This window comes from Streptosporangium sp. G11, from assembly GCF_051192615.1.
Classification (GTDB): domain Bacteria; phylum Actinomycetota; class Actinomycetes; order Streptosporangiales; family Streptosporangiaceae; genus Streptosporangium.
This window is the reverse complement of record NZ_JBPJUQ010000048.1, coordinates 1-57,671: the sequence shown is the minus strand read 5'-3', so window position 1 is coordinate 57,671 and position 57,671 is coordinate 1. Positions and strand designations below refer to the sequence as shown.

Genomic DNA, 57,671 nt, shown 5'->3' with positions numbered 1-57,671 from the left:
AGATGTTGCGCCGCGGGCACTTGGCCAGGGCATCCTCGGGAATGAAGAAAACCCCACGAACTGGTGACCGCCCCCGGAGGACCAGATGCATACCGGTATCGAACGGGTCGAACCCATTCCAGGCTCGCCCACCCTGATCAGGAAAGGCCAGATGCTGACCGACGCCTCGGGCCTCGCGGCCACCGCCCGCTGGGCCGACGCCGTCACCGAGAGCGGGGGAATCTACCGGGTGCGGCTCTCGCCGGGCGTGGACGTCTGCGACCTGGTGGCGTCGGTGCGGGCGCGGGGCGGGCGCGCCTCCCCCAACCACGTCATGACGGGCCAGCCGCTCTACTTCGGGGGCCCGGCCTCCCGGCCCTTCCCCCGTGCCGCCCTCCCGGTGCCCGAGCCCGCCCCGGCCGGGCGCGCGGCGAGCGCCGTGACGGTGGCGCTGGCCGACACCGGCCTGGCGGAGCACCCGTGGTGGCAGGAGAGCCCGTGGTTCCTGGAACGGGGCCGAGACGCCGCCGAGGTGCCCGACGCGGACGGCGACGGCGAGCTGGACCTCCAGGCGGGGCACGGCACCTTCATCGCCGGGCTGGTCCTGCGGGCGGCCCCGACGGCGCGGCTGCGGCCGATCCGGGTGCTGGACGGCCACGGCGTCGGGGACGAGGCCGGCCTGCTGCACGTGCTGGAGCGGCTGCGGGCCGACCCGCCCCGGGTGCTCAACCTGTCCTTCGGCGGGCACACCTTCGACGACCACCCCTCCCCGCTCCTGGAGACCGCCCTGGAAGGGCTGGCCGGCACGGTCACGGTGGCCTGCGCGGGCAACACCGCCTCCGACCGCCCCTTCTGGCCCGCCGCGGCGCCAGGGGTGATCGCCGTCGGAGCGCTGGACACGGGCGGGGAGGCGAGGGCCCCGTTCTCGGCGTACGGCCCGTGGGTGGACGCGTGCGCCCGCGGCGAGTGGCTGTCCAGCACCTTCCTCGAACACGGGGCGTTCCACGGCTACGCGCGCTGGAGCGGGACCTCCTTCGCCACCGCCCTGGTGAGCGGGGCGATCGCCGCGGCGTGCGCGGAACTCCCCTCCCAGGAGGCCGTGAGGCACGTCCTCGACCCGGCGAGGACCAGGAGGATCCCCGATTTGGGAGTCGCCGTGCCCACGCCCGGCTAAAGTCTCACCCAAAGTATTCGCAAGAACACGCGGAGTGCTCTCCGCGGCCCCGGAGGTGCCGGTGAGCGACCAGCACACGATCGACGCCGTCCCGGTGGACGACCAGGCGGCCTGGGACGCGCTGGTCACCCGTTTCACGGGGCTGCTGTGGTCGGCCGTGCGCGCCTACGACCTGAGCCCGGCCGACGCCGCCGACGCGGTGCAGGGCACCTGGCTGCGGCTGCTGGAGAGCCTGCACACCATCCGCGACCCCGGCAGGATCGGCCCCTGGCTGTTCACCACCGCCAAACGCGAGGCGTCCCTCCTGAGCCGGCGGCACCGGGGCGAGCGGCTGGTCGCCGATCCCGCGGACGCCGAGCACGCGCGGCTCGCCCCGGCCGGCGCCGGGCACGCCCACTCCGATCCCGCGCTGGCCGTGCTGAGCGCCGACGAGGGCCGCCGCCTGTGGCAGGCCGTCGACGAGATGCACGAGCCGTGCCGATCGCTGTTCCGGCTGATGGCCGCGGCCCCCGACGCGGGCGTCCACCAGCTGGCCGGGCGCCTGGGCATGCCCAGCGGCAGCTACGGCCCCACCCGGGGCCGCTGCCTGAACCGACTTCGCACCCTGCTCACCGCCCGGGAGGCGACACCGTGACGCGACATCCGACGGCGATCGACGACGAGTCCCTGATAGCCGCGCTCCGCATGGCCTCGGGGAGCGACCCGGTGCCCGCGCGGGTGACCGCCGCCGCCCGCGCGGCCTTCGGCCTGCGGCTGCCCGACGCCACCGCGGCCCGCCCGGTGTCCACGCCCGTGCCGCGAGGTGTCCGGTCCGCCGAGGAGCCCCGGCTGCTGAGGTTCACCGCCGCCGACCTCACGGTGGAGCTGGAGGTCACCTCCCTGGACGGCCTGGTCGACCTGGCGGGCCAGATCTCCCCCTGCCCCGAGGAGGGCACGCTGGTCGAGATCCGCACCCTGCACCTCACCGAGTCACGCGCGCTGTCCCCGACGGGCCAGTTCGCCGTCACCGGCCTGCCGCCGGGCTGGTTCAGCGTGGTGTGCCACCCGCCCGGGGGCTCCCCCGTGGTCACCAGCTGGACCCGGATCCGCCCGTAGGTGACCTCCGACGAGGCGCTCGCCTCCGCCGAGCACGCGGTCGACCTGTCGGGCAGCGATCCGGCCCGCGCCCTCGCTCTCGCCCGCACCGTACTGGCCTCGCTTCCCGCGTCCTGCCGGGAGGTGGCCGGGGCCGATCGAGCGGGATCCCCGGACGACGGCGACGCGGGCGGCGCTCCGGACGGAGGTGCCCGCGAAGGCGACCCTGGCGGCGTCGCGACGGCGGGCCGGGTCGCGGGGTGCGGGCACTGCGAGGCCGAGGCGGTGGCGTACCGGGCGCTGGCGGTGGCGGCGCGCGAGCTGGGCGACCTGCCGTTCGCCGAGGAGCGGCTGCGCCGGGCGGTGCGGATCGCGCTCTCTGCGGGGCTGCCGCACCGGGCGGCCCAGGCGCGGCTGTCGCTGGTCCACGTCCGCACGGAGCTGGGTCACCCGGAGCAGGCGCTGGCCCTGGCCGCGGACGCCGAGCCCGGCCTGACCCCGGCCGAGGTGGGCAAGCTCGGCGTGCACCGGGCCGTGGCCCTGGCACGGCTCGGCCGCTACCGCGAGGCCGTCGACCACTGCGACCGGGCCGTGCCCGTCCTCGGCGGCGACGCCAGGTTCCTGGCCGGAGCGATGCTGAACCGCGGGCTCGCCCGGGTGTTCCTCGGGGAGTTCGAGGCGGCGGAGGCCGACCTGAGCCGGTGCGCGGAGCTGGCGAGGGACGCGGGTCTGGAGCACGTTCTCGCGCTCGCCGAGGGCAACCTGCCGTTCCTGGCCGCGCGGCGCGGTGACCTGCCCGCCGCGTTCGACGCCTACCGGCGCGCCGAGGGCACCCTGATCGGCTACCCGGAGCGGCTGGCGACGATGCGCTGCGACCTGGCCGAGGCCCTGGTCGCCGCCCATCTTCCCGGCGAGGCTCGGGTGCTGCTGGAGATGGCGGTTCCCGAGCTGGCGGCGGCGGGCGCGGGGACGGCCCTGGCCGAGGCGCTCCTCCTGCTCGCCAGGGTCGAGCTGCGCACCGGTGATCCGCGCCGCGCCCGGGAGAGCGCGGAGCCGGCCGCCCGCGAGCTGGCCGCGCAGGGCCGGACGGTCCTGGCGCCGGTCGCCGACGAGATCCTCCTGCGGGCCCGGCTCGCGCTGGACCCGCCCTCGGCGGAACTGCCCGCGACGATGCTCTCGTGCGCCGATGCTCTCGACGCCGCCGGGCACGGGGACACCTCGGCGGCGCTCAGGCTCACCGCCGCCGAGGTGTCGCTCGGGCTGGGTGATCGGCCGTCCGCCGAGGAGCAGCTGGCCCTTCTCGCCCGCCCAGGCCGCGGGGTGGTCGCCCTGCAGGCGACGGCGCTGCTGCGGTCCCTGGCGGGAGACCGGAAGGGGGCGTTCGCCGCGGTGCTGGCCGGCCTGGCGGAGGTGGGCGCCGGGACGAGGACGTTCGAGGATCCGGCGATACGCGCGCACGCCGCCAGGGCGGGTGAGCCACTGGCCGGGTTCGGGCTGGCCCTGGCCATGCGGACCGGGCGGGGCCGCACGGTCCTGGCCTGGGCCGAGCGGTGGCGGGCGGTCACCGGGGGCGCCGGCCTGCCGCTCGCGCCCGGCCTGGCCGCGCTGCGCGCGGCGCTCGGGGAGTCGATCCTGGTGGAGTTCGTCCGCCACGAGGGCGATCTGGTCGCCGTCGCGGTCACCCGGGAGCGGGTGACGCTGCGCCGCCTCGGCCCGTTCCCCGCCGTCGCCGAGGCCACCGTCCGGCTCCGGTACGGGCTGCGCAGGACCCACCTGCTCGACGGGAGGGCCCCCGAGCCCGGCGCGGAGGCCGCGGAGCTGGAGCGGCTCCTCTTCGGCCCGCTGCGTCACCGGCTGGGCGACCGGCCGCTGGTGATCGTGCCGACGGGGACGCTGCACACCCTGCCCTGGCAGCTGCTGCCGATGAACGCCGACCGGCCGGTGACCGTGGCGGCCAGCGCCGCCGCCTGGCTGGCCGGGCGGCGGGTGCCGGCCGTACGGGACGGGAGGGCCGCGGCGGTGCCGGTGGCGGTGGCGGGACCGGGGCTGCGGTGCGCGGAGGCCGAGGCCCGCATGGTCGGAGAGTGCCACCGGGGGACGCGGCGGGTGGCGGCGCGGCGAGCGGAGGTGATGGCGGCGCTGGAGCGGGCCGACGTGGCCCACCTGGCCGCGCACGGGATGTTCTCCCCGCGCAGCCCGCTGCTGTCGAGCATCGACCTCGACGACGGCCCGCTGATGGCGTACGACCTGCTGCGGCTGCGCACCCCGCCCGGGTTGGTGGTGCTGTCGGCGTGCGACGCGGGGATGGCGCACGCCCCCGCGGACGGGGCGCCCCTGGGGCTGGCGGGCACGTTCCTGTCGCTGGGGACGCGGTGCGTGGTGGCCAGCCTGGTGCCGGTGCGCGACGAGGAGACGCTGACGCTGATGACCGCCTTCCACGGGGCGCTGGCCGCCGGTGACCCGCCCGCGCGAGCGCTGGCCGTCGCGAGCGGGAAGACCGGCGTGGCGGGCTTCGCCTGTTTCGGCTGCGGGGATCAGCCACTGGCGACCGGCCGCTGAGGACCTGCAGCCCGGAGCGGTCAGCCGGTGGCGACCGGCCACGAGGGGCCGGTCGTCCGGGACGGCCGGCCGGTCACGGCCGACCGCGAGGGGCCGATCGCGAGCCGATCAGCCGGGACGGTCGGCCAGGGCGTCCGGGACGGTCAGCCGGTGGCGACCGGTCGCGAGGGGTCGGTCACCCAGTCCGACCACGACCCGACGTAGAGCGCGGCCGGGATGCCGGCCACCTCCAGGGCCAGCACCTCGTGCGCGGCCGTCACGCCGGACCCGCAGTAGGCGCCGGCCTCCACGCCGGGGACGACGCCCAAAGTGTTGAAGCGTTCGCGCAGGAAGTCGGGCTGGTGGAAGCGGCCGGAGGGGTCGACGTTCTCGCCGGTGGGGGCGCTGACCGCGCCGGGGATGTGCCCGGCGACCGGGTCGATCGGCTCGACCTCGCCCCGGTAGCGCTCGGCGGCGCGGGCGTCGAGCAGCACCCCGTCGGCGGCGAGCTCGCCGGCCCGCGCGGCGTCGAGCAGCGGCATGCCGCCCGGCCGCGCCTCGAAGTCGCCGGGCTCGGGGTCGCGCTCCTCGGTGGAGACCGGCAGGCCCTCGGAGACCCAGGCGCGCAGGCCGCCGTCGAGGACCCGCACGTCGGGGTGGCCGAAGTAGCACAGGAGCCACCAGGCACGGGCGGCGGCCGCGGTGGAGTCGGCCCCGTCGTAGACGACGACGGTCCGGGAGCCGGACACGCCGAGCCGGCGCATCGCCTCCTGGAACGCCCCGGCGGAGGGCAGCGGGTGGCGGCCTCCCTCGCCCCCCGGCCCGGCGTGGGCCGTCAGGTCGGTCTCCAGGTCGCAGAAGACGGCGCCGGGGATGTGCCCCTCGCGGTAGGAGTCGATCCCGGCCGGTCCCGTGGGCAGGACGACGAGCTTCCAGCGCACGTCGAGGACGCTCGCTCCGGCCAGGCCCGCCAGCTCGGCGGGAGTGATCAGCGGGCTCACCGGGTGCTTACCTCCAGAAGGGGAACGTACTGCTCGGCGGGTGTCAGCGAGCCGTGGCAGCCGAGGAACCCCGCCTCGTGCGGCTCGGCGACCGAGGCGACGATAGCGCAGTCGGTGTACGGGACGGCGAGGACGTCGCCGATCCTGGGCAGCCATTTCCGGCGGACCTTCGGCCCGAACCAGCCCGACTCGACCGCCTCCTCCCGGGACGCCACCCAGGCCTTTCCCTCAAGGACGGCGCGCCAGGTGTCGAGGACCGCCGCCGAGGCGCCGGGGGCGGTGTAGAGGTGGCGGACCCTGCTCTCCCCTCCGAGCAGGGCGACGCCCTCGCGCAGCGCGGGGAGGGAGTCGACGTCGACGCGGTCGGTGACGTTGACCATGCCGTGGTCGGCGGTGACGTACATCGCCGAGTTCGGCGGGAGCGTTTCGGCCAGTCGCTCGGCCATCCGGTCGACCAGGGCGAGCTGGTCGAGCCAGGTCGAGGAGCCCCAGCCGGTGACGTGGCCGGCGGAGTCGAGATCGCCGTAGTAGACCGAGACGTGGGCCCGGGGTTCGGCCAGCGCGTGGCGGACCCCGGCGATCCGGTCGTCGACCTCGTCGGCCCCGACGAAGCTCACGCCCCGGTAGACGGCCTTGTTGAAACCGGTGGTCTCGAACTTGGCCGGGCCGACGTAGCTGACCGGGACGCCGGCCGCCGCCGCGCGCTCGTAGACGGTCGGGGCCGGCTGCCACTCGCCGGGCTCGACGAGGGGGCCCGGGGCGGTCCAGCGCAGGCAGTTGAGCAGGTAACCGGCGCCGGGCACGGCGAGCTGGTAGCCGAGCATGCCGTGCTCGCCCGGCGGTATGCCGGTGCCGAGGGAGCTCAGGCTGGTCACGGTCGTGGCGGGAAAGCCCGCAGTGAGCACCCCGCCGGGCAGGGAGGACAGGAACGGCGCCACGCCGGGGTGGGCGCGGAGCAGCTCGGCGCCCATGCCGTCGACGAGGAACAGCAGGACCCGCCCGGCCGGGGCGAGACCCAGCGGGTTGTCGCCGTCCACCCCGACCGCGGCGAGCAGCGAGGAGGACAGGTCCGCGAGCGAGGCCGCCCCGTACGCGGGAACGAGGGGGTTCATGAGGCGGTGCGAGCGGTGGCCTCCGACAGTGCCTTGGCGAAGGCCAGCACGTGGGAGACGGCCTCGGGCCCGTCGGCCGCCTCGCTCACCCGCAGGGAGAGGTCGTCGGCCGTGATGGCGCCGGTGTATCCGTGGTCGGCCTCGCAGTTCTCGTCACCGCAGGTGGCCGGCTCCAGGTCGACGTGGGAGATGGCTCCCCAGCCGATGGTGAGCGTGACCTCCGTGGGCGGCACTCCCGGCACGTAGGAGGCGGGGTCGGGGACGACCCGGGTGACCGCGACCGACTGGATCCGGCTGAGGCGCACGGCCTCGGTGGTCGTGGAGGCGTGGGACGCCGACACCCCCTCCACCGGAGGGTGCTCGTCGGTGTGGCAGACGAGCAGCCTGGTGGGTGAGAGCACCAGCACGGTGACGTGCCTGCGCACCTCCATGGCCGGGTCGAAGGTGGCCTCGTGGTGCACGACGTAGGCGCCCACCTGCTCCTTGCCGAGCGCGGACTCGACCGCGTCGGCGACCAAGTCGGGATAGTAGCCACTGCGGTCGATGGCGTCGCGCAGGCCGGCGGACGAGAGTCGGGTTTCCCTCATGGGTCCATCCTGCCCTGTCCGGGGCGACGCTTTCACCGGGAGCGCGTGCGCTTCGGCCGGCGGTGCAAATCGTGATGCGGTCCGTCATCGTCTTCTTCCGGCCGTGAAAACGTCATCGAGGGTGGTCCGGGAGCCGCCGGGAGCCCTTTCCGGCCAGTGGTTTTACCCTCTGATCGGTTTGGCGCGATCCCTTCGGGGTTACCGGGAGCAGTGGAGGGTGGCGTGCGGGTACCCGCCCCGAACAGGGGTAACGGGCGATTCCGCGCATTTCCCGCCTTGTTTCACATATCTGGGAATGCTTTCACCGCTCCCGAATCGGAAACGGTGAATCCCTACCGGAATCGGGGGCGAAGAATATGGCCGGTGAAGGTCCGGATTCGGCGGGACGAGCCGGGGCGGAGCAGCCGGATTCTGCGGGACGAGACAGACCGGAGCGACCGCGTTCAGCGGAACGGGCCGGGCCGGGGCGGCCTGATTCACCGGGACGAACCGGGCCGGAGCGATCGGACCCGGCGGAACGGGCCGGGCCAGGGCGGGGGGTTCCGGCGTGGCGGATCGGCCTCTCGCGCCTCGCCGCGGCCGTCCCTGTGACCGTCGTGACGGTCGCCATGACGACCGCGGCCACGACCGCCGTGGGCCCGCCCACCTCCGGGGCGGACTACCCCGGCGACCTGATCCTCACCACGGTTCACGACGGCCCGTTCGAGGCGGGGGGCACCGGCACGTTCTCCATCGACGTCACCGCGAGCCCGGAATCCGCGGGGATCACGGATCCGACCGAGGTCACCTACTACTTCCCCTCGGGCCTGACCCCGGTAAGCGCCTCCGGCACGGGCTGGAGATGCCGGATCACGGCGAGGATCGTCGACTGCGACACGCGTGGCCTGGTCGCTCCCGGCTTCCAGCTTCCCCGGATCACGGTCGGCGTGGCCGTGTCACGGACCGCCTCGGGGACGCTGACCGCGTCCGGCAGGGCCGTCCACGCCGTGCGGGACGTCCAGGACGTGATCGACCCGGCCACGGAGACCGGCACGGGGACCCGCATGGAGACCGGCCCCGCGCCCGCCACCGTCGCCAGCACGGTCCAGATCGTCCCCGCGACCCGGCGGACAGGTTAGGAGGTTTCGTTTGGACCATCGGGCGGACCAGAGAAGGATCCCGCGCGGGGAGCCTGCCGAAGGAGGCCGGCGACCGTGACGGGCCGGCCTGAAAGAGGCCGGCGCGTGACGAGCGGGGCAACGTCCCGGCGGCGGCCCTGAACGTCGTCCGGGGCTCCTGTCGCGAAGAGGCGGGGGGAAGCGTGTCACATCTTGCCGAGCCGTTCCGTCAGATAGATGTGACCACCGGCAACGACAAGGAGTGCACCGTGGATGCCCGCTTGAACCTTCTCGGCAGCCCGATCGCCGCCAAGGCCCTGAAACACATCATCTCCGCGAACAAAGTGGTCGTGGACTCGACGCTGCCCGCCGCGACGCAGGAACTGGTGAAGATCCGCGCCAGCCAGATCAACGGCTGCGGCTTCTGCACCGACATGCACACCAAGGACGCCGCGCACGCCGGAGAGACCTCGACACGCCTCAACCTCGTCGCGGCCTGGCGGGAGGCCAAGGTGTTCACCGACGCCGAGCGCGCCGCCCTGGACCTGACGGAGCAGGGCACCCGCATCGCCGACGCGGCCGGTGGTGTCACGGACGAGGCCTGGGCGAACGCCGCCAAGCACTACGACGAGGACCAGCTCGCCGCCCTGGTGTCGCTCATCGCCGTCATCAACGCCTTCAACCGCGTGAACGTCATCGTCCGGCATCCCGCCGGCGACTACCGGCCCGGCCAGTTCGGATAGCGGAAACGTCGGCCGTCCCCGCTCTCAGGGCACGCGCGGGCGGGTCGTCGCCTTCGGGAAGGCGGGCGCGTCCCGGCCGGGACGCGACGGCTCGATCCGCGCCCACCGCGCGCCGGTCGACGGCGCCCCCGGGCCGACGACCCGATGATCCGCGCCGAACGGCCTAGCCGAGGCGCCGGGGACCGCCGTCGGGACGCGGGCCCTCGTGGCTGCGGAGCACGGCGCGGGCACCCAACACGATCACCCCGGACTCCCCCACCAGCACCGGGTCGAGGGTGAGCCGCGCCACCTCGGGAAGATCGTCCGCCAGCCGCCCGAGCCGGATCAACAGCTCCTCCAGGGCCTCGACGGCGACCGGCTGGTAACCGTACTCGCCGAGGAGAAGGGGCGCGGCGCGCGGTGACCTCACCAGCGCCGCGGCGTCCTCGCGGGTCAGCGGGGCCAGACGGTACGCCTCGTCGCGCAGCAGCCGCGCGGTGATCTCGCCGAGCCCGAAGGAGACCACCGCGCCGAACGCGGGGTCGTCCATCACACCGGCCACGGTCGGCACCGCGGGCTGCGGGGCCATGCGCTGCACCGCGAGCACGGCGTCCGGTTCGAGCTGGCGCGTCAGGTCGGCGTAGGCGTCGCGCACCCCGTCGGGACCGGACAGCCCGAGACGTACGGTCCCGGCGCGCTTGGCCGCCTCGGGGCCCGCCGCCTTCAGCACGACCGGCCAGCCGAGCCTCGTCGCCGCCTCGACGGCCTCCTCCGGTGACTCCACCGTCTCCGACGGCCAGACCTCCACCCCGTAGTGGGCGAGCAGTTGCGAGGCGTCGATCTCGGCCGGGGTCTCCCCGAGCGTCGCGAGCACGAGGTCCCGTGCGGCGCCGGTGTCGACGCCCTCGATCTCCTCGGCCTGTCCCGCGGGCTGCTCCAGCCAGCGCGCGTGCCGCACGACGTGGGCGAGCGCGCGGACCGCCTCCTCCGGCGCCGCGTACGAGGGGATGGAGCCCCTCTCGGGTACGGCGCCGACCCGCAGCTCGTCGAGCATGCCGATCTTGCCCTCGAAGGTGGCCAGCACCGGCTTGCCGCAGTCGCGGGAGGCGCGCAGCAGCTCGGCGGCGACCTCCGCCCCGTCGCCCGGGATGGGCGGCATGTAGATGGCGACCACGGCGTCCACGTCAGGGATCACCGAGGCCAGGGCCGCGCCGAACTCCCGCGCGCAGGCCCGCGCGCCGAGGTTGACGGGCGGCCGGGGCTCCAGGCCCACCCGCACGCAGGCGTCGGCCGCGAGCAGCGCCATCGCGTCGGAGTTGCTGACCAGCCCGACCCTGGGCCCGGCGGGCAGCGGCTGGTAGGCCAGCAGCTGCGCCACGTCGAACTGCTGGATCAGGTCGTCGACCCTGATCACCCCCGCCTGCTCGAACAGCGCGCTCAGCGCGGTGTCGGGCAGGCCGAGCACGGGCGCGGCGTGGCCGGTGGGCACGTCCTGGGTGGTGCCGCCGCTCTTGACGACCACGATCGGCTTGCGGCGCGAGATGCGCCGCGCGAGGCGGGCGAACTTGCGGGGGTTTCCCAGCGACTCCAGGTAGAGCAGGATCACGTCGGTCCGCGGGTCCTCCTCCCAGTACTGGAGCAGGTCGTTGCCCGACACGTCGGCGCGGTTGCCCGCCGAGACGAACGAGGAGATGCCCATGCCGCGCTGGGCCACCCGCTGCAGCAGCGCGGTGCCCAGGGCGCCCGACTGGCTGAAGAATCCGACCCGGCCGATCCCGGGGAGGGTCGCGGCGAGCGTGGCGTTCAGCCGTACCGCGGGGTCGGTGTTGGCGATGCCGAGGCAGTTGGGGCCGACGACCCGCAGGCCGTACGCGCGGGCGATGCGCGCCAGCTCGTCCTGCCTGGCCCGGCCCTCGGGGCCGGTCTCGCCGAACCCCGAGGAGACCACGATCAGCCCGCGCACGCCCTTCTCCGCGCACTCCTTGACCACGTCGATCACCCCGTCGGCGGGTACGGCGAGCACGGCGAGGTCCACCTCGCCGTCGATGGCCGTCACGCTCGGGTAGGCCCGCACCCCCGCGACGGCCCGCGCCTCGCGGTGCACGGGATAGACCGGCCCGGTGAAGTCGGCGCCGAGCAGGTTGCGCAGGACGGTCTGGCCGACGCCGCCCGGTTCGCGGCCCGCCCCCACGACCGCCACCGACCCCGGTGAGAGCAACCGCTCGATGGAGCGGGACTCGGCGCGGTGCTCGCGGGAGGCGGTCACCTCCTGGGCGGTCTCGGTCGGGGTGAGGTCGAGGGTCATCCTGACCACGCCGTCGGCGAAGCGGCTCTGCGCGGTGTAGCCGACCTGCTTGAGCACCGCCATCATCTTCTGGTTGGCGGGCAGGACGTCGGCGACGAAGCGGGCGATCCCCTTCTCCCTGGCGGTGGCGGCCAGGTGTTCGAGGAGTACGGAGGCGACCCCCCGGCCCTGGTGCGCGTCCTCGACGAGGAAGGCGACCTCCGCCTCGCCGGGCTCGATCCGGTCGTAGCGGATGACCGCCACCATCTCGGTGCCGATCGTGGCGATCAATGCCACACGGCTCTCGTAGTCGACGTTGGTGAACCAGGTGATCTCCCGCTCCGACAGCCGCGGCCGGGGACCGAAGAAGCGGAAGTAGATCGACTCGTCGGACAGCCGGCCGTAGAAGGAACGCAGCCGGTCGGCGTCGGCGGGCCGAATCGGGCGTACATGGGCGGTGCCGCCGTCCGACAGGACGACGTCCGCCTCCCAGTGAGCGGGATACTGAGCAGCCTCCACAGTCCCGAGAGTAGACGCGAATCTCACATGACAGACCACCTGGACGAATTCACGCAACGCTTGTGCATCGACTATGGTCCGGTGTCCGGTCAAGACCCCATACGCTGGCCGGAAGCTGTTAAGTTTTTCGCGGTTAGAGGCACGACCAGAGGTATGGCTTGAAGCATGTCTAGAGGCACGTCGGCATCGAAGGCAGCAAGGTGGTGACATCATGACGCGGGTGGTCGTGGTGGGCGATCTCATGACCGACGCGGTCGCGCGGGCTCGCTACCCGCTGGCCCGGGCCAGCGACACACCGGCGATCGTCACCATGCACGGCGGTGGTTCGGGTGCCAACATCGCCTCCTGGCTAGCCGTCGAGGGCACGGAGGTCGCCTTCATCGGGCGGCGCGGCGCCGACATCACGGGCCGCAACCGCGACATGGAGCTGATGGGCTACGGCGTCGACGCCCGCCTCGTCATGGATCCCGAGCGCCCGACCGGCACCTGCGTGGTGCTCGTCACCCACAAGGGCGAGCGCACGATGCTGTCCGACCCCGGAGCCAACGCGGCGCTGTCCCCCGAGGACCTGCCCCGCGACCTGTTCTCCCAGGGCGGGCACCTGCACCTGTCCGGCTACACCCTGATCAACGAGGGGTCCCGCGACGCCGGCATGGCCGCCCTGGAGATGGCCCGCCGCTCGGGGATGTCCGTCTCGGTCGACTGCTCCTCCTCCGCGCCCCTGGAGCGCACCGGCGCCGAGCCCTTCCTGGAGTGGACGCAGAGCGCCAAGCTGCTGTTCGCCAACGTCGACCAGGCGAAGGTCCTGACCGGCCGCGACGACCCGGCCGCCGCCGCCAAGGTCCTCACCGCCTGGTTCCCGCAGGTCGTCGTCAAGCTCCGCGACGAGGGCGCGCTCTGGTACTCCAACAACCGCCCCGACCCGATCAGAGTCCCCGCCGAGACCGTGGAGCGCGTGGTCGACGGCACCGGTGCCGGTGACGCCTTCACCGCGGGCTTCCTTCCCGCCTGGCTGGGCGGCAAGCCCCCGGCCGAGGCCCTCGCCTCCGGTTGCCACCTGGCCTCCCGGGCCATCTCCCACCTGGGCGCGCGTCCCCGCCTCTGATCCTCCTCCCCCGGGACGTGCTCCAGGATTCTCCGCCCCGGCCGGTGATCGAATACTGTGGCCGGACCACGTTCGCGGCGACCCCCTGGAGTGACGCATGCCGGAGCCCCGCCCCCTGCGGCCGGGTGACCCGGAACAAATCGGCCCGCACCGGCTGGTCGGATTTCTCGGCGAGGGCGGCCAGGGCGTGGTCTACCTGGCGCGCACGCCCGCCGGGGAACGCGTCGCGCTCAAGGTGCTGCACGCCAGGCTCTCGGACGACGCGCAGGCCAAGCGGCGCTTCCAGCGGGAGGCCGACGCCGCCCGGCGGGTCGCCCCGTTCTGCACCGCCCGGGTGCTCGAGGCCGACGCCACCGGCGACCGGCCGTACATCCTGAGCGAGTACGTCGACGGCGAGTCGCTGCAGCAGGTGGTGTCCAGGGATGGGCCGCGCGATAGGTACGCGCTGGTCAGGCTGGCCGTCGCCACCGCCACCGCGCTGACCGCGATCCACCGCGCCGGGATCGTGCACCGCGACCTCAAGCCCGGCAACGTCCTGCTCGGCCCCGACGGCCCCCGCGTCATCGACTTCGGCATCGCCAGGGCCCTGGACGCCGCGTACAGCCTGACCACGGACCTGGTCGGCACGCCCGCCTACATGGCGCCCGAGCAGTTCCACGAGCAGGAGGTCGGACCCGCGGGCGACGTGTTCGCCTGGGCCGGGACCATGGTGTTCGCGGCGACCGGACAGCCGCCGTTCGGGTTGGGCAACCTGCCCGTGGTGATGCACCGGATCCTCGTCTCGGAACCGGACCTGTCCGGCGTGCCGGAGTCACTGCGCCCGCTGCTGGCCGCGGCCCTCACCAAGGACCCCCGGTCCCGTCCCGGCTCGGACGACGTGCTGAACATGCTGCTGAACGCGGCCGACGACCCCGCGCCCGGCTCCGGAACGTCCCCGCTCCCCTCGTCTCCCCGCGCGCCCGTCCCGGGCCTGTCCCCCGTTCCGCCCCCGGCGCCTCCGCCCCGCGCGCCCATCCCGAACCGGTCCTCCACTTCCCCGCCGTCCGGCGCGCCCGCCCCCGGCCGGTCCTCCGTTCCGCCCTCGTCGCCGGCTCCCCCGCCACCCCGCGTACCCATCCTGGACCGGCTCTTCGCTCCGTCCCCGGCACCGTCTCCGAAGACGCCTCCCACCGGGTTCTCCCCGTCGCCACCCGGCCGGTCTTTTCTGCTCGCCGGTACGGCGAGACGGCACCGGATCCTGACCGTCGCCTCCGCACTGGCCACCGCCTGCGTGCTGGGCGTCACCACCTGGCTGGTCCTGCCGTCCGGCGAGCCGGACGTCATCTCGCGGGCGACGCCGAAACCCGCGCCGACCGGCTTCGACGCGGCCTCGGTCGCGGTCGTCAACCCGTCGGCGCGCAAGGGCGGCACGATGAGGTTCGGCGCCGGATTCGTCGCCGACTCCTTCGACCCGGCCAACACCTACTACTCGTCGATGTGGAACATCGCGCGGCTCTACGGGCGCTCGCTGACGATGTACCGGCCCGTTCCCGGCGCCGCGGGCAGGAAACCCGTGGGCGACCTGGCGGAGGGCCCCGGCGTACCCAGCAACGGGGGCAGGACCTGGACGTACCGGCTCAGACAGGGGCTGAAGTACGAGGACGGCACGCCGATCGTCGCCGCGGACGTCAAGCACGCCGTGCTCCGCGCGATCGGCAAGGACACCCTCAGCCGGGGCCCGTACCACTTCGAGGAGCTGCTGAACCTGCCCTCGGGTTACCGGGGCTACTTCGCGTCGCCGAAGGCGGACACCGACGCGGCGATCCGCACGCCGGACGACCGGACCGTCGTGTTCCACCTCAGAAAGCCCCACGGGGCCTTCGACCACGTCGCCCAGGTCCCCCAGACCATGCCGGTCCCCGAGGCGAAGGACACCGGCGCGGCGTACGAGAAGCACGTGCTCTCCTCGGGCCCCTACATGTTCGAGAGCGCGGAGAGCGGCAAGCGGCTCGTCCTGGTCCGCAACCCCCACTGGTCACCGGCGACCGACCCGAACCGCCGGGCGCTGCCCGACCGCTACGAGATCACCTTCGACATGGACCAGGACGCCGTCGACAAGGGCCTCGTCTCCGGCGACCTCGACCTGGACCTCGACTCGGGGGCGAGCGGCGACCTTCCCGCGCGGATCGCGGCCGATCCCGCGCTCAGGGCGCGGGCCGACGCGCCCACGATCGGCTGGCTGCGGTACGTCGCGATCAACCCGCAGGTCCTGCCCTTCGACAACGTGGCCTGCCGCAGGGCCGTGTTCGCCGCGGCGGACCGGGAGGCCCTGCGCGACGCCTACGGCGACGGCCTGCGGGCGGGCACGATCGCCACCGGGCTGCTCCCGCCGACCATCTCCGGACACCGCCCGCTGAACCTCTACCAGACCGGCAAGGGCGACGTGACCGGGGCTCGCGAGCAGCTGGCCGCGTGCGGGCGGCCCGGCGGCTTCGCGGCCACGATCATCTTCCGGGCCGCGCAGCCCGCGGAGCGAAAGGCGGCCGAGGCCCTGAAGGCGGCCCTGGGACGCGTCGGGATCCGCCTCACGCTCAAGGGCCTGTCCCAGGCCGACCACACGGCCCAGCACGGCGGCAGCCCCTCCTATCTGAGGAAGGAGAAGATCGGCCTGTCCATCCGGGCCTGGACCGCCGACTGGCCGGAGGGCGGCAGCTACCTGCCGTACCTGGCGGACAGCCGGGAGATCCTGGAGGACGGCCTGTCCTTCAACGTGAGCGTGCGCCTGCCCGAGGCCGACCACCTCATCGACCAGGCCGGTGCCGAGCTCGACGCCGCCCGGCGCGAGGAGCTGTGGGCGCGGATCGACCGCACGGTCATGGAGCAGGCCGTCGTGCTGCCCGTCCAGTGGGACACCCGGCTCCTGCTCCGCGGCAGGCGCCTGACCAACGTGCACGTCAGCGATGCCTTCTCCGACTACGACTACGTCGGCCTCGGGCTTTCCTGAGCCCGCGCCCCCTCGCCGTATGTCACACCCCCGCGCGTCACACCGCGACCGGCCGGCGCCCGCCTCGCGACGATCCGGACGCCGGCCCGTCGCCGCTAGCTGGTGACCGCGAGGGCGAGGGGCAGCACGGCGGGGGCTCCGGCGTGGCGGAGCATGGCGGCTCCCAGCGTCATCGTCCAGCCGGTGTCGACCAGGTCGTCGACCAGCAGGACCGGACCCCCGGCCCCGGCGACGGCCGCGCCCAGGGCGGCGGGCATCGCGAGGGTGCCCCGGATCGCCTGGACCCGCTGCGCGCTGTTGAACTGCCGTCCGGGCGGGCCCGACCGGTAGCCGAGATCGCCCAGGTAGGACAGGCGCCCCACCTGGGCCAGCCGCTCGGCCAGGCTGCGGACGAGCTGGGGGCGGCCGCCCGAGGGCACCGCGACGACGCCCACCGGGCGTTGGCCCCACTCCCAGGACGACAGCACCTTGATCACGGCGGCGAAGACGTCGTCGGGAACCGGCCCGTCGGGGGCGCCGTCGGTGAGGAGGCCGCGCAGGCGGTTGCCCCAGCCGATGTCGGTGAGCCTGCCCAGTGCCCGTCCGGGCTCGGCGCCCAGCTCCGGCCTGATCCGGCCCTTGAGGTCGGCCAGCCCGGTCGGCCACTGCTTTCGCGCCTCGACGTCCACCCCGGGCCGCTGGAGCCGGTCGGCGGCCGACCGTACGGCCCGCTCGTCCACCTCGGGCGAGCGGTGGACTCCGGTGCAGTTGTCACAGCGCCCGCAGGGGGCGGCGGTGTCGTCGTCGAGGCGGCGGCGCAGGAACTCCTCGCGGCAGCCGGTGGTGTCGAGGTATTCGAGCATGGCCCGCTGCTCGGCCTCCCTCTCGGCGGCGACCCTGGCGTAGCGCGGGGCGTCGTAGCCCCAGGGCTCGCCGGTGGACTCCCAGCCGCCCTTGACCCGGTGCACCGCGCCGTCGACGTCGAGGACCTTCAGCATGGTCTCCAGGCGGCTCCGGCTGAGGTCCACCCGGTTCTCCAGGGCGGCCGTGGACATCACGCCGCCCTCCTCCAGCGCGGCCAGCACCGTACGCACGACGGGCTCGGGCGGGAAGGCCAGCGAGGCGAAGTAGGCCCAGATGTCGCGGTCCTCCGCGCCGGGCAGCAGGATCACCTCGGCCCGCTCGACCCCTCGGCCCGCTCGGCCGACCTGCTGGTAGTAGGCCACCGGGGACTGGGGGGCGCCGACGTGCACGACGAAGCCGAGGTCGGGCTTGTCGTAGCCCATGCCGAGCGCGGAGGTCGCGACCAGTGCCTTGACCTTGTTGTCGAGCAGCGCCTGCTCGGCGGCGAGCCGCTCGACCTGCTCGGTCTGCCCGGAGTAGGCGATCACCTCGTGGCCCTGCTCGCGCAGGTAGGCGGCGATCTCCTGGGCGGCGGCCACGGTGAGCGTGTAGACGATGCCGGAGCCGGGGAGCTCGTGCAGCGTCTGGGCGAGCCAGGCCAGGCGCTGCTCGGCGCCGCGCAGGCGCACGACCCCGAGGTGGAGGCTGTCGCGCTCCAGCGCGCCGCGCAGCACGAGCGTCTCCTCGCCCATCTGCTCGGCGACGTCGCGGGTGACCCTGGCATTGGCCGTGGCGGTGGTCGCGAGGATCGGCACGCCCTCGGTGAGCTCCTCGAACAGCGTGCGCAGCCGCCGGTAGTCGGGGCGGAAGTCGTGGCCCCAGTCGGAGATGCAGTGTGCCTCGTCGACCACGATCAGGCCCGCGCTCTCGGCCAGCTCGGGCAGGACGTGGTCGCGGAAGTCGGGGTTGTTGAGCCGCTCGGGGCTGACGAGCAGCACGTCGACCTCGCCCTCGGCGACCTGGTTGTAGACCTGCTCCCACTCCTCGGGGTTGGCCGAGTTGACGGTGACCGCGGTGATCCCGGCGCGCTCGGCGGCGGCGATCTGGTTGCGCATCAGGGCCAGCAGCGGTGACACGATGACGGTCGGCCCCTCGCCCAGCTCGCGCAGGAGCGCGGTGGCGATGAAGTAGACCGCCGACTTGCCCCATCCGGTGCGCTGCACCACGAGCACCCGGCGCCGGTCCATGACCAGTGCCTTGATGGCCGCCCACTGGTCCTCGCGCAGCCGGGCGTGCTCCCCGGCGAGCGCCCGCAGCCGCTTCTCGGCCTCTTCGCGCAGCATCAGCTCTTCGCTCACCCGGTCATTGGTACCAGGTCTCGCCGACTGTTTTCCCCCGGTACGGCACACCCGGGCCTCGACGCCGCACCGGGGAGGGGCATCCGAGGGGGGTGGGGCCCGGCGCGGGCCCTGCCGGAGGAGGATGGGGAGCCCCCGGAGCACGCCGTGCCGAAGAGGGACGGAGGGCCCGGCGGACGCCCCGCCGGAGAGAGGGGCGGGGGCCGGCCGGAGGGCTTCCGGGCGGTCGGCGGGCGCGCGGCGGGGCGGCGTCCGGGGGCCGCGGCCCGTTTCCCCGGCTCCGCCGGACGTGCGGCGCCGGGAGCTGCGGACCTGACGGGCTCCACGTCGTGATTTGATGCATCCACTATGGACGTCACCACCTGGTACCTCGAACAGACCTCACGCTCGGACCTGCTGCCCGCCAAGCCGCCGTCGGTCGAGGTCGACGTCGTGCGCGCCGAGCTGCCCTCGCCCGAGTTCAGCCGGTTCCTCACCACGGCCGTCGGTGGGGACTGGCACTGGACGAACAAGCTGCCGTGGACCTGGAACGAGTGGGCCGACTGGCTGGCCGGCGGCGTGGAGACCTGGGTGGCCTACCACCGCGGCACCCCCGCGGGCTATGTCGAGCTCGCCCCCCAGGAGGACGCGACGGTCGAGATCGCCTCCTTCGGCCTCCTGGCGTGGGCGATCGGCAGGGGCATCGGCGGGCACCTGCTGGAGATCGGCGCGGCCAGGGCCTGGGACCTGGCCGACCGGCAGCCGGAGCGGGAGCCGACCCGGCGGGTGTGGCTGCACACCTGCTCCCTCGACAGCCCGGTGGCGCTCGCCAACTACCGGGCGCGCGGCTTCAGGATCTACGACACCAGGCTGAACGTGCCGGGTGACGAGCACGAGGGCGAGACCCCCGGCCCCTGGCCGGGAGCGGGCCCCCGGACCCGCGATCTTCCCACCGCCCCGGGCACCCCCGGAACCCCTCGGGAACGGCCTTAGCACCCTCGGGCAGGCCGGGAAGGCCCGGAAGTGTCGGATGGGCTGGGTATGGTATCGAGTCTCGGTACGATGCCCGGTCGCCCCCGTCGCCGGTCTCCCGCCGGACATCCCGGCCAAGGCTCCCCGGGGAGCCGGCGCCAACGGTTGGACCACGAAGACAGAAGGAGGATGCGCCTCCCCCCGGCCTGACGGCCGGGGCGCGCGCGCAGGAAATCAGATGGCTCGACGGACGACCACACCCCCGACAGACGAGGGCTTCGAGGAGCGGATCGTCGACATCGACGTTTCCACCGAGATGCGCACCAGCTTCCTCGAATACGCATACTCGGTCATCTACCAGCGTGCGCTGCCGGACGCCAGGGACGGCCTGAAGCCGGTCCAGCGCCGCATCCTCTACTCGATGAGCGAGATGGGCCTGCGGCCCGACCGGGGCCACGTCAAGTCGTCGCGCGTCGTCGGCGACGTGATGGGCAAGCTCCACCCGCACGGCGACACCGCCATCTACGACGCGCTGGTCCGCATGGCCCAGCCGTTCTCGATGCGCCTGCCGCTCATCGACGGGCACGGCAACTTCGGCTCCCCCGACGACATGCCCGCCGCGATGCGCTACACCGAGGCCCGGCTGGCCTCGGCGGCCATGGCCGTGGTCCAGTCGATCGACGAGGACACGGTCGATTTCAAGCCCAACTACGACGGCCAGGAGACCGAGCCCACGGTCATGCCGTCGGCCTTCCCCAACCTGCTGGTCAACGGCGCCACCGGCATCGCGGTCGGTATGGCCACCAACATGGCGCCGCACAACCTCGTCGAGGTCGTCGCGGCCGCCCGCCACCTGATCAAGAAGCCGGACGCGACGCTCGACGACCTGATGCGGTTCGTCCCCGGCCCCGACCTGCCCACCGGCGGCACGATCATCGGCCTCGACGGCATCCGCGACGCGTACACCAAGGGCCGGGGCACCTTCCGGATGCGCGCCAAGTGCGCCATCGAGCAGGTGAACCCCCGCCGCAAGGGCATCGTCGTCACCGAGCTGCCGTTCAACGTCGGCCCCGAGCGCGTGGTCACCAAGATCAGGGAGCTGGTCACCGCCAAGAAGCTCCAGGGCATCTCCGACCTCAAGGACCTCAGCGACCGGCACAAAGGCCTCAGCCTGGTCATCGAGATCAAGAACGGTTTCATCCCCGAGGCCGTGCTGGAGGAGCTCTACCGGCTCACGCCGATGGAGGAGACCTTCGGCATCAACAACGTCGCCCTGGTCGACGGCGAGCCGCGCACGCTGGGCCTGCGCGAGCTGCTCCAGGTCTACGTCGACCACCGCATCGACGTGGTCCGCCGCCGCTCCCAGTACCGCCGGCGCAAGCGCGAGGAGCGCCTGCACCTCGTCGAGGGCCTCATCGTCGCCCTCCTCAACATCGACGAGGTCATCCAGGTCATCCGCTCCTCCGACAACTCCGCCCAGGCCCGCGAGCGCCTGACGGAGGTCTTCCAGCTGTCGGAGATCCAGGCCAACTACATCCTCGACACCCCGCTGCGCCGCCTGACCCGCTACGACAAGCTGGAGCTCGACGGCGAGAGCCAGACCCTGCGCGACGAGATCGCCGAGCTGACCGCGATCCTCTCCTCCGACGACAGGCTCCGCAAGGTCGTCTCCGACGAGCTCGCCCAGATCTCCAAGACCTTCGGCACCCCGCGCCGCACGGTGCTGCTGGAGTCCTCGGGGGTCGTGAGGAACACCTCGGCCCCCCTGGAGGTGGCCGACGACCCCTGTCTGGTGCTGTTCTCCTCCACCGGCCTGCTGGCCCGCACGTTCGACGCCTCGCCGCTGGCCGGCGACGGCGACCGCTCGGCCCACGACGTGCTGATCTCCGCCGTGCGGAGCACGGTCAGGGGCGAGGTGGGCGTGGTCACCAACCAGGGCCGGATGATCCGGGTCCAGGTGGTCGACCTGCCCACGCTGCCCCGCTCGGCCAACCCGCCGTCGCTGTCCGGCGGCCACCCGGTGTCGGAGTACGTCACCTTCAACCCGGGCGAGACCGTCGTCGGCGTCGGCTCGCTCGACCCCGACGGGCCCGGCCTGGCGCTGGGCACGGCGCAGGGGGTGGTCAAACGGGTCGTTCCCGACTACCCGGCCAACCGCGACGACTTCGAGGTGATCACCCTCAAGGAGGGCGACACCGTGGTGGGCGCGGTGGAGCTGGACAGCGAGGACCACGACCTCGTCTTCATCACCTCCGAGGCCCAGCTGCTGCGCTACTCCGCCTCCGTCGTCCGCCCCCAGGGCCGCCCCGCAGGCGGCATGGCCGGTGTGCGGCTGGACGGCGACGCCGTGGTGGTCTGGTTCGGCGCGGTCGATCCGGCCCTGGAGTCGCAGGTCGTGACGATCGCCGGTTCCTCGACGGCACTGCCCGGCACCCAGATCGGCGGCGCCAAGATCTCCGATTTCGCCGAATACCCGCCCAAGGGCAGGGGTACCGGCGGGGTCCGCGTCCAGCGGTTCCTCAAGGGCGAAGACGTCCTGCTGCTCGCCTGGGCGGGTCCCGGCCCGGCCCGCGCGGTCTCGGCCGTCGGCAAGCCCGTGCCTCTCCCCGAGGAGCTGGGCCGCCGTGACGGCTCCGGCGTACGGCTCACCCACACCGTGTCGGCCGTGGGCGGCGCCCTCCGCGCCGGAGACGGCACGGAGGGCGCCGGGGTGGCTCCCGCCCCGGAGGAGTAACCCTCGTCCGCGACAAAGCCCCTGGAGCTCCCGCCAGGACGACGGGAGCTCCAGGGGCCGGGTACGGCGGGCCACCGGGGGGCACGCGAGGCGGTCAGCGGACCGCGGAGCCCTCGCGACCTCCGGCTGTGAGGCCCGGACACCACGCGAGGCGGCCGATCGAGCGCGAAGCCGCGATCACGCGAGACGCCCGATCGGCACGGAGGCCCTGAGAGCGCGCAGGACGATCAGTCGACGCACAGGCAGAACGGGTGCCCGGCGGGGTCGAGAAAGACCCGGAAACCCTCGTCCTCGCCCGGCTGGTACGGGTGCTTGGACGCGCCGAGGGCCAGCGCCTCCTTCTCCGCCTCGTCGAGGTTCTCGACCGTCAGATCGAGATGGAACTGCTGGGACCGCTCGGTGGAGGGCCACTCCGGTGGCCGGTAGCCGGGGACCAGCTGGAAGCAGAGCCGCCCGGGCCTGCCTCCGGTGACCACCACCCAGTCGTCCTCGACACTCGCGATCTTCCAGCCCAGGAGGGCACTGTAGAACTCGGCCAGTTGCTTGGGGTCTGGACAGTCGAGGACGATCGACCTCAGCTGCGCGATTCCCATGCTTCCTCCCAGACTCGGCACCATTGAAGATCCTATGGCGGTGTCACCGGGAGCTTCAACGGCGTTCCGCGCCGATCGGGCCCGGGGCACGCGGGACGCCCCGGCCCGGTGTCACGGCCGCGGCCCCGATCCGCCTTTCCCCGGCGGACGGCCTGAAACCCGGGGTCTCAGGTGAGCGCGCCCTGGAGCGCGAAGCGGATCGCCATCAGCAACTGCCAGGGCTCACCCGACTCCCAGAAGCGGACTACCTTGGCGACCCTGTCCGTCGGCTCGAACTCGCCGGTCCCCTGCGGGCCGAAACACCCCGCCTCCGCGAGGACGGCCACGAACGGGTCGTCGTCCTTCAGCGACCGGGTGTAGACCGCCGCGTCGAGCAGGGCCAGCGCCGAGCGCGCGTTGCGCCCCCCGTCCCTGACCTCGACCCGGTCCAGCTTCCGCCTGCCCTGGTCACGAAGATAGTCGGCCAGCGATTCGGTCCTGCTCATCAGCCCCTCCACACTTCCGGACTTTGGGTGACGACATCATGACCCAGGGTGAGAAGCGGTGGCGGGATCTTGGTGAAGTCCTCACCCGGTGCGGCCCCGGCAACTTCCGGGAAACGGGCATGAAGCATCATTAGTCCGTTGATTGCGCCGACCGAGGGATGCGTACGTGAGTGCTTTTGACGACCTGCTGGCCGCCAACGAGGAGTTCTCCGCCACGTTCACCAATGCCGAACTGACCGGCAGGGCCGCCCGCGGCCTCGCCGTGGTCACCTGCATGGACTCGCGGATCGATCCGCTGGGCGTCTTCGGCCTGAAGCCGGGCGACGCCAAGATCCTCCGCAACGCCGGGGCCCGGGTGACCGACGACGTGCTGCGCACGCTCGTCCTGGCGGTCAACCTGCTGGGGGTGGAGCGGGTGCTGGTCATGCCGCACACCGACTGCGGGATGAACAAGGTCACCGACGACGAGGTGCACGCGATCGCCGCCCGGCACGGCGTCGACACCCGCAGCCTGGACTTCCACACCGTTCCCGACCAGGACGCGGCGCTGCGCCACGACCTCGTACGGATCAGGACCAGCCCGTTCCTGCCCGCGGGGATGCCGGTCGGCGGGGCCGTCTACGACGTGCGCACCGGCAAGCTGATGCCGGTCGAGATCTGAACCTCGTGATCCGGTCCTCGTGATCCGGTCCCGGCCGGGGCCGGATCACGGTTTCGCGGTTCGCCGCGTCTCCCGGCGTTCGAGAGTCCCGGGCATGACGGATCAGTCGCCGGCACATCCGATCGGCGGCGGACCGATCACCTGACCGGTGCGGCGAAGCCCGCCTTCGGCCGTCCGCGCCGGGGAATCACCCGGCGGGGACGGTCAGGCGTCGATGTGGTCGCGGTCGATCTCGGCCGCGCTGCTCACGATGAACTCCCGGCGCGGGGCCACGTCGCTGCCCATCAGGAGGGCGAAGATGCGCTCGGCCTCCTCGATGTCCTCGATCCGCACCCTGCGCAGGGTGCGGTGGCGGGGCTCCATGGTCGTCTCGGCCAGCTGGTCGGCGTCCATCTCACCCAGGCCCTTGTAGCGCTGGATCGGGTCCTTCCAGCGCTTGCCCCGGCGCTCCAGGTCGCGCAGCACCCGCTGCAGCTCGGAGTCGGAGTAGCAGTAGACGTACTTGCCGTGACCGCGCGTGGGGTTGATGACCTCGATGCGGTGCAGCGGCGGCACGGCGGCGAAGACGCGCCCGGCCTCGACCATCGGCTTCATGTAGCGGTGGAACAGGGTCAGCAGGAGGCAGCGGATGTGCGCCCCGTCGACGTCGGCGTCGGCCATCAGGATGACCTTGCCGTAGCGGGCGGCCTCGATGTCGAAGGAGCGGCCGGAGCCCGCGCCGATGACCTGGATGATCGCGGCGCACTCGGCGTTCTTGAGCATGTCGGCGACGGACGCCTTCTGCACGTTCAGGATCTTGCCCCGGATCGGCAGCAGCGCCTGGAACTCCGAGTTGCGGGCCGCGCGGGCGGTGCCCAGCGCCGAGTCACCCTCGACGATGAACAGCTCGCTGCGGTCGACCTCGTCGCTGCGGCAGTCGACCAGCTTGGCGGGGAGTGCCGAGTTTTCCAGGGCGGTCTTGCGGCGCTGGTTGTCGCGGTGCTCCCGGGCGGCGATGCGGGCCTTGGCCGCCGCGACGATCTTCTCCAGGACCGCGCGGATCTGCGGCTTGGCGTTGCGCGGCGGGTTGGCGAGCAGCTCCTTGAGCTCTCGCGAGACGACGTGGGCGACGATCCTGGAGGCCGCCGAGGTGCCCAGGACCTCCTTGGTCTGGCCCTCGAACTGCGGCTCGGGCACCCGGACGGTCACCACCGCGGTGAGACCCTCCATGATGTCCTCGCGGGTCACGGGGGCGTCGCCGTTCTTGAGCAGGCGGGTCTCTCGCAGTTGCTCGTTGAGGGTGCGGACCAGGGCGCGCTCGAAGCCGTTGACGTGGGTGCCGCCCTTGGGGGTGGCGATCACGTTGACGAAGGAGCGGACGGTGTTGTCGTAGCCCTTGCCCCAGCGCACCGCCACGTCGACGGTGAGCTCCCGCTGGACCTCGGTCGGGGTCATGTGCCCCAGGTCGTCGAGGACCGGGACGGTCTCGTGGAAGTGGCCGACGCCCTGCAGCCGCAGCACCTCGCAGACGGCCTCGTCGCGGGCGAGGAACTCGGTGAACTCCGAGATGCCGCCGTCGAAGTGGAACTCCTCCTCGACGGCCTCCTCGCCGCGGCTGTCGCGAACGGCCAGGGTCAGGCCCGGGACCAGGAACGCGGTCTGGCGGAGGCGGACGTGGATCTCGTCGAGGGAGACCTCGGCCTCGGGGAGGAAGATCTGGTGGTCGACCCAGAAGCGCACGCGGGTGCCGGTGACGTTCTTCGCCACGCCGCCGCCGTCGCGCAGCCCGGACTTCTTCTTGAACTTGGCCTTGGGGCCGTCGCCGTCGAAGACGCCGGGGACGCCCCTGCGGAAGCTGATCTCGTGGATCCGGCCGTCGCGGTCGACCTCGACGTCCAGCCGCGAGGACAGGGCGTTGACGACGGAGGCGCCGACGCCGTGCAGGCCGCCCGAGGCGCCGTAGGAGCCGCCGCCGAACTTCCCGCCCGCGTGGAGCTTGGTGTAGACGAGCTCCACGCCCGCCAGGCCGCTCTTGGGCTCGACGTCGACCGGGATGCCCCGGCCGTCGTCCCGGACCTCGATGGAGCCGTCGGGGTGGAGCTCGACCTCGATGCGGCTGCAGTAACCGGCCAGGGCCTCGTCGACCCCGTTGTCCACGATCTCCCAGAGACAGTGCATGAGACCGCGACTGTCGGTCGACCCGATGTACATGCCTGGACGCTTGCGGACGGCTTCGAGACCCTCCAGCACCGACAGGTGGCGGGCCGTATAACCCGTCTCCGCGCTAACTGCGGTCACGCCCACTCCCACTCTGTCGAACACGTGTGCGCAGCTTACCGTTCTTCCCGCCACGCCGCGTACAAGCTTGCCATCCGGTGGGCACGGGCGTTACATCCGGCGTGATCATCGTTACTTTCGGACACTTTCCGCTCTGGGCGTAGCAGGGGGTCGGTTGGGAACGTTCGTATCGGGTTAGATGTTCTCTCAAGTGACTGACGCCAGATCCTCCACCTCAGGGGATGACCTGAAAGGCGATACGTGACTGGAACCCTCGCCCCCGCCAAGCAGCTCACAGCTGCTGACCGCTGTGACCGGTGCGGCGCCCAGGCTTACATCCGCGCGACCCTGCCCGTAGGTGGGGAGCTGCTGTTCTGCGCCCATCACGGGCGGCAGCACGTGGCCGTGCTGAGAGACAAGGGCGCCAACATCCAGGACGAGTCCGCTCGTCTCAGCGACGCCCCGGCAACGGCAGGCAACGACGAACGATAACCAGACGAATGGAGCCATCATCGGACCCGATAGTGATATCGGCCCGCCACCGTGAAGCCCTGGCGCTCGTAGAGCGTCCTGGCAGCGGTGTTCGACTCCACTACGACTAAATATGCCCGTTGTGTGCCCTGCGCCCGCGCATGCGAGAGCAGGGCACGCAACACCTTCCGTCCATGGCCCCTGCGCCGCGCGTGCGGCATCACGGCCATGGAGTAGATCCCGAGCCACTCCCCCTGGACCACGCCCCGCCCCACGGCCTCCCGGCCGAGCGAGGCGTACACGGCGGGCACGCCGGTGAGGATACGCGCGGCCGTCGCCAGACCGTCGTCACCGAACCTCCCGTCCACGCTCCACCAGGCGTCCAACCACGCCTGCGAGGGCGCCCCAGCGAGCTCGACCGACCCTCCAGGCTCCCCCGCCTCTCCGGGCTCTCCCGGCTCCTCCGGCACGTCGCCCCCGGGTTCGAGGCGCGCCGTCATGATCAACGTGGGATCCACCACCCGGTAGCCGCGCTCCCGCAGCGACGCGTCCAGGCCGGGTGTCGCACCGCCTCCCACGGAGAAGACGCAGGGCAGCCCACGGTCGGCGTAGAATCTCTCGGCCCTCTCGATGCCCGCTTCCAGATCCTCGGGCTCGCCCAGCGGCAGCACGGAGTTGGCCCGTTTGGTCACCCCGTCGGCGGCGCGCAGCGTCCAGCCCCCGGCGTCCACCCGCTGAATCGCCGGCCAGGCCTGGTCGACCAGCCGGTCGAAGACCTCATCGATCATGCTGAAGGATCCTAACCCCCCGATCGCCCCACTACGCTCGGCGACTGTGCTGATTCTGCTGCCTCCGTCCGAGGGAAAGGCCGCGCGGGGCGACGGTCCCGCCCTCGACCTGTCCCGGTTGAGCTTTCCCGCCCTCGGCCCGTCCAGGGAGATCGTCCTGGACGCGCTCACCGCGCTGTGCCAGGGCCCCTCCGGGCGGGACGTGCTCGGCCTGTCGCCGGGGCAGGCCGGCGAGGTCGACAGGAACCTGCTCCTGCGGACCGCTCCGACGCTGGCCGCGGCCGACCTGTACACCGGCGTGCTCTACGACAACCTCGGCCTGGCCTCGCTCTCCCCCGAGGCCTCGGCGCGGGCCTCGGAGACCCTGCTGATCTTCTCCGGCCTCTGGGGCCTGCTGCGGACCGGTGACCGCGTGCCGCCGTACCGGTTGTCGATGGGGGTGCGGCTGCCGCCGCTCGGCGGCCTGGGCGCCTTCTGGCGCCGGTCGGTCACACCGCTGCTCGACGCCGAGCCCGGCCTGGTCGTGGACCTGCGTTCCAGCACGTACGCGGCGGCGTGGCAGCCGGGCGGGCGGGCGGTGGCGGTACGGGTGCTCAGGGACGGGAAGGTGGTCAGCCACATGGCCAAGGCCACCCGCGGAGTGATCGCCCGCTCCCTGCTCGAAGGCGGCGTCGATCCGGAGAGCCCTGAGGAACTCGTCAAGGTCCTGGACCACCTCGGCCACTCCGTCACGCTCTGTGCGCCGCCCACGGGGAAACGGTCGTGGACACTCGACGTCATGTCGTGATGTGCCGGGGACGCGGCGGGCAGGAGACCCCGCGTGACCGGCGGCGCCCAGGGCCCCGGCCGGCTCACGCCGCGACGAGGTGGAGCCGCCCGCAGGCCCGCTGGAACTGCTGGGCGGGATCACCGAGATAGGACCACGGCAGTTTGCTGACCCGGCCCCCCGTCCGCACCAGGTGCCCGCGCGCGGGTCGTCGCAGGTCGGCGAGGTAGAAGGCGGCACCGAACAGGTTGTGCGCCTCGATCGACCGGGGATGGCTGTCACGCCCCACCCAGCGGCCCGAGTGCGAGACGACCTCGCGCAGCGCCCCGTCGGAGAACCAGCCGCCGCGCGACATCGGCGACCGCTCGGCGGCCACCTGCTCGAAGTGGGCCAACGGCACCAGGGACGCCATCGGATCCCCGTCTGGCGCCCGCGCGACGGCCTGCCTGGCGAACTCCAGCATCTTCTGGGCACTGCCGCCCCAGGCGGGGGACAACGTCATGAGCCGGGCCACGTTGGCCGGGAACAGCGTGGGATAACGGCGAACGGCCTCGTACCAGACCGCGTCCTTCTCCTGGCGCGGCCGGTCGAGGCCGAGATAGAGCCACATGATCGATTCCCAGGGCACCGGATCGGACGGCGAGAGCGACGCCGCGGCGAAAAGCGGCATCCTGGCCGACTCCATGGCCTCCTGGAACGCCTGCATGCGCCGCGCCTGCACGGCCCGCGCCTTGACATCCGGCTTGATCGCCCAGGCTTCCTCGATTCGGGTGCGCCCGAGCCAGAGCCAGAGGTCGGGGTTGGCCCGGTCGCGGGCCGTCAGCGCCTCTATGGCACGGCTGTGGCCGACGGCGGCCATGGCCAGCGCCTCGACCCTGAGCGCACGGCTCTCCGGATCGCCGCGGGCCGCGCCGATCGTGACCGTACCGGCTTCGAACACCTTCCGGCGTACCGCGGCGACCGCGTCGTCGAGCATCGCGTCCGCCCACGGACGATCGACGATCACCCGCAGTCCCCGGGCGCGAATCCTGTCAGCTTCGGCCACACCCATAAGGCGGCAGCCTAGGATCGCGTTCCACACGGCGTGCTACCGAGCTGTTACACCCGCGTTAACGACAAAGGGCCCGCACCATACGGCACGGACCCTTTGTCAGGAAACCTCTAGTCGAGATAGTCGCGCAGGACCTGCGACCGGGAGGGGTGACGGAGCTTGGACATGGTCTTGGACTCGATCTGCCGGATGCGCTCGCGCGTCACCCCGTAGACCTTGCCGATCTCGTCCAGCGTCTTCGGCTGACCGTCGGTCAGACCGAAACGCATCGAGACCACGCCCGCCTCGCGCTCGGACAGCGTGTCCAGAACGGAGTGGAGCTGCTCCTGCAGAAGCGTGAAGCTGACCGCGTCCGCGGGAACGATGGCCTCGGAGTCCTCGATGAGGTCACCGAACTCGCTGTCTCCCTCCTCACCCAGCGGGGTGTGCAGGGAGATCGGCTCGCGGCCGTACTTCTGGACCTCGACGACCTTCTCCGGGGTCATGTCGAGCTCGCGCGCCAGCTCCTCCGGGGTGGGCTCGCGGCCCAGATCCTGGAGCATCTGCCGCTGGACGCGGGCCAGCTTGTTGATCACTTCGACCATGTGGACCGGGATGCGGATGGTCCGCGCCTGGTCGGCCATGGCCCGGGTGATCGCCTGCCGGATCCACCAGGTGGCGTAGGTGGAGAACTTGTAGCCCTTGGTGTAGTCGAACTTCTCGACCGCACGGATCAGGCCCAGGTTGCCCTCCTGGATCAGGTCCAGGAAGAGCATGCCGCGCCCCGTGTAGCGCTTGGCCAGCGAGACCACGAGGCGGAGGTTGGCCTCCAGCAGGTGGTTCTTGGCCCGGCGACCGTCCTCGGCGATCCACTCCAGCTCGGCGCGGACGTCGACCGGGAGCTTCTCGCCGTCGGTGCCGAGCTGCTCCTCGGCGAACAGGCCGGCCTCGATGCGCTTGGCGAGCTCGACCTCCTGCTCGGCGTTGAGCAGGGGAACCTTGCCGATCTGCTTGAGGTAGTCCTTGACCGGGTCGGCGGTGGCGCCCGCGGCGGCGACCTGAGGCACCGGGGCGTCATCGTCGTCGTCGGTGAGGATGAGGACCTCGTCCTCGTTCACCTCGACGGCCTCGACCTTGGGCTCCTCCTCGGTCTCCGCCTCGGCCTCGACTTCGACCTCGGCTTCCACCTCCACCTCGACCTCGACTTCGACCTCGGCGACGGCCTCCAGGTCGAAGTCCTCGATCTCGACGTCCTCGAGTTCGATGACCTCGTCGTCGTCACCGGTGACCGGCTTCGACGCGGACGCGGGAGCCGCGGCGGCGACTCCGGGACCGGCCTTCTTCGGCGGCGGGGTGGGAACCGGCTTCTTGGCGGCCGGGGCGGTCTTCTTGGCGGGAGCCGCCTTGGCCGGGGCCACCGGCTTCTTGGCCGCGGTCGTGGCGGGCTCGGAGCCGCTGACGACCGCGGTGACGGTCTCCGGCTGCTCCTTGGCCGCCGCGGCGGTCTTGGTCTTTTTGACGGCGGCGGGCGCGGCCGGGGCGGTACGGCGCTTGGCGGGAGTGCGGGGCTTCTTGGGAGCCGCGGAGTCCTCGGCAGTCAGCCGTACTGTGATGCCCTCTTTGCTGAGGCTTCGCAGGATTCCAGCGACCTGCGCCATCGGAATGTCCGCTTCCTCGACGGCCTTGCGGACATCCTCGGACTCGAGGAACCCCTGCGAGCGCCCCCGCTCCATCAGCTGCTGAATGACGGGCTCGTTCAGCTCGGATGGCTTCGAGCGAGTCGAACTTGCAGGCGACACGAACACCTCTCGAAGGAAAGCGTGACGAGAATGGACCCAGATGCCCAACTAGGGGCAGTTTTACCTCTAGTTGTGATTAACAAGGCCGCGCGAACCGCGACGCACCTGTCCAGCATTGTGGCATGACACCGTGATCCATACGGCCGCCTCCTGGCGGTTGCCCTCCACCCTAGGCCGACCAAGAGAGTAGTGCGTACGGAAGCGAGGCACCGATACCCGAAAGCAACCGTTATGACTGTTTCATTCAGTCACTCTTCGTGGCGAGGGGAACGTGAATCGCGAGCACCGTGACGTCGTCATCCTGCTCATATCCGGACAGCATGCGATCTACAAGAAAATCAAGCAACATGTGCGGGCTTCCGACCACTTCGGCCGGCGCTTCGGTCACAACAGAGCAAAGATCAGCGAGCCCGGCATCGAGGCCACGCTTACGATTCTCCACCAGACCGTCCGAATACAGGACGGCGGTGTGGCCCGGCGGGACGCAGAACCTGAACTGCCGGCGGCTCGTGGGCCAGCCCAGCGGGGTGCCCGGCTCGCCGTCGCACAGCAGCGGCACGCCCTGCGGGGAGACCAGCAGGGGCGGTGGATGACCGGCGAGCGCCAGCGTGCCCTCTCCGGTGCCCGGCTCGACGACCATGTAGGCGAGGGTCGTGACCTGCTCCTCCTCCTCGGTGGCCTCGAAGACCCTGTCGAGGCCGGTGAGAACCGCCGCGGGCGGCGGGTTGGTCAGCGCCAGGGCCCGCATGGCGTTGCGGATGCGGCCCATTCCGGCCGCGGCCTTGACGCCCTTGCCCATGACGTCGCCGACCACCGCCGCGACCCGGCCGTCCTGGAGCACGAACGCGTCGTACCAGTCGCCGCCGACCTGCACGTGGCGGCTGCCGGAGCGGAACCGCTGGGCCAGGACCAGGCCCCGGACCACCGGCAGGCGGTCGGGCAGCAGGCTGCGCTGGAGCGTCTCGGCCGTGCGGTGCTCGCGCTCGAACAGGGTGGCCCGCTCCACGGCGAGGGCGCACTGACCCGCAAGCGCCTCCAGGAACACCCCGTCCTCCTGGGAGATCTTCTGAGGGCGGGTGAAGGAGAACCTCAGCGCGCCGAGCGCGCGACCCGCGGCCAGCAACGGCAGGCCCACCCAGGCCCGCTCGTCGCTGTGGGCGATGAACCCGGTGATCGCCTCGTTGTCGCCGCCGGCGTCGACCAGCTGGGAGCGCAGGCTCTCCGGCGACTCGGCGAAGACCGGACGCCGGCTGTTGACCGCCATGGTCATCACGCTGGAGTGCGACAGTGGGATCTCCTCGCCGGGCGCGCCGGGGACGTCGGGGATTCCGCCGCTGTTGACCAGTTTCAGCGCGGCCCGGTCGACGTCGAGCAGCGCCACGGCCGAGCGGTCGGCCGCCAGCGCCGTGCGGCCCACGTCGATGATGACCTGGACCACCTGCTCGACCGTGAGCGCCTCGGCGAGCATCGCCGTGGCGCCCTGCAGGCGGGCGGTCCGCAGGGCCGCGGCGCCGAGCTGGTCGGTCAGGCGTCCGCGCATCTCCTCGGCCTCGCGCTGCGGGGTGACGTCGGTGTTGGCGCCCACCCACTCGACGACCCGGTTGTGCCGGATGATCGGGACGGCGCGCACCTCGAAGTGCCGGTAGCCGCTGGCCCGGGTGCGGACCCGGTAACTCCACTCGAACATGGTCCGGCCGCGCAGCGCCTCGCGCCACGCCTCCTCGGTGTGCGGGCGGTCGTCGGGGTGGACGGCCTCCAGCCAGCCGTGGCTGAGGTATTCCTCGAGCCCCTGGCCGGTGATGGCCCGCCACTGCGGCGCGTCCTCCTCCACGACGCCGTTGGGCGCGGTGATCCACACGAGCTGGGACTGGGCCTCGACCAGCGAGCGGTAGCGCTCCTCGCTGCGCCTGAGGTCCTCCTCGACCTGCCTGCTGTCGGTGATGTCGACGCCGACCAGGCAGATCGCGCGAAGCGTGCCCTTGTCGTCGTGGATCGGGGAGAAGGTCAGCGACCAGTGGTGGGTCTCGCCGTCGGCGGTGCGCACGCGGATCCGCTGGTCGCCCTCGACCTCGGCCCCCGCCACGATGCCGCGTACCGAACCCTCGATCAGGGCGGTCAGGTCGGCGGAGAGCAGCTCGCCGGGGGCGCGGCCGACCAGGCGCTCGGCGGGAAGGCCGACCACGTCGGCGAAGACCTCGTCGACGCGCTCGAAGCGGCCGCCGGGGTCGAAGAACGCGAAGGCGAACGGCGACTGTGACAGCAGGCCCTGCAACAGGCCGGAGTCTGAGATGTCCACACCCGACTCCCGGGGACGGGGCACGGAGGTTTCGGCGCTCATGGTCGGCACCTCCGTCGCGTGCCAGGGTCTCCCACGAGGCACATCTCCAAACTTGCGAATTGGCGTAGCGCGGCTCCGGGGGACCGGATCCTGGAGTACATCATCGGCGATGGGCAGGTGCGGACGGAAGCCCCGCCCAAGATGCGGTCCGCGCACCCCGGGAACACCGCCGCTCCGATGACCGGAACCCTCGCGCCGGCGCGAGGGGGCTCCCGCACGGGCGCCGACCGGCCGGCGTTGCGCCTCCGAACGTTTGCGGCCAGGACCATAGCAGGATCGGGCCGGACCGTCCCGGCAACTGCCCACCTCATCTCCGTCGGGCTTGCAGGCGAAATCAGGCTACTGACTCACCGTCAACTCGGCTCCCTGTTCGGGGACACTCACTTACTCCTCTGTTGCAGGATTCAGTCAAGACACGGGGCCAGCTTTCCATATCACGGCGCCGAGGGTTGACACTCCCGAGATAAGTTGTGGAATGAAAACGCACGTCCTCGCCGACACATCCGGGGGATGCCCCCCGGGAAACTCCGGAGGAATGCGACATCCATGCCCGTTCTCACCACCCGCTTCGCCGGGCCTTCCCCGAACCTCGCAGCGCCCTCGACGCCTTCGACGGCCCTGTACGAGCCGGTGACCTCTCATCTGGCCGCCGAGTTCCTCACGGTGCCCCTCGACACCGTCGACAGATGCGTGGCCGAGGTCTGCGCCTGCGCCGAGCATCTCGGCATCGAGCCGACGGCCGAGGTCGTCGAGCGCGTCGCCCGCGAGCATTTGCTCGCCCTTGTCAACTCCGCGCCGCCGCCCCGCGGTCCCCGGTAGCATCGGGAGCACCCGGCCGTCTTCTACGCACCGTTTGGACCGGGAATGCGAGAAGGTTGGGGCGTGAGCGAGCGAAGCGAGCGGGCCAATCAGCGCGGCGGCGGCGTCCGTGATGGGCTCGCGCGCCCGACGGGGGAGGCTGCTTGAGCCGGCGACATCGTCGAGACCCCAGGGAGAGCCAGTCCCCCGAGGCGGTCTTCTCCGAGATGTTGCTCGCCGCTCGCGAGCTGCTGGCCGTACGCAGCCCGCTGGACGCCGAGCTCATGGTCTCCGACATGATCGGAGCCTGGTGGGGGCGCCGGCTGCGCCGCGGGGACGCCGAGCAGGTCCTCGGGGAGGGCCTGGTCGACTACGCGGCCAAGGCCGGCTCGCCCGCCGCGCTCACCCTGCTGATCGCGCTGGCCTACCTCGGCACGGCCCGCCAGGCCGCCAAGGCGGAGGGCGCCGCGCTGGCGCTCATGGAGCGCGACGTGGCCAGGCCCCGCTGGGCCGACCGGCTGGGCGTGGTCAAGACGACCGGCTGCTTCGTCTCCCGCGACGCGTACGGCGACCAGGACACCGTGGTGTGCACCTTCGGCTACCGGGGCACCGACAACATCGAGGACCGGCACGCGCTGGTGGTGATCGTCGACTACAACATGCGCGGCATCGCCCGTGACGCATGGGTCTCCTCGCACGTCGACAAGCTGCTGGAGCAGGCCAGGGCCGAGGCCGAGGGCAACCCGATGCTCAGGTTCGGGGAGATCGAGCCGCAGCAGGCCAGGGCGCTGCTCGAATCGGCCATGAAGGCCACCGCCGACTACGGCCAGCGCAAGGCGGCCGCGCCGGTCAGCGACAGCTACAGCGCCTACCACGCCTTCGCCAGGTCCCGGATCAAGGCGCTGCCGCCCGGCAGGAAGCGGCCGGCCCCGCTGCACAGCGAGGCCCCCTACAGCCGCGACCGCCGGGCGATGCTGGCGGCCGAGTTCCTGTCCTCGGACGCGGCCGAGCACCTGTCCGACCCCTCGGCGGCCTCCCGGTGCGCCGACCACATCATCGACTACGGCTGCGACCAGGATTTCGGCCGCCCGCTCCGGGTCAGCCCGACCAAGTGCGAGACGTTCCTCCTCGACTGGCTGCCGCGCAAGGTGATGCTCAACACCGCCGAGCAGGAGGCGGTGCCGCACGTGCTGGGCGCGTGGGCGCGTTTCGCCGCGGGCAGGACCGGGCTGCCCGACGAGGGGCTGCGGGCCACGCTCGACGCGGTCTGGGAGGCGACGGGCAAGTTCGCGGAGTCCTACCGCGACCCGACGACCTTCGGGCTCGACCGCGACCTGCTCGACCGGCTGTTGCCGGACGGCGACCTGTCGGCGCTGGCCAGGCGGGTGTTCGCGTTCCCCTTCCTGCAGGGCACGCACGGCGAGATCAAACTCAGCCTGCTCAACCCGGCCGACGACACCGACCGGCGGATCCTGCTGGGCATCGACCACGCGGGCGAGCTCGACCGGCGCGACTACGACGAGCACCTCGCCTGGCACGAGGAGATCGCCGCCCGCCTCTGGGAGGGCGACCCCCCGCAGCTCTGGGAGGCGGCGCAGCGGCTGCTGGACCTGGGGCACGACCGGCACGACGTGCTGCACGTGCTGATCGAGATCGCCGAGCGCATCGGGGACGACCCCGAGGAGCTGGCCATCGCCCTCGATGACATCGCGGACATTCCCGACGAGCCTCCGGTGTAGGTGAGCCATGGTGATCGATCTCAACGCCGATCTCGGCGAGGGCTTCGGAATCTGGCGGCTGGGCGACGACGAGGCCCTGCTCGACGTCGTGACCAGCGCCAACGTCGCCTGCGGGTTCCACGCGGGCGACCCGCTGATCATCCGCCGTACGTGCGCGGCGGCGGTCGACCGCGGGGTGGTGATCGGCGCCCAGGTGTCCTACCGGGACCTGGCCGGGTTCGGCCGCCGGGAGATGGACGTCGACCCCGAGGAGCTCTGCGCCGAGGTGCTCTACCAGCTGGGGGCGGTGGACGGCATCGCCAGGGCGATGGGCGGCCGGGTCTCCTACGTCAAACCGCACGGCGCGCTGTACAACCGGATCTGCCGCGACCCCGAGCAGGCGGCGGCCGTCGTGGCGGCGGTCGCCGACTACGACCGGGACCTGCCGCTGCTGACCCTGCCCGGCTCCGTCGTCCACGAGATCGCCGCCGGGGAGGGGGTCGCCACCGTCGTGGAGGCGTTCGCCGACCGCGCGTACACCGGCGCGGGGACGCTGGTCTCGCGCCGCTCCCCCGGCGCGGTGCTGCACGACCCCGGCACGGTCGCGAACCGGGCCGTGCGGATGGCGACCGAGCGGGTGGTCGAGGCGGTGGACGGCTCGCGGGTCCCCGTCGAGGCGCGCTCGATCTGCGTGCACGGCGACACCCCCGGCGCCGTGCTGATGGCCCGCGCCGTCCGCGACGGCCTGCTGGACGCCGGAGTGACGCTGAGGTCCTTCGCGTGAGCATCCGGCGAGCCGGGGAACACGCGCTGCTGGTGGAGACGGGCTCGCTGGAGGTCTCCCACCGGCTGGACGCCCTGCTGCGGGCCGACCGGCCCTCCGGGGTGGTCGAGATCGTGCCCGGCCCCGTCACCGTCCTCGTCACCGCGCCGGGGAGCGACCCCGCGCGCCTGCGAGACGAGCTCTCCCGTCTGCTGGACACGGCCTCCGCCGCGGACGCGGCGGTGACCGGGCCCGCGCCCGAGGTGGTCCTTCCCGTCGTGTACGACGGCGCCGACCTCGACGACGTCGCCGCGCTGAGCGGGCTCTCCCGCGGGGAGGTGGTCGAGCGGCACACCGGGCGGGAGCTGGTGGTGGGCTGGCTGGGCTTCGCCCCCGGGTTCGCCTACCTCACGGGGCTGGACCCGGCGCTGCACGTCCCCCGGCTGGAGACCCCACGGACCTCGGTGCCCGCCGGGGCGGTGGCGGTCGCGGGCCCCTACTCGGCGGTCTACCCCTCGGCCTCCCCCGGCGGCTGGCGGCTGCTCGGCCGCTCCACGACAGCGGTGTGGGACGTGGCCGCCGACCCGCCCGCCCTGCTCACGCCGGGGACGCGGGTGCGGTTCCTGCCGGTCGGCGAGCCATGATCGAGGTGATCGCGCCGGGGCCGTACGCCACCGTGCAGGATCTCGGCCGGCCGGGGTACGCCCACCTCGGGGTGCCCCGCTCGGGCGCGGCGGACGAGCCGAGCCTGCGGCTGGCCAACCGCCTGGTCGGCAACCCGGAGAACGCCGCGGGGATCGAGCTGACCCTCGGCGGCGCCCGGCTGCGCTTCACCGCCGGGGCCTGGGCCGCCGTCACCGGTGCCGCCTGCCCCCTGGACCTCGTACGACCGCGCCGGGCGGTCCCGGCCGAAACGGGCGAGGTCTCCACGGGCGAGGCGTTCGTAGGGGGCGCTTCTTCGGGCGGCGCCTCCGCGGGTGGTGTTCATCCGGGCGGTGTTCATGCGGGCGGGGCGGGCGCTCCCATGACGGTCTCGCAGGGGATGTGCGCGCCCTTCTGGGTCCCCGCGGGCGGCGAGCTGTGCCTGGGGATGCCCGGGGCCGGCCTGCGCACCTACGTCGCCGTCCGGGGCGGTGTCGAGGTGCCCGTCACGATGGGGAGCCGGTCGGCCGACTCGCTGTCCGGCCTCGGTCCTCCCCCGCTCCGCGCCGGGACGGTCCTGCCCGTGGGGCCGACCGGTGGCCTGCCGCCGATCATCGTGGACGCGGCGCCCCCGCCGCAGGCCGGGGCGGGCGTCCTGCGGGTCGTGCCGGGCCCCCGGGACGACTGGTTCGTCCCCGGAGCCCTGGCCACCCTGTGCGCGGGGCCGTACGAGGTCAGCCAGGACAGCAACCGGGTGGGCGTGCGGATGCGCGGCGCCCGCCTGGAGCGGGCCAGGGACGGGGAGCTGCCCAGCGAGGGCATGGTGGCGGGGGCCGTCCAGGTGCCGCCCAGCGGCCAGCCGATCGTGTTCCTCGCCGACCACCCGCCGACCGGCGGCTACCCGGTCATCGCCGTCCTGACCTCGGCGAGCCTCGCCGGGGCCGCCCAGCTCCGCCCCGGCGACCGGACACGCTTCCGCCTCGCCTGACCCGGCCGGCGGGCGGCCCTCGCCTCGCGGGGCCGGATGGGCCACACGACCGGGCACGAGGACGGGCGGGCGCGTACGGGCGCCTCGCGGGTGGTCCGGACCGAGGCGACCGGACCTTGCGTGGGCGACCCGCGTCCGAGCGGACCGAGGCGACCGGGCCCCGTGTGGGTGACCCGCGTCCGAGCGGACCGAGGCGACCGATTATCGTCATCGCGACGATTGAGGAGACCACATGTCGCTCGCCGAGCTGATGGCCCCCCTCCTGCGACCGGCCTTCACCGTCGCGGGAACCCCGACCAGCTGGGCGGAGCTCCTGGGATTCGCCACCGGCGTCCTCACGGTCTGGCTGGTGGTCCGCCGGAACATATGGAACTGGCCGATCGGAACCGCCAACGTGATCCTGCTCGGGGCGGTCTTCCTGACCGCCGGGCTCTACGCGGACGCGGCGCTGCAGATCGTCTACGTCGCGCTGAGCCTGTACGGATGGTGGCAGTGGCTGTACGGCGGGGCCGGGCGGACCCCCTGGAGATCCGCCGTACCGGACGCGCCGAGTGGGCGGCGCTGGCCGGTTTCGGGATCGTGGCCACCACCGGCCTCACCCTCGCCCTCACCGCCTGGACCGACTCGACCGTGCCGGTATGGGATGCCCTGACCACCGCCCTGTCCCTGGCCGCGACCTACGGGCAGAGCCGGAAGCTGGTCGAGTCATGGTGGCTGTGGATCGCGGCCGACGTGGTTTACATACCCCTCTACGCCTACAAGGGCCTCCACCTGACCGCCGTCCTGTACGTGGTCTTCCTGGCGCTGTGCGTCGCCGGTCTGCGGGCCTGGCAGGCGGATCTCACCTCCCGTCCCGTCCTGGCGGCGGCGTGAGCGGGCCTCAGGGGGCGCGGGGCGTGCCGGTGGACGGCGGGACCTTCTCCCACGGGCTGGTGATCGGCAAGTTCTACCCGCCGCACGCCGGACACCACCACCTGATCGACACCGCCGCCGCGCGATGCGCCGGGGTGAGCGTCGTGGTCGCCGCGTCGACCGCGGAGAGCGTCCCGCTGGGGCTGCGCGCCGCCTGGCTGCGCGAGGCGCACCCTCAGGCCCACGTGACGATCGCCCCGGTGGTCGACGACGTCGAGATCGACTACGACGACCCGGAGATCTGGTCGGCGCACGTCGAGGTGTTCCGGTACGGCCTCGCCCAGGCGCACGGCCGCGTGCCGGAGATCGACGCGGTCTTCTCCTCCGAGGCGTACGGCCCCGAGCTGGCCCGCCGGTTCGGCGCCGCCCACGTCGGCGTCGACGCGGGCCGGGAACGGTTCCCGGTCAGCGGGACGATGGTCAGGAACGACCCGGTGTCGTGCTGGGACCATCTCTCTCCTGCCGTACGCGGCCACCTGGCGCGGCGCGTGGTGGTCGTCGGCGCGGAGTCCAGCGGCACGACCACGCTGGCCAGGGCTCTGGCCGCCCACTACGCGGCTCGCGGCGGGCCGTGGGCGGCGACGCGCTGGGTGCCCGAGTACGGCAGGACGTACTGCGAGGAGAAGCTCGCCCTGGCCCGCCGTCACGCCAAACTCGGCGGGCTGCCCGAGCCATGGCTGGAGGACCTGGGGTGGGAGCCCGCGGAGTTCGGCGTGATCGCCGAGCGCCAGCTCGCCTGGGAGGACGCCGCGGCCAGGACGGGGTCGCCGCTGCTGGTGTGCGACACCGACGCCTTCACCACCTCCCTGTGGCACGAGCGCTATCTCGGCGAGCTCTCCGCGGAGGCCACCGCCGTGCACCGCCGGGCCCGGCACGACCTGTGGATCCACACCTCGGTGGAGGGCGTGCCCTTCGAGCAGGACGGCTGGCGTGACGGCGAGGCGATCCGGCACCGGATGGACGCCCGTTTCCGCGAGGAACTGGCCGCGGGCGGGCTGCCCCACCTGGTCGTCACCGGGCCGCCGGAGATCCGGCTGTCGCGGGCCGTACGGGCGGTGGACGCCCTGCTGGAGCGAGGCTGGGAGTTCGCGGAACCGCTGTAGGGGCCCGGAGAGGCCCGCCCCGGCGGGCGGCGTCGCGGGCCTCGCCCGGCCGAGCCCGGGTCAGCGAAGGAGCGCGGAGACCCGTTCGGTCTCGGCGGCGAGGGCGGCGGCCGGGACCTCCTCCAGGAGGTCGACGGCGATCCTGCCGTCCTTCGCCTCCCAGACCCCGGCCACCCGGCCCTCGTGGATCACGACCGGGGAGATCCAGCCGGCGGCCCGGCTGACCTTCGCCTTCGCCGCGGCGGGCAGGAGGGGCTCCAGGTCGCGCGGGGCGGCCAGGATGTACTGGTCGAAGCCGGGCAGGAGGTGGACCCCGGTGGCGGGCCGGGTCGCGGCCAGGTCGTCGAGGTGCTCGGCGAGCATGACCATCGGCCGGCCGTCCACCTCGATCTCGGCCAGCTCGGGGGTGAGGTCGCGAAACCAGCCGCGCAGCGTCGCCTTGCGGACGGCCCCCCGGTACAGCCAGCCGTCGAACGTCTCGGGGGCGCCGGGACCGTGGGCGCCGAGGAAGGAGCGGAGCAGCCGCACCCCGCCCTCCTCCGCCGAGGGAAGCTCGCCGGACCAGCCGGGCACCTGGTCGCGGGGGCTGGCGAAGGTCACCCGGCCCTCGCGCGGCGGGCCGTAGCAGAGCTCGCCGAGGAAGCTCAGCGGCTTGAGCAGGGCGCCCCAGCCGGAGGTGAGCGCCTCCCGCAGGTGGGCGTCGCCGGTGACCTCGATGACCCCGTCGACCAGCTCCTCGCGGGTGAGGACGCGGCCCGCGAGCGCCTCGGGCGCGGCGTCGAGGATGGCGGCGACCTCGGCGGCGGTCACGCCGTGGCCGCGCTGCCAGGAGCCCTTCTCCCAGTTGCGGAACGAGCCGAGGACGGCGGCGTAGGAGGCCAGCTCGTCGGCGGGGACGAGGTGCAGGGTGCCGCGCGCCGTCCAGGTCTTGACCAGGCTGCGATCTCGCCACAGGGCGCGGTCGATCTCGCCGGGGTCCGGCCGCGCGCTCCGCACGGCCACCGCCAGGACCGCGGAGGAGGCCACCTGCGCCTGCACGCCGGTGAGCCTGCGCACGACGGACACCGCGTCGGGCGCGTCGGCCGGGTCGACGAACTGCCGCTTCAACCGCCAGGAGAGCACCTGGGGCCAGGTCACCGAGATAGCCATGACCAACTTCTACACCGCGTCCCCGACAGAACACGGCCCGCCGGGGACAGGCCTGGGGCTATCGCACGAAGCCGATGTCCTGGTATCTCAGGTCGTAGAAGCCTCGGGCCCCGAAGTTGGCGAGGTTGCTCTTGACCGCGACGTTCTGCGGCCGCTGGTAGAGCGTCACCACGTTGACCGCCTGCCAGATGAGCTTGTCCGCGGCGTTGGTGTCGGCGATGGCCCTGGCGTCGTCGAGGTTGGCGGTCGCCTTGTTCATGGCGGCGTCGATCCGGGGGGAGCCGATGCGGCCGAGGTTGGCGTTCCATTGCCTGGTTCCGTCGGGGCGCCTGACGGCGTCGGCGTACTGGCCGTAGGCGCTGGAGACGGGAAAGGGCGTGCCCACGTACGCGAACGCGGTGATGTCGTAATTGCCAGGAATTATGTATTTAGTGAAGTAGTCGTCCGTGGGCACCGACTGCAGGGTGACCCCGACACCGATCCGGCCGAGCATGTCCTGGACGAGCTCTGCCTCGGATTTGGCGAGTTGCAGGCCCGACGGCAGGACGAAACGCAGGTTCAGGTCCCTGCCGTCCTTCCTGCGGGTCCGGCCCTCCAGTTTCCAGCCCGCGGCCTCCAGCTCCCTGCCGGCCCTGCCGGGGTCGTACGTGCCGATCTCACCGGCGTTGTCCCGGTAACCCTCCTGGGTGTTCATGAAGAAGTGGTTGTTGAGCAGCACGATCGGCCAGTCGAGGCCCTGGAGGTCCGACTGGGCGATGGCCTGGCGGTTGATACCCATCGCCACGGCCCTGCGGACCCTCAGGTCGGACAGGACGGCGCTCTCGCCGTTCATCGTGATGTGCCGGAAGTCGGGGCCGGCCGCCTGCCGCACGATCGCGTCCGGGGTGCTCTTGGCCCGCGCGTAGTCGGGCGCGGACGGGCCGATGTCGAAGGTGTCGAGCTCGCCGTTGCTGAAGGCGCCGACCAGCGCGTCGCTCTCCAGGGAGCGGTAGATGATCCGGTCCAGCTTGGCGCGATCGCCCCACCAGCGGTCGTCCCTCGCGATGGTGAGGGTCTTGGCGGTCGGGTCGAACGCGACGAACTTGAACGGGCCCGCGGTGACCGGGACGCGGTTCAGCCAGGCGGTGTTGAACGCCTCGGGGGTGACGTTGGTGCTCCGGGGGTAAAGAGGCGCGAACAGCGACTGCCAGTCGCCGAAGGGCTTGGCGAAGGTCACCACGACCTGGTGGTCGTCCCTGCCTCTGGCGACCTGCTGGATGTTCTGGTAGCCGGTGGTGCTCGCCACCCGGTAGTCGGCGTCGCGGCCGTTCAGCGCCTGCCACTGGGCGCGGTAGTCCTCCCAGGTGATGGGCGTGCCGTCGGACCATCTGGCGCGCGGGTTGAGGGTCAGCGTGACGACCTGCCTGGGCCTGTGCGAGGTGACCCTGCCCTCGGACAGGTAGTCGGTGTTCGGGGAGATCTTCCCCTTGGCGTCGGAGCGGAAGGGGGAGGGCATGAGGGCGTCCATGACCCTCTTGACCGTCGCCAGGTTGCCGTCGACGTGGTTGAGATTCCAGTTGGACGGATACTCGTTGAGCCCCCAGCGGAGCACGCCCCCGTCCGCGACCCGGTCGCGGGCGACCGGGTTGACGTCGTAGGCCTTGACCGCCGGGGCGGGCCCGCCCGGCTTTCCGCCTCCCCCTCCCCCGCACCCGGCGAGACCCGGCGCCACGGCCAGGGCCACGGCCAGCGTGGCGGCGAGCGCGCCCACGCGCCGGATTGATATCACGGTGTTCCTCCCGGGGCATACGAGTGGGCGTGCGGCCGTGCACGGGGCCGTGCGTGCGACCGCGCGTACGACTGTGCGTGCGGCTGTGTGTGCGAACGGCGTGCGGCCGGTCTGGTCTCGGCGGGCGTCTCGGTAAGCGTCTCGACGGGCGTCCCGGCATACGACCGGGCGCACGGGTGGGTCATGCGGCGTCGGTCGGTCATACGGCGTCGGTCCTCTCGGCGAAGTGGCACGAGACGCCGTGGTCGTCCCCGAACCGCCGTACCTCGGGCTCCTCGTCCACGCAGCGCCGCCTGTCGGTCTCGTCGAGGACCTTGAACAGGGGGCAGCGGGTGCGGAAGCGGCATCCCGAGGGAGGGTCCGCCGGGCTGGGCAGGTCCCCCTCCAGCAGGACGCGCCTGCGGGAACGTTCCAGCACCGGGTCCGGCAGCGGGATCGCCGACAGCAGGGCCCGCGTGTAGGGGTGCGCCGGGGTGTCGTAGACCGCGCCGACCGGGCCGATCTCGGCGATCCTCCCCAGATACATGACCGCGACCCGGTCGGCGATGTGCCGGACCACGGCCAGGTCGTGCGCCACGAACAGGTACGACAGGCCCAGGCGGGCCCTCAGCTCCTCCAGCAGGTTGAGCACCCCCGCCTGGATGGACACGTCGAGCGCCGAGACCGGCTCGTCCAGCACGACCAGCCGGGGTTCCAGCGCGAGGGCGCGGGCGATGCCGACGCGCTGGCGCTGGCCCCCGGAGAAGTCCTGCGGGTAACGGGCGGCGTGGCCGGTCTCCAGCCCGACCAGGCCGAGCAGCTCGCCGATCCTCGGCCCGGGGTTCCGGTGGCCGTGCGCGCGCAGCGGCTCGGCGAGGATGTCGTAGACGGTCATCCTCGGGTCGAGGGAGGCCAGCGGGTCCTGGAAGACGACCTGCATGTCGCGCCGCACGGCCATCCGGTCGCGGGCGCCCATCCGCGAGGTGTCGCGGCCCAGCACCGTGATCCTGCCGCGCTGCGGCACCGCGAGTTCGAGGATCTCCATCAGGGTGGTCGTCTTGCCGCAGCCCGACTCGCCGACCAGGCCGAGCGTCTCGCCCTCGCGGACGTCGAAGCCGACGCCGTCCACCGCGCGGACCGTGCCGACCCGCCGCCGCAGGAGCGCCCCCTTGACCAGGGGATAGTGCTTGACCAGGTCCTCGACCGCCAGGACCACGCCGCGCTCCTCACGCGGACGCGGCGGCTCCTCGACAGCGGCGGCGGCGAGGTCGGCGGTGTCCGCGGGCGCCGCGGGGCTCGCGGGGCGCCGGGTGGCGCCGCCCCCGGCGGATCCGCGCACGCCGTAGACCTGGGCGGGCGACCAGCCCTCCGCCTCGATCTCGCCGGAGCGTATGCACGCCGCGAGGTGGCCGGGCGAGCCCACCGGCTCAGGCTCCGGCTCGGCCTCGGCGCACGCCGGGACGGCGATCGGGCAGCGCGGCTCGAACGGGCAGCCCGGCGGCAGCGCCGCCGGTGACGGCGGGTTTCCCCCGATGGGCACCAGCGGCTGCTCCCGGCCGCGGTCCAGGCGCGGGATCGAACCGAGCAGGCCCATGGTGTACGGCATGCGGGGGCGGTAGTAGACCTCGTCCACCGAGCCGACCTCGACGGGACGCCCGGCGTACATGACGAGGACCCGGTCGGCGAACCCGGCCACCACCCCCAGGTCGTGGGTGATGACGACGATCGCCGCGCCGGTCTCGCGCTGCGCCGCCTTCAGCACCTCCAGCACCTGCGCCTGGATGGTCACGTCGAGCGCGGTGGTCGGCTCGTCGCAGAGGATCACTTCGGGGTCGTTGGCGATCGCCATCGCGATCACCGCGCGCTGGCGCATGCCGCCGGAGAACTCGTGCGGGAACGCCCTGGCGCGCTGCGCGGCGTTGGGGATGCCGACCAGGTCGAGCAGCTCGACGGCGCGCCTGGCGGCCTGGCCCGCGCTCACCCGCTGGTGGACGCGGATCGCCTCGGCGACCTGGTCGCCGACCCGGTAGACGGGGGTGAGCGCGGAGAGCGGGTCCTGGAAGACCATCGAGACGGTCTTGCCGCGGAACGCGGTGAGCGTCCTTTCCGGGGCGCCCAGGATCTCCTGCCCGAGCAGCCGCACCGAGCCGGTGACGCGGGCGTGCGCCGGGAGCAGGCCCATCACGGCCAGCGAGGTGACAGACTTGCCTGAGCCGGACTCCCCGACGACGCCGAGCACCTCGCCCGGACGGACCGCGTAGCCCATGCCCCTGACCGCGCGGACCGCGCCGGGCCCCGAGCCGAAGGTGACGTCGAGGTCGCGCACCTCGAGCACGGGGGCGGCCGGGTCGGGCACGGGTTCGTACGCGCCGCTCCCGCCGCTCCGGGACGTCGTGCCCGAGGGCCGCTCGCTCGCCACCGGTCACCCGCCCCTGTGGGACGTGGGATCGGAGGCGTCGCGCAGGGAGTCGCCGACCAGGTTCACCGCGAGCACGGTGACGATCAGCAGGCCCGCGCAGAACCAGAACGTCCAGGGGGCGTAGAGGGCCGTCTTCGCGCCGTCGGCGATGAGGCTGCCCAGCGAGACGTCGGGTGGCTGGATGCCGAAGCCGAAGTAGGACAGGGACGTCTCGGTGAGGATCGCGGCGCTGACGTTGAGCGTGGCGTCGACGATCAGCAGCGAGGACATGTTGGGGATCACGTGCCGGAAGATGATCCTCGTCGGGGGCACGCCCATGAACCTGGCCGCGTGGATGAACTCCCGCTCCCTGAGCGAGATGGTCATGCTGCGGACGATCTTCGAGGTGACCATCCAGAGGAAGAGCGCCAGCACCAGCACGAACACCGGCCACTGCCCCCCGGCGAAGAGCGGGGACATGATCGCCAGGATCAGGAAGGCCGGGAGCACCAGCAGCAGGTCGGTCAGCCAGGTCAGCGCGCGGTCGGTCCAGCCGCCGAAGTATCCGGCGAAGGCTCCCACCACGGCCGCGAGCGCGGTGCCGACCACCGCGGCGAGCAGGCCGACGACCAGGGACCTCTGCATGCCGCGCAGCGTGACCGCGTACACGTCGGCGCCGGTCTGCAGGGTCCCCCACCAGTGCTCGGCGGAGGGCGGCGAGAGGAAGGCCGTGTAGTCCTTCGAAGCGTACGTCCAATGGGTGAGGTGGGGCCCGGCGAAGGCCAGCAGGAAGATCAGCACGAGCAGCGTGAAGCCGGTCCTGCCCCGGCCCGAGCGCAGCAGGCGGCCCGCGACCACCCGCAGCCGCGAGGGCGCCTTGATCCTGTCGACGGACGCCCGGTGTTCGGCGAGCTCCTCCTCTGCGATGGTCATCCGCGGCTCACCCCACCCGGACGCGCGGGTCGAGGAGGGCGTGGAGCACGTCGGAGGCCAGCGAGGCCAGCAGCACGGCCAGCGCGGCGAAGCAGCTGATGGCCGCGACGGTGTTGACGTCGTTGGTGGAGATCGAGTTGACCAGCTGCTCCCCCATGCCGTGCCAGCCGAAGATCTTCTCGGTGAAGGTGGTGCCGACCAGCAGCGACCCGAAGGTGAAGGCGAAGTAGGTGACCGCCGGGATCAGCGCGGTGCGCAGCGCGTGTCTGGTCAGCGCGGCGCGGCGGCTCAGCCCCTTGGCCATGGCCGTGCGGATGAAGTCGGCGCCGAGCACGTCGAGCATCATGTTGCGCTGGTAGCGGCTGTAGACGGCGACCAGCCCGAGCGACAGCGACAGCGTGGGCAGGGCCAGATGCCGGACCCGGTCGAGCACGGCGGCGGCGAACCCTTCCTGCAGGCCGGGCGTCGCCTCGCCGCTGACGAGGAAGATCTGGGTGCCGGCCGCCTCGTTGAGCCGGATCGCGGCGATGATCAGGATGTTGGCGAGCACCACCGTGGGAACCGCGAGAACGACGAAGGCCAGGCCGGTCGACAGCCGGTCGAAGAGGCCGTACTGCCTGACCGCGGCGTAGGCGCCGATGAGCACGCCGGTCACGCTGCCGAGGACCAGCCCGATCGTGATCAGGCGCAGGGTGACGCCGATCCGGCGCCCGAGGTCGTCGCCGACCGAGTCTCCGGTCACCGTCTTGCCGAGGTCGCCGCGCACGATGCCGCCCGCCCAGGTCAGGTAGCGCGCGAGCAGCGGGGTGCGGTCGTTCAGGTTGAGGTCGGTGAGGCGCGCGTCGACGACGGCCGGGGGAATCGGGGGGGTGCGGCCCTCGTAGTTGGAGCGCGGGTTGAGGGCGGAGGCGGCCAGCATGTAGGCCAGGCTGGTGGCCACGACGATCAGCACCAGGTAGTTGAGCAGCCTGCGGGCAAGGAATCCCGCCATCTTTCCTCCTCCGGAGCCCCGCCGCTGTCGGTGACCATCTTGCTACACTCGGCGACCGGTGGGCTGCATAGCGTACCGAATCGGAGGGATCTCGGTGAGAGATGGCGCCGCCGGGCCCGCGCGTCAGCCGGCCGGGCCCGAAGTCACCTCCCGAAGGACCGGGGGCCTTTCCCGGAGAGCCGCGGAGGCGCTTCCGGCCGGACCGGGGCCACTTCCCGGCGTTCCCGCCGGGCCGCCGGGGTCACTTCCCGGCGAGCTCGTCCACGGCGGCGCGCAGGTCGGCGCTGGTGATGGTGGTCAGGTCGGCGGCGCTGGCGGTGGCGCCGCCGAGGGCGGCCAGGCGGACGTCCCTGCGCATCGCGGCGCGCTCGAAGAGCGAGCGCGCGAACCTGCCGTTGCCGAGGCCGTCGATCAGGCCTTCGTCGCAGACCCAGGTGAAGACCTCGGCCAGGTCGCGGCGGGCGTCGTCGTCGAACCTGTCGCCCGACCCGTCGGCGAGCAGCACCGCGATCTCGGTGAGCTCCCCCGGCGAGTAGGAGGGAAACTGCACCCGCTGGTTGAACCTGCTGCCCAGGCCCGGGTTGGACGACAGGAAGGCGTTCATCTCCCGCTCGTATCCGGCCAGGATGATCACCAGCCGGTCGCGGTCGTCCTCGGCCCGCTTGAGCAGCGTCTGCACGGCCTCGGTGCCGAAGGCGTCGCCCCCGCTGTAGCCGGAGTTGACCAGGCCGTACGCCTCGTCGACGAACAGCACCCCGCCGAGCGCCCGGTCGACCAGCTCGTTCGTCTTGATCGAGGTGGCGCCGAGGTGCTGGCCGACCAGGTCGGCCCGCTGGGCCTCCACCACGTCGGGCTGGGGGAGCAGGCCCAGCGCGGCGAAGATGCGGCCCAGGATGCGGGCCACGGTGGTCTTGCCGGTGCCGGGAGGCCCGGCGAAGACGAAGTGCCGCATCTGCGGCGGGGTCGGCAGCCCTCGCTCCTGGCGCATCTTGGCCACCCTGAGCTGCGCGGCGATCGCGTGCACCTGCCGCTTGACGGGCTCCAGCCCCGCCATGCGGTCGAGGTCGGCCAGCGCCTCCTCGAGGGAGGGCGCGGCCTGATAGCCCCGATAGCGGGCGGTGAGCTCGTCGAAGGCCTTGACGACGTCGCCCTCGACCGTGGTGACCAGGTCCTCGGTGGTGGGCGCGCCGCCCGCCCCCACCACGCGCACGTCCCTGGCCTGCGCGGCGGCCTCCACGAGGCTGCGGACGAACCGGGCGTTGCCCAGGTCGTCGACGATCGCGCGCCGGTGGATGTCCTCGAAGCGGGCGAGCAGGGCGGGCGCGGCCTCGGGCGCCATCCGGTCGCCCCTGCGCCGCTGCAGCAGCTCGGTGATCTGGAGCAGCTCGTCGGGGGCGTAGCTCGGGAAGCGGACCCTGCTGGAGAACCGGCTGGACAGGCCGGGGTTCGACGACAGGAAGGTGGTCATCTCCTTCTCATATCCGGCCAGGATGACGATCAGCCGGTCGCGGTCGTCCTCGGCCCGCTTGAGCAGCGTCTGCACGGCCTCCGAGCCGAACCGGTCGGGCTGGCCGTCACCGGAGTTGATCAGGCTGTACGCCTCGTCGACGAACAGCACCCCGCCGAGCGCCCGGTCGACCAGCTCGTTCGTCTTGATCGCGGTGGCCCCGAGAAACTCCCCCACCAGGTCGGCCCGCTGGGCCTCCACCACGTAGGGGGTCTCCAGCAGGCCGAAGGCGTAGAAGATCTTCGCGACGGTCCTGGCCACGCTGGTCTTGCCGGTGCCCGGCGGGCCGACGAACACGAAGTGCCGCATCGGCGGCTCGGTGGAGTATCCGGCCTCCTTGCGCAGCCTGGCCGCCTCGATCGAGGCGGCGATCGAGCGGACCTGCTCCTTCACCGGGGCCAGGCCGATCATGGCGTCCAGCTCGCCGAGCGCCTCCTCCACCGAGATGGGCGGCGGCGCGTCCCGCTCGCCGGTTCCCTGGGCGGGGGCCAGGTGGCCGCCCTCGCGGACCCGGAGCCCGGCCTGGCGCTGCTCCCCCGTCTCCAGCGCGACCCGCACCCGGCGGGCCTGCAGGAACCGGTGGACCAGCACCCCGGCCGCCACGGCGTACGCGGCCCAGACGGCGACGGCGGGCACGAACGCGGTGACGACCACGCCGAGCAGGACGGCCGCCAGCCCGGCGGCCGTCAGCGCCATGACCGTGGTCACCCAGGGGGGGACCCAGCGGATGAGGTGGGCGGCCCCGGCGACCAGGGGGCCGAGGATCATCAGCGCCGTCGGGATCGGCGAGTTCCAGCCGGAGGCGCCCTGGACGATCAGGATCGTCGCCAGCCAGGCGAGCACCACGAGCAGGGTGGCGGCGGCGCGGGGGAAGCGCAGGGTCAGCGCCGCGAAGCCGAGCAGCGCCAGCGTGACGAAGAACGTGTTGAGGGCCGACCAGCCGAGTCCGAACGCCAGCGCGACCGCTCCGGCCAGCACCGCGACGTAGATCATCCTGCGCAGGGGCGGAGAGAGCCGGAAGTAGCCCAGCCGCACCTGCTCGAACAGATCCCGTGCCGCCGCGCGCCCCGCCGGACGGGCCCTGCTGGATTCCCGCATCACGCCTCCCCGGTCCGCCCCCGGTTATACCGCAACAGGGGGACGTTTGCGCGTGCCTGAGGATCGCGCCACGCCGTCGTGCGAGCACGATCAGATATACGGATGAGAACGGATGAAACCAACGTTCGAGGCAGCAAGCTCGTCCCGCGCCATCCCTGCCGCCACACCCTTCCCTGTGTCTTCTCCGCGCCCCGCGCGCGGCGGCCCGCGCCGGCGTTCCCGGCGGGTGGTATGACCCGGTCCCTGCCGCCTCCCTCCCCCCGCCGTCGCGGGGAACCCCGCGGGGGGACGGGCAGGAAAATGTCACCGCCCGGCAAGGCGGCCCCGCTCGGGGAAACCGCCCGCTCCGGTGGCCCGGATCCCGGCGGACGGCCACGGCCGCGCCCTCGGTGGCGGCCCGCGGGCCGTGCTCCCCGGCGAGGACGGGTCCGCGCTCCGGAAAGGACGGTTCGGCGCCCCTTGCGAAGGCGGCTCGGCGCTCCGGAAGGACCGTTCAGCCGCGGCGGGCGCGGCCCTGGTGGCGGCCGGGATACTCGCCGACCACCACTTCCTTGGGGGTGATCCTCAGCAGGTCGGCCTCGGTGTCGCCGATGGCGATGCCCCGCACCTCGGCCCAGAAGCGGCGGTCGAGCGGGTCGGCGACGAAGACCGCCACCCTGGGGTCGCGCTCGGCGGCCTCCCAGGCGTCGGAGGCGGCGATCAGGCGCAGCTCGCCGCTCGGGCCGACCGAGCTGACCGCGCCGACGGCCAGCGCGCGCGGGCCGCTGGGGTCGGCGTAGGCGAGCACCACCCCCCGCGCGTAGGTGAAGGCCGCGCGCACCTCCCCGCTGAGCCCCACCGGCGGCCCGGCGTCACCGGGAAGGCGGCTCCCGCAGCCGTCGCACATGACCAGCGAGGCCCGCCACGGCCCCGGCGCCCCCCGCCACCACGCCCGCACCGACCTCGTGGCGAATATCGCCACCGGTACGGCCAGCAGCGCGATCCCGGCCCACCAGGCCCACTCCCCCACATGGGCGAGCCCGAGGGCCGGTGCCGCCCCGGCCACGCCGAGCAGGATCGACGCCGAGGCAGGCAGGGCCAGCGCCGCCGCCAGCCCTCGGTCCGAGGCCAGCGCGCGGGTGAGGCCGGGGGCCGGTCCCGTCCGGCCGCGCGCCCAGCCGAGCGCGAGCGGCACGGCGAGCGCGGCCAGGGCCCAGCCCCGCTCGTCCAGGACGACGACGGCCACCACGAGTGCCACCGGCACCGACCAGGCCCGGCCCGCCACCAGCCAGAGGGTCACGTTCACGTCGCGCCTGGCCGTGCGGTCGTCCCCGGCGGCGGCGAACTCGGCCAGCGCCCTGACCGGCCGCCCGCGCCACGCCTCGACGAGCACGCGCAGGACGAGCAGCACCGCGCCGTTGAGGAGCACCAGCCCGGCGAGAGCCGCCCAGACCACCCCCGGCGCGCCCGGCGCCGGCCCGGAAAGGAGCGGCGGCACCTCCGCGGGAAGGGTGGCGACGGCGGCGACGTACGCGGCCACGGCGACCAGGCTGACCAGGACCGACGTGCTGAGCCAGAGGTCGCGGGCGAGCATGCCGGGCACGTACGACCAGAGCCTGACCCGGTGCGCCTGCCGCAGGGTGAGCGCCAGGACGGCGAGCGGCACCAGCCCGCCGCCGATCCTCGCCACGGTGGCCAGGCCGAACCCGAACTCCGCCGCGCAGACCGCGACGAGGGCGGCGGCCAGCAGGAGACGGGTCTGCCGCGACCACGCCTCCAGGGCGCGCCTGGCCCGGCCCGTCTCGCGGGGGTCGACCGGCCAGGCGGGGTCGTGGTGGGCGCGCGGGCGCTCCCAGCGCAGCCGGGTCAGGCCGAGGTTGATCCTGGCGCCCGGGTGGTCCGGCAGGCGGTGCAGCGCCTCGCGGTAGGCGGCCTCCGCGAGGCCGTACTCGCCCCGCAGCAGCGCGAGGTCACCGGCGAGGACGTGCGGGTCCGGCTCCTCCGGCGCGTAGCGGACGGCCCTGGCCGCCTGCGCCCGCGACTCGCGCCAGCGCCCCGGCACCCTGCGCAGCGCCGCTCCCAGGCGCATCCGCGCGGCCCAGGAGCCCGGTGCGAGGCGTACGGCCTCCTCGGCGGCCGCCACGGCCTCCGCGTCGCGGCCGAGCCGCTCGAACGCGAGGCTGGCGAGCCGGTATCCCCAGTCGGCGCCCGCCTCGGAGCGGGGGTCGAGGTCCAGCGCCCTGCGGGCGGCCTCCAGCGCGGCCTCGGGCCGGTCGCGGCCCAGCCACGCGGCGGCCACGGCGCACCACTGCCGGGGGTCGGCGGGGTCCCTGGGCGGCGGGACGGCGACCGGGGCGGGATCGTGCCCGTGCCGGAGGTCGGCGGGATCACGCGGCGGCGGGATCGGGGCGGGGTCGTTCCCGCCGGGCCCGCTCACCACGGCGGCTCACGGGCCTCGCGCTGGCTCCACACGATCGCCATGGTCCGTGCGAGATCACCTTTTGCCTAGATAGCGGTATATGCCTGTATCTCTCTAGAGAGGTCGTCGGCGGCGCCCAGAAAGGCGCGGCACATCGATCGACCCAGGGTGCAAAAGTGGACATTTCTCGTGAATCAATCGTCCAATGCCACCCCGGACAGTGCCCGACTTCGCCTAAGCTGCGACGCATGTTCGTCCAGGCCGGCAAACCCTGAGCGGCTTATGACCACCGTCATGGCCAGGCGCGCGGACGGCGACCCACGGGCATCCGGGGCCGGCCGGTGGTCTGTCCTCGCCATCCTCTGCTTCAGCCTGCTGCTGATCGCGGTGGACGCCACGGTGCTGCACATCGCGGTACCGGCGCTGACGGCCGGCCTCGAGCCGTCCTCCGTGGAGCTGCTGTGGATCATCGACGTCTACTCGCTGATGGTCGCGCCGCTGCTGCTGACCTTCGGCACGCTCGGTGACCGCTACGGGCGCAAGCGCCTGGTGCTGGCCGGATACCTGGTCTTCGGCGTCGCCTCGGCCGCGGCGGCGTTCGCGCCGACCCCGCTCGCGCTGATCTCCGCGCGCGCGCTGCTCGGCGTCGGCGGAGCGATGATCATGCCCGCCACGCTCTCCATCATCCGGCAGGTCTTCACCGACCGGCACGAGCGGGCGATCGCGCTGGGGGTCTGGAGCGCGGTGGCCGCGGCCGGGGCCGCGGTCGGCCCGCTCATCGGAGGGGTGCTCGTCGAGCATTTCTGGTGGGGCGCCGTCTTCCTGATCAATGTCCCCATCCTGGTGGTCCTGCTGCCCATGGCGGCCAGGATCCTTCCCGAGTCCCGCAAGCGCACGGGCCGGCCGTGGGACGCGCTCAGCGCGCTGCTGTCGGTGCTGGGCATCCTCGGGGTGGCCTTCGGCCTGAAGGAGGCGGGGGCCGGGCATCCGGGCGGGGTGGCGGCGTTCCTGGGCGGCGTCTGGCTGCTGGTGTGGTTCGTCCGCAGGCAGCGGCGGCTGGCCTTCCCCTTGCTGGACCTGAGCCTGTTCCGGCGGCGGGCGTTCTGCGCCGGGGTGGGCGGCGTGCTGCTGACGGTCTTCGCCCTGGTCGGGCTGGAGCTCATGCTCGCCCAGTATCTCCAGCTGGTCCTCGGCGACAGCCCGCTCCAGGCGGCCGTGCGGATGCTCCCCCTCATGATCGCCTCGATCGCGGGCGGCCTGGCCGGGGCGCAGCTGCTGCGCTGGTTCGGGCTGCGCGCCACGATGAGCGGCGGGCTGGCGCTGACCGCCCTCTCCCTCGCCCCCACCCTGACCTGGCACACCGAGGGGCACCCGATGGCCCTGACGCTCTGCTTCGTCGGCATCGGCTTCGGCATCCAGGTCACCCTGCTGGCCGCCTCCGACACGATCATGTCGTCCACCCCGGAGTCCCACGCGGGCGGGGCCGCCGCGATCGAGGAGACCGCCTACGAGCTGGGCGCCGGGCTCGGGGTCGCGGTGCTCGGCACGATCACCACGGTCGTGTACGCCCCGTCGCTGCCCTCGGTTTCCGGCGTGGCGCCCGCGATGATGGACCAGGCCCGCCAGTCGCTCGCCTCCGCCGCGCACGTGGCGCGGGAGATCGGCGGCGGCGTGGGGGACGCGCTGCTCGACTCGGCCCGCGTCGCGTTCGTCTCCGGCCTGCACACGACGGTGGCGGTGAGCGTGTTCCTGCTCGGCGCCACCGCGCTGGCCGTGACGCTCCTGGTGCCCCGCCGCCCCGGCGGACAGGGGAACGACCCCTCGTAAAGGGTTTGGAAGGTCTAAGCTCGGTCATTTATCGGTCAAGCATGGGCAAGAACGGGGAATCTAACCAGAATGAGGAACCGTGCGACAAACCCTTCATGATCTCGCTTCCCTGGCGGCCAGACTGGGCGTGGGCGGGATCTTCTTCGCCAACGGCTGGCACAAGCTCGAAGCGGGCCTGAACGCCACCGCCGAGCAGTTCACGTCCCTGGGCGCCTCCGGACCCTACGTGTGGGCCGCGACCACCATGCTGACGGAACTCATCGGCGGCGCGCTGCTGGTGGCCGGTCTCGCGGTGGCCGCGTGCGGGCTCCTGCTGTTCGCCGAGGCCCTCGCCGTGTTCATCCTGGCCAGCGGCGAGGTCGGCCTGCCGCTCACCGGTGGCGACGCCAAGCTGATCGTGGCGCTCGGGGCCGCCTCCATCCTGCTGGCGGTCGGCGGCGCGGGCCGCCTGTCGGTCGACCACATGGTGGTGATCAAGCGCCGCGAGGCCGAGGCAGCCGAGGACTTCGCCGCCGAGGCCGAGGCCGACGACGTCATCGCCGCGCTGCGCGAGCCCGAGACCCACGCGGCGCCCGCCCAGGGGAAGAAGCCCGCCACCCCGGACGAGCCCGCCCCGCCCGCCTCGAAGGGGCCCGCCCCGGCGGAGTCCACCTCGTCGGAGGGCGCCACCGACACCGCGGAGTTCCCCGCCGCCACCCGGCCCCGTACGCGCACCCGCAAGCCCCCGTCCGGCGCCGCGACGTCCGTACCCCCCGCGACCCCCGTGACCACGCCCACGCCGGTCGCGACGCCCGTGACCGGCAAGACCGGCGACACCCTCGTGGCCGGGAAGAAGGACCGGCCCTCCTCCGGAAGCTGAGAGATATATCCATCTTTGGGCGGCAGGGCCTTTCCGTCGCCTAATTGAATTCACAAGAGAGCGCCATACCCGCACAATGATCGGATGCGCCTCCCCGGTTGGTTCGCGGAGCGGGCCGAACCCGCCCCGCCGGAGACCGAGCTCCGCGTCTCCACCCTCGAGCTCTTCTTCGATTTGGTCTTCGTCTTCACCGTCACCCAGCTCACCGGCCTGATGGTGGACGGCCTGCAGGAGGGCAGGCCCGCCGAGAGCGCGCTGCGCGCGCTGCTGGTCTTCGGCGCGATCTGGTGGATGTACGCCGGTTACGCCTGGCTGACCAACGCCGTCCCCCCGACGCGGCCGGCCCGCAGGGTGCTGATCCTGCTGGGCATGGCCGGATTCATGATCGTGGCACTGTCGATCCCCTCGGTGTTCGACGGCGACGGCCTGGCGTTCGCGGTTGGATACCTGCTGCTCATCGTCGTGCACGCCGGGCTGTACCTGCAGGCCACCTCGGCCTTCGCCCGGGTGCTGCCGTTCAACCTCGGCGGGGTCGCGCTCATCGGCGTGGCCGCTTTGGTCCCCGCGCCGTACACCTACCTGCTCTGGGCCGGGGCGGTCGCCCTGCTCTGGGGCAGTCCGTACTTCATCGGGCAGAAGGGCTTCAACCTCCGGGCCGGGCACATCGTCGAGCGCCACGGCCTGCTGGTGATCGTGGCGCTCGGCGAGTCGATCGTGGCGATCGGCATCGGCGCCAAGGGACTCCACGTCGGCTTCGCCCTCGGCCTGGCGGCGGTGCTCGGCCTCGCGCTGGCCGCCTGCCTGTGGTGGCTCTACTTCGGCGGCGACGACGAGACGCGCGCCGAGCACACCCTGGAGGCGGCCGAGCCGGTGCGGCGCACCCGGCTGATCCTCGGCGCCTACTTCTACGCGCACATCCCGATGCTGCTGGGCATCGTCGCGGTCGCCGCGGGCGTCAAGAAGGCGATCGGCCACCCGGTCGACCCGCTGAAGTTCAGCGCGGCCCTGACCCTGGCCGTGGGAGTCGCCCTGTTCATGGCGGGCGACGCCTGGTTCCGGCGCGTCCTCGGCATCGCGGGCAACGGCCTGCGGGCCGCCGGTGCCCTGGTCTCGCTCCTGACGGTCGCACTCGGCCTCTGGTCGGCCCTCGCTCAGCTCACCGCGCTGACCGCGCTGGTGATCACGGTGATCGTCCTGGAGGGGCGGCGCCAGGCCGCCGTCCTTTCCGCGCCGTAGCGCACCCTGTCCCCCGTACGCCCCCAGCCCGGCTCGTCACCCATCGGCAGCCTGCGCGGACTCCCCCGCGACGTCATCCTCACCCGGTGAGACCCTCGGCGCGGTCCTGGGCGTCGAGGACCTCGTCTCCGTGGTCGAAGGCCCACTCCCCGAAGGCCCCGATCAGCGGCACCAGCGTGTGGCCCAGGTCGGTGAGCCCGTACTCGACCCGGGGCGGAGCCTCCGCGTAGACCCGCCGGGAGACGAGGCCGTTGTACTCCAGCCTGCGCAGGGTCTCGGTGAGCACCTTCGCGCTGATCCCGCCGATCTCCTCGCGCAGCTCGCCGGGACGCCGGGGACCGGCGCGCAGGGCCCAGACGACGACGGCGTTCCAGGTGTTGCCGATCAGGTCGAAGGCGAGCCGGGCGCGGCAGTCGGCGAGGAACACGCCGGGGTCCTCCAGTCTCTCCGGGACGTCACGCACCGAACGGTGCCTGACGAACTTTCTACATTCGTCCTACACCAACCGGCAGTCGAGCAGGGGAGGACGGATGCGCATCGGCATCCTCGGGGCGGGCCGCATGGCGGACGCGCTCGGAACACACTGGGCCCGCGCGGGTCACGAACTGGCGGTGAGCGGCCGTGACCCGGCGAAGGCCGCCGCCCTGGCGGGCAGGCTCGGACCCGCCGCGCGGGCGGGCACCTGGGAGGAGGCGGCGGTCTTCGGCGAGGTGACGCTGCTGGCCGTACGCGACCACGCCGTGACCGAGGTCCTGGCGGCGGCCGGGGCCGCCCGGGGGACGCTGGACGGGCGGGTGCTCGCCGACTGCGTCAACCCGGTCGTGCAGGGGCGGTTCACCCTGGCCACCGAGGGCGGCCCCTCGATGGCGCGGCGCGTCGCGGAGAGCACCGGGGCCCGCGTCGTCAAGGCGTTCAACCTGTGCCACGAGGACGTGTGGCGGATGAGGCCGCCCGCCTTCGACGGCGTCCCGCTGGCGGTGCCCCTGTGCGGCGACGATCCCGCCGCGCTGGCCGCCGTGCGCTCCCTCGTCACCGATCTCGGATGCGAGCCGGTCGACGGCGGCGGCCTGGAACGCGCGGGCCTGCTGGAGGCGACCGCGGCGTTCATGATCGGCCTCTGGGTCGGCGGCGCGGACGCCCGGGCGGTGCTGCCACCTTTGAAATACGCCTTCGGCGCCCCCGGCTGACCACGCGGCTTCCGGGAAGACACGGTCTTCCCGGAAGCCGTCGGCCCGCGAGAACGCCCGGTACCGGGAATTCCCGGCCGCCTGTGACCAGCGCGCCCAAGGCGTCACGGGTCAGAGGGCATTTGATTTGAGTAGATTGCTCCTTATGTTCTAGTAAGTGCCTCGCCAGGTTGGGGTGGTCTCGTCCGTT

Annotated in this window: 45 protein-coding genes; 25 read left to right on the top strand and 20 right to left on the bottom strand. The window is 72.9% G+C overall.

Going from position 1 to position 57,671, the window contains the following annotated elements; translation table 11 throughout:
- Positions 1-85 precede the first annotated feature (85 nt).
- From ACSDR0_RS33600 to ACSDR0_RS33585, 4 genes are all read left to right on the top strand, one after another.
- The gene (locus ACSDR0_RS33600) at positions 86-1,153 is read left to right on the top strand and encodes a S8 family peptidase (RefSeq protein WP_435292950.1); all 1,068 of its coding nucleotides are present in this window, start codon (positions 86-88) and stop codon (positions 1,151-1,153) included.
- Positions 1,154-1,214: 61 nt separating this feature from the next.
- Positions 1,215-1,787 (top strand): RNA polymerase sigma factor, encoded by a 573-nt coding sequence (locus ACSDR0_RS33595; RefSeq protein WP_435292949.1) that lies wholly within the window; start codon positions 1,215-1,217, stop codon positions 1,785-1,787.
- Complete coding sequence (locus ACSDR0_RS33590) at positions 1,784-2,248, top strand: hypothetical protein (protein ID WP_435292948.1); 465 nt, start codon at positions 1,784-1,786, stop codon at positions 2,246-2,248. The genes ACSDR0_RS33595 and ACSDR0_RS33590 overlap by 4 nt, the downstream gene beginning before the upstream one ends.
- Complete coding sequence (locus ACSDR0_RS33585; RefSeq protein ID WP_435292947.1) at positions 2,249-4,786, top strand: CHAT domain-containing protein; 2,538 nt, start codon at positions 2,249-2,251, stop codon at positions 4,784-4,786.
- A gap of 143 nt (positions 4,787-4,929) precedes the next feature.
- Here ACSDR0_RS33585 and ACSDR0_RS33580 read toward each other — a convergent pair whose 3' ends face one another.
- The 3 genes from ACSDR0_RS33580 to ACSDR0_RS33570 are packed head-to-tail and all read right to left on the bottom strand — an operon-like array spanning position 4,930 to position 7,465.
- On the bottom strand, positions 4,930-5,766 hold the full coding sequence (locus tag ACSDR0_RS33580) for a sulfurtransferase (protein ID WP_435292946.1): 837 nt from the start codon (positions 5,764-5,766) through the stop codon (positions 4,930-4,932).
- Positions 5,763-6,878, bottom strand: a complete 1,116-nt coding sequence (locus ACSDR0_RS33575) for an alkaline phosphatase family protein (protein ID WP_435292945.1) — start codon at positions 6,876-6,878, stop codon at positions 5,763-5,765. Before ACSDR0_RS33575 ends, ACSDR0_RS33580 begins: the two co-directional genes overlap by 4 nt.
- A complete protein-coding gene (locus tag ACSDR0_RS33570; RefSeq protein WP_350925792.1) occupies positions 6,875-7,465 on the bottom strand; it encodes a DUF5998 family protein in 591 nt (196 codons plus the stop codon). Before ACSDR0_RS33570 ends, ACSDR0_RS33575 begins: the two co-directional genes overlap by 4 nt.
- 596 nt (positions 7,466-8,061) lie before the next feature.
- Between ACSDR0_RS33570 and ACSDR0_RS33565 the strand changes: the two genes are divergently transcribed.
- Positions 8,062-8,583, top strand: coding sequence for a hypothetical protein (locus ACSDR0_RS33565; RefSeq protein ID WP_435292944.1), 522 nt, complete (start codon positions 8,062-8,064; stop codon positions 8,581-8,583).
- 248 nt (positions 8,584-8,831) lie between these two features.
- A complete protein-coding gene (locus tag ACSDR0_RS33560; protein WP_435292943.1) occupies positions 8,832-9,305 on the top strand; it encodes a carboxymuconolactone decarboxylase family protein in 474 nt (157 codons plus the stop codon).
- Between the two features lie 163 nt (positions 9,306-9,468).
- Here the strand turns inward: ACSDR0_RS33560 and ACSDR0_RS33555 are convergent, their stop codons facing one another.
- Positions 9,469-12,087 (bottom strand): bifunctional acetate--CoA ligase family protein/GNAT family N-acetyltransferase, encoded by a 2,619-nt coding sequence (locus tag ACSDR0_RS33555; protein WP_435292942.1) that lies wholly within the window; start codon positions 12,085-12,087, stop codon positions 9,469-9,471.
- Between the two features lie 211 nt (positions 12,088-12,298).
- Between ACSDR0_RS33555 and ACSDR0_RS33550 the strand changes: the two genes are divergently transcribed.
- Positions 12,299-13,192 (top strand): carbohydrate kinase family protein, encoded by an 894-nt coding sequence (locus ACSDR0_RS33550; protein WP_435292941.1) that lies wholly within the window; start codon positions 12,299-12,301, stop codon positions 13,190-13,192.
- 97 nt (positions 13,193-13,289) lie between these two features.
- Entirely contained in the window at positions 13,290-16,175 is a 2,886-nt protein-coding gene (locus ACSDR0_RS33545; protein WP_435292940.1) for an ABC transporter substrate-binding protein, read from the top strand.
- 95 nt (positions 16,176-16,270) lie between these two features.
- Here ACSDR0_RS33545 and ACSDR0_RS33540 read toward each other — a convergent pair whose 3' ends face one another.
- Positions 16,271-18,340, bottom strand: a complete 2,070-nt coding sequence (locus tag ACSDR0_RS33540) for a RecQ family ATP-dependent DNA helicase (protein ID WP_435292973.1) — start codon at positions 18,338-18,340, stop codon at positions 16,271-16,273.
- 363 nt (positions 18,341-18,703) lie between these two features.
- On the opposite strand from ACSDR0_RS33540, the gene ACSDR0_RS33535 reads away from it, so the two are divergent.
- Both ACSDR0_RS33535 and ACSDR0_RS33530 read left to right on the top strand, forming a co-directional pair.
- Positions 18,704-19,327: a GNAT family N-acetyltransferase gene (locus ACSDR0_RS33535; RefSeq protein ID WP_435292939.1), complete on the top strand. Its 624-nt coding sequence runs from the start codon at positions 18,704-18,706 to the stop codon at positions 19,325-19,327.
- A 217-nt stretch (positions 19,328-19,544) separates the two neighbouring features.
- Positions 19,545-22,040 carry a DNA gyrase/topoisomerase IV subunit A gene (locus ACSDR0_RS33530; protein ID WP_435292938.1) on the top strand — a complete coding sequence of 832 codons (2,496 nt, stop codon included), beginning with the start codon at positions 19,545-19,547 and terminating at the stop codon, positions 22,038-22,040.
- 227 nt (positions 22,041-22,267) lie between these two features.
- Here the strand turns inward: ACSDR0_RS33530 and ACSDR0_RS33525 are convergent, their stop codons facing one another.
- Together ACSDR0_RS33525 and ACSDR0_RS33520 are read right to left on the bottom strand one after the other, a co-directional pair.
- A complete protein-coding gene (locus tag ACSDR0_RS33525; RefSeq protein WP_435292937.1) occupies positions 22,268-22,633 on the bottom strand; it encodes a VOC family protein in 366 nt (121 codons plus the stop codon).
- Positions 22,634-22,800: 167 nt separating this feature from the next.
- Positions 22,801-23,118 carry a hypothetical protein gene (locus ACSDR0_RS33520; protein WP_435292936.1) on the bottom strand — a complete coding sequence of 106 codons (318 nt, stop codon included), beginning with the start codon at positions 23,116-23,118 and terminating at the stop codon, positions 22,801-22,803.
- Positions 23,119-23,284: 166 nt separating this feature from the next.
- Between ACSDR0_RS33520 and ACSDR0_RS33515 the strand changes: the two genes are divergently transcribed.
- Positions 23,285-23,779 carry a beta-class carbonic anhydrase gene (locus tag ACSDR0_RS33515; protein WP_435292935.1) on the top strand — a complete coding sequence of 165 codons (495 nt, stop codon included), beginning with the start codon at positions 23,285-23,287 and terminating at the stop codon, positions 23,777-23,779.
- 204 nt (positions 23,780-23,983) lie between these two features.
- Here ACSDR0_RS33515 and ACSDR0_RS33510 read toward each other — a convergent pair whose 3' ends face one another.
- On the bottom strand, positions 23,984-26,056 hold the full coding sequence (locus ACSDR0_RS33510; RefSeq protein WP_435292934.1) for a DNA gyrase/topoisomerase IV subunit B: 2,073 nt from the start codon (positions 26,054-26,056) through the stop codon (positions 23,984-23,986).
- A 240-nt stretch (positions 26,057-26,296) separates the two neighbouring features.
- Between ACSDR0_RS33510 and ACSDR0_RS33505 the strand changes: the two genes are divergently transcribed.
- Positions 26,297-26,527 (top strand): DUF7455 domain-containing protein, encoded by a 231-nt coding sequence (locus ACSDR0_RS33505; RefSeq protein WP_030920243.1) that lies wholly within the window; start codon positions 26,297-26,299, stop codon positions 26,525-26,527.
- A 17-nt stretch (positions 26,528-26,544) separates the two neighbouring features.
- Here ACSDR0_RS33505 and ACSDR0_RS33500 read toward each other — a convergent pair whose 3' ends face one another.
- A complete protein-coding gene (locus ACSDR0_RS33500) occupies positions 26,545-27,294 on the bottom strand; it encodes a GNAT family N-acetyltransferase (RefSeq protein WP_435292933.1) in 750 nt (249 codons plus the stop codon).
- A 46-nt stretch (positions 27,295-27,340) separates the two neighbouring features.
- On the opposite strand from ACSDR0_RS33500, the gene ACSDR0_RS33495 reads away from it, so the two are divergent.
- Positions 27,341-28,081: a YaaA family protein gene (locus ACSDR0_RS33495; protein WP_435292932.1), complete on the top strand. Its 741-nt coding sequence runs from the start codon at positions 27,341-27,343 to the stop codon at positions 28,079-28,081.
- Between the two features lie 64 nt (positions 28,082-28,145).
- Here ACSDR0_RS33495 and ACSDR0_RS33490 read toward each other — a convergent pair whose 3' ends face one another.
- The 3 genes from ACSDR0_RS33490 to ACSDR0_RS33480 all read right to left on the bottom strand — a co-directional run bounded on the left by ACSDR0_RS33490 (position 28,146) and on the right by ACSDR0_RS33480 (position 33,227).
- Entirely contained in the window at positions 28,146-29,066 is a 921-nt protein-coding gene (locus ACSDR0_RS33490; RefSeq protein WP_435292931.1) for a hypothetical protein, read from the bottom strand.
- Between the two features lie 155 nt (positions 29,067-29,221).
- Entirely contained in the window at positions 29,222-30,889 is a 1,668-nt protein-coding gene (locus ACSDR0_RS33485; protein WP_435292930.1) for an RNA polymerase sigma factor, read from the bottom strand.
- A 244-nt stretch (positions 30,890-31,133) separates the two neighbouring features.
- Entirely contained in the window at positions 31,134-33,227 is a 2,094-nt protein-coding gene (locus ACSDR0_RS33480) for a SpoIIE family protein phosphatase (RefSeq protein WP_435292929.1), read from the bottom strand.
- A 546-nt stretch (positions 33,228-33,773) separates the two neighbouring features.
- On the opposite strand from ACSDR0_RS33480, the gene ACSDR0_RS33475 reads away from it, so the two are divergent.
- The 8 genes from ACSDR0_RS33475 (at position 33,774) to ACSDR0_RS33440 (ending at position 40,151) form a co-directional block, all read left to right on the top strand.
- Positions 33,774-34,046, top strand: a complete 273-nt coding sequence (locus ACSDR0_RS33475; protein WP_435292928.1) for a hypothetical protein — start codon at positions 33,774-33,776, stop codon at positions 34,044-34,046.
- 206 nt (positions 34,047-34,252) lie between these two features.
- Positions 34,253-35,764 carry a hypothetical protein gene (locus tag ACSDR0_RS33470; RefSeq protein ID WP_435292972.1) on the top strand — a complete coding sequence of 504 codons (1,512 nt, stop codon included), beginning with the start codon at positions 34,253-34,255 and terminating at the stop codon, positions 35,762-35,764.
- A gap of 7 nt (positions 35,765-35,771) precedes the next feature.
- A complete protein-coding gene (locus ACSDR0_RS33465) occupies positions 35,772-36,527 on the top strand; it encodes a LamB/YcsF family protein (protein WP_435292927.1) in 756 nt (251 codons plus the stop codon).
- A complete protein-coding gene (locus ACSDR0_RS33460) occupies positions 36,524-37,150 on the top strand; it encodes a 5-oxoprolinase subunit B family protein (protein WP_435292926.1) in 627 nt (208 codons plus the stop codon). Before ACSDR0_RS33465 ends, ACSDR0_RS33460 begins: the two co-directional genes overlap by 4 nt.
- Positions 37,147-38,136: a biotin-dependent carboxyltransferase family protein gene (locus ACSDR0_RS33455; protein WP_435292925.1), complete on the top strand. Its 990-nt coding sequence runs from the start codon at positions 37,147-37,149 to the stop codon at positions 38,134-38,136. The genes ACSDR0_RS33460 and ACSDR0_RS33455 overlap by 4 nt, the downstream gene beginning before the upstream one ends.
- Before the next feature lie 232 nt (positions 38,137-38,368).
- Positions 38,369-38,788, top strand: coding sequence for a nicotinamide mononucleotide transporter family protein (locus tag ACSDR0_RS33450; RefSeq protein ID WP_435292924.1), 420 nt, complete (start codon positions 38,369-38,371; stop codon positions 38,786-38,788).
- On the top strand, positions 38,698-39,009 hold the full coding sequence (gene pnuC, locus ACSDR0_RS33445) for a nicotinamide riboside transporter PnuC (RefSeq protein ID WP_435292971.1): 312 nt from the start codon (positions 38,698-38,700) through the stop codon (positions 39,007-39,009). The genes ACSDR0_RS33450 and pnuC overlap by 91 nt, the downstream gene beginning before the upstream one ends.
- Entirely contained in the window at positions 39,006-40,151 is a 1,146-nt protein-coding gene (locus ACSDR0_RS33440) for an AAA family ATPase (protein WP_435292923.1), read from the top strand. Before pnuC ends, ACSDR0_RS33440 begins: the two co-directional genes overlap by 4 nt.
- 60 nt (positions 40,152-40,211) lie before the next feature.
- On the opposite strand, the gene ACSDR0_RS33435 is transcribed toward ACSDR0_RS33440, so the two are convergent.
- The 7 genes from ACSDR0_RS33435 to ACSDR0_RS33405 form a co-directional block, all read right to left on the bottom strand.
- A complete protein-coding gene (locus ACSDR0_RS33435; protein ID WP_435292922.1) occupies positions 40,212-41,300 on the bottom strand; it encodes a winged helix DNA-binding domain-containing protein in 1,089 nt (362 codons plus the stop codon).
- Between the two features lie 58 nt (positions 41,301-41,358).
- The gene (locus tag ACSDR0_RS33430) at positions 41,359-43,050 is read right to left on the bottom strand and encodes an ABC transporter family substrate-binding protein (RefSeq protein ID WP_435292921.1); all 1,692 of its coding nucleotides are present in this window, start codon (positions 43,048-43,050) and stop codon (positions 41,359-41,361) included.
- 217 nt (positions 43,051-43,267) lie between these two features.
- Positions 43,268-45,403, bottom strand: a complete 2,136-nt coding sequence (locus ACSDR0_RS33425) for a dipeptide ABC transporter ATP-binding protein (RefSeq protein ID WP_435292970.1) — start codon at positions 45,401-45,403, stop codon at positions 43,268-43,270.
- 66 nt (positions 45,404-45,469) lie between these two features.
- Entirely contained in the window at positions 45,470-46,378 is a 909-nt protein-coding gene (locus ACSDR0_RS33420; RefSeq protein WP_435292920.1) for an ABC transporter permease, read from the bottom strand.
- 7 nt (positions 46,379-46,385) lie between these two features.
- Positions 46,386-47,369, bottom strand: a complete 984-nt coding sequence (locus tag ACSDR0_RS33415) for an ABC transporter permease (protein ID WP_435292919.1) — start codon at positions 47,367-47,369, stop codon at positions 46,386-46,388.
- Between the two features lie 241 nt (positions 47,370-47,610).
- A complete protein-coding gene (locus tag ACSDR0_RS33410) occupies positions 47,611-49,974 on the bottom strand; it encodes an AAA family ATPase (RefSeq protein ID WP_435292918.1) in 2,364 nt (787 codons plus the stop codon).
- 493 nt (positions 49,975-50,467) lie between these two features.
- Positions 50,468-52,393, bottom strand: coding sequence for a tetratricopeptide repeat protein (locus ACSDR0_RS33405; protein WP_435292917.1), 1,926 nt, complete (start codon positions 52,391-52,393; stop codon positions 50,468-50,470).
- Between the two features lie 273 nt (positions 52,394-52,666).
- Here ACSDR0_RS33405 and ACSDR0_RS33400 point away from each other — a divergent pair, with 273 nt between their 5' ends.
- From ACSDR0_RS33400 to ACSDR0_RS33390, 3 genes are all read left to right on the top strand, one after another.
- Positions 52,667-54,199 carry an MFS transporter gene (locus tag ACSDR0_RS33400; protein ID WP_435292916.1) on the top strand — a complete coding sequence of 511 codons (1,533 nt, stop codon included), beginning with the start codon at positions 52,667-52,669 and terminating at the stop codon, positions 54,197-54,199.
- A 79-nt stretch (positions 54,200-54,278) separates the two neighbouring features.
- Complete coding sequence (locus ACSDR0_RS33395) at positions 54,279-55,058, top strand: DoxX family membrane protein (RefSeq protein ID WP_435292915.1); 780 nt, start codon at positions 54,279-54,281, stop codon at positions 55,056-55,058.
- 84 nt (positions 55,059-55,142) lie between these two features.
- Positions 55,143-56,294 (top strand): low temperature requirement protein A, encoded by a 1,152-nt coding sequence (locus ACSDR0_RS33390; RefSeq protein WP_435292914.1) that lies wholly within the window; start codon positions 55,143-55,145, stop codon positions 56,292-56,294.
- A 79-nt stretch (positions 56,295-56,373) separates the two neighbouring features.
- Here ACSDR0_RS33390 and ACSDR0_RS33385 read toward each other — a convergent pair whose 3' ends face one another.
- Entirely contained in the window at positions 56,374-56,757 is a 384-nt protein-coding gene (locus tag ACSDR0_RS33385) for a winged helix-turn-helix transcriptional regulator (RefSeq protein WP_435292913.1), read from the bottom strand.
- On the opposite strand from ACSDR0_RS33385, the gene ACSDR0_RS33380 reads away from it, so the two are divergent.
- Complete coding sequence (locus ACSDR0_RS33380) at positions 56,669-57,481, top strand: NADPH-dependent F420 reductase (protein ID WP_435292912.1); 813 nt, start codon at positions 56,669-56,671, stop codon at positions 57,479-57,481. The genes ACSDR0_RS33385 and ACSDR0_RS33380 overlap by 89 nt on opposite strands.
- Positions 57,482-57,671: the final 190 nt, after the last annotated feature.

Excerpts from the sequence above, each read along its gene's own strand:
- ACSDR0_RS33600 (WP_435292950.1), top strand. The coding sequence starts at position 86 with ATGCATACCGGTATCGAACGGGTCGAACCCATTCCAGGCTCGCCCACC.
- ACSDR0_RS33575 (WP_435292945.1), bottom strand. The coding sequence starts at position 6,878 with ATGAACCCCCTCGTTCCCGCGTACGGGGCGGCCTCGCTCGCGGACCTG.
- ACSDR0_RS33570 (WP_350925792.1), bottom strand. The coding sequence starts at position 7,465 with ATGAGGGAAACCCGACTCTCGTCCGCCGGCCTGCGCGACGCCATCGAC.
- ACSDR0_RS33550 (WP_435292941.1), top strand. The coding sequence starts at position 12,299 with ATGACGCGGGTGGTCGTGGTGGGCGATCTCATGACCGACGCGGTCGCG.
- ACSDR0_RS33545 (WP_435292940.1), top strand. The coding sequence starts at position 13,290 with ATGCCGGAGCCCCGCCCCCTGCGGCCGGGTGACCCGGAACAAATCGGC.
- ACSDR0_RS33540 (WP_435292973.1), bottom strand. The coding sequence starts at position 18,340 with ATGCTGCGCGAAGAGGCCGAGAAGCGGCTGCGGGCGCTCGCCGGGGAG.
- ACSDR0_RS33535 (WP_435292939.1), top strand. The coding sequence starts at position 18,704 with ATGGACGTCACCACCTGGTACCTCGAACAGACCTCACGCTCGGACCTG.
- ACSDR0_RS33530 (WP_435292938.1), top strand. The coding sequence starts at position 19,545 with ATGGCTCGACGGACGACCACACCCCCGACAGACGAGGGCTTCGAGGAG.
- ACSDR0_RS33525 (WP_435292937.1), bottom strand. The coding sequence starts at position 22,633 with ATGGGAATCGCGCAGCTGAGGTCGATCGTCCTCGACTGTCCAGACCCC.
- ACSDR0_RS33520 (WP_435292936.1), bottom strand. The coding sequence starts at position 23,118 with ATGAGCAGGACCGAATCGCTGGCCGACTATCTTCGTGACCAGGGCAGG.
- ACSDR0_RS33500 (WP_435292933.1), bottom strand. The coding sequence starts at position 27,294 with ATGATCGATGAGGTCTTCGACCGGCTGGTCGACCAGGCCTGGCCGGCG.
- ACSDR0_RS33480 (WP_435292929.1), bottom strand. The coding sequence starts at position 33,227 with ATGAGCGCCGAAACCTCCGTGCCCCGTCCCCGGGAGTCGGGTGTGGAC.
- ACSDR0_RS33475 (WP_435292928.1), top strand. The coding sequence starts at position 33,774 with ATGCCCGTTCTCACCACCCGCTTCGCCGGGCCTTCCCCGAACCTCGCA.
- ACSDR0_RS33470 (WP_435292972.1), top strand. The coding sequence starts at position 34,253 with ATGTTGCTCGCCGCTCGCGAGCTGCTGGCCGTACGCAGCCCGCTGGAC.
- ACSDR0_RS33465 (WP_435292927.1), top strand. The coding sequence starts at position 35,772 with ATGGTGATCGATCTCAACGCCGATCTCGGCGAGGGCTTCGGAATCTGG.
- ACSDR0_RS33455 (WP_435292925.1), top strand. The coding sequence starts at position 37,147 with ATGATCGAGGTGATCGCGCCGGGGCCGTACGCCACCGTGCAGGATCTC.
- ACSDR0_RS33450 (WP_435292924.1), top strand. The coding sequence starts at position 38,369 with ATGTCGCTCGCCGAGCTGATGGCCCCCCTCCTGCGACCGGCCTTCACC.
- ACSDR0_RS33435 (WP_435292922.1), bottom strand. The coding sequence starts at position 41,300 with ATGGCTATCTCGGTGACCTGGCCCCAGGTGCTCTCCTGGCGGTTGAAG.
- ACSDR0_RS33420 (WP_435292920.1), bottom strand. The coding sequence starts at position 46,378 with ATGACCATCGCAGAGGAGGAGCTCGCCGAACACCGGGCGTCCGTCGAC.
- ACSDR0_RS33415 (WP_435292919.1), bottom strand. The coding sequence starts at position 47,369 with ATGGCGGGATTCCTTGCCCGCAGGCTGCTCAACTACCTGGTGCTGATC.
- ACSDR0_RS33410 (WP_435292918.1), bottom strand. The coding sequence starts at position 49,974 with ATGCGGGAATCCAGCAGGGCCCGTCCGGCGGGGCGCGCGGCGGCACGG.
- ACSDR0_RS33400 (WP_435292916.1), top strand. The coding sequence starts at position 52,667 with ATGGCCAGGCGCGCGGACGGCGACCCACGGGCATCCGGGGCCGGCCGG.
- ACSDR0_RS33390 (WP_435292914.1), top strand. The coding sequence starts at position 55,143 with ATGCGCCTCCCCGGTTGGTTCGCGGAGCGGGCCGAACCCGCCCCGCCG.